This is a genomic window from Dickeya dadantii NCPPB 898 (genome assembly GCF_000406145.1).
Taxonomy (GTDB): domain Bacteria; phylum Pseudomonadota; class Gammaproteobacteria; order Enterobacterales; family Enterobacteriaceae; genus Dickeya; species Dickeya dadantii.
This window is the reverse complement of record NZ_CM001976.1, coordinates 4,731,348-4,788,633: the sequence shown is the minus strand read 5'-3', so window position 1 is coordinate 4,788,633 and position 57,286 is coordinate 4,731,348. Positions and strand designations below refer to the sequence as shown.

Here is a 57,286-nt window from a genome sequence, read left to right as displayed (position 1 = left end):
CACCAGACGGTCGAGGCGAGGCGTATGGGCACAGGCCCAGGCCAGATAATCATCAATGTCGCTGATCACTTCCACATCCGGAATATGCCGCGACCGCAGACGGCCGGAGGCCGGATGCAGCTTCAGCGATTCCGGCCCGCCGGCGTTGAAACCGGGAATTTTCAGCACCGACTGACGAATAGTGCATAATTGGGTGGCGGCTTCCAGCGGATCAAGCTGGGCGTCGATCCAGGCTTTTTCCGCGTGGGTCTGCGTTTGCAGATGCGGCGGCGTTTCACGATTCCAGACGCGGACAATTTCCACGTCCATCCCCACTTTCCCTTCCTCGCTGAGCAGGATTGCGATGGTGTTTCCTGCGTAGCCGAGGCTGAAATCGGGCAGATGCGGATCAACAAAACAGGGTCTGCCATTCGGCGAAACCATTAGGGGCGGAAGAACTGGATAACCGAAGAAATAAAACATCATCTCTGCCAGCAGCGCGCGGCTTTTCAGATAACGCTCGCGGCGCTTCACTGAAAAACTGTGCGTGGATGAAATCAGATCATCCGATAACCGCTGCAGATCGGGTAACGCTTCCGTGCTTGCCCACCTGACGAAATGACAGGTCATATTCACTCCATGATGCCAACGAAAAAACCTGATAATTTTTAGTAGAATGACTGCTATGTGAAGTTGATTTCCGACGCAATGGTCAGACAAATATCTGTGCCAAAGAGGAACTGGCGGATAAATCGGCGATAATTATCCCTGCCCGAGCAGAATACTTCAAAAAGCACATTTTATTAAAACTGATTTTATTTTATTTGAAACAAAAATCGGGCTTACATCACATCATGTCAACAGGGCGCAGCGACACGGCCTGCGCCGCTTGCCCGTGAACGCGTCCTGGCATCACGGGCAATAAGGCATCAGCGCAAACGGATATCCGCGTGATGCCATGCGGAACGTTGCTGTTTTTCAAGAACCCGTTCGGTCATCGCCTGCGGCGTCACCAGCGTCAGCGCCGACGTTGGGCATACGCGTACACAGGACGGGCTGTCGGCGACGCCGATGCAAAGATCGCATTTATGGACTTCACTGCCTGATAGCGATGGGGCAGGCGTTTCATCATCGGATGGCCGCGTCACCACATTGATGGCGCCGAACGGGCAGGCGATTACGCAACTTTTGCAGCCAATACACCGCGACGAGATAACCTGAATGCTGTCTTGATGCTGCACCAGTGCATCGTGCGGGCAGACGCTGGCGCACGGTGCGTTTTCACACTGGTGGCACAACACAGGCGTGCTCACGTTAGCATTTTTAATTACTTTAAGGCGCGGAAAAAAATGCGATTTATGCAATTTTTGTTGGTTCCCGCCCGCGTGGGCGACGGCACAGGCGATTTCACAGGTGCGGCAGCCAATGCATTTGGCGGCATCCGCGATCACAAACTGATTCATGGCCGATTCTCCTGTTGAACCACCGCGTTGACCGGTAGCGACATGTCCTGGCTCTCCAGCCCCATAACCCGCAACATACCTTGTGCGGCCTTACGGCCATCGGCGATGGCGGTAACCACCAGATCGGCGCCACGTACCGCGTCCCCACCGGCGAACACCTGGGGATGGTTGGTCTGGCAAGGGAGCCGGTTGCCGGGTTGCGTGGTCGTGATGTGGCCCCAGCGATCCAGCGCGATATGAGCGTCCTGTAGCCATGGCATGCTGTGCGCCTGAAAACCGAACGCGGTGATCACCGCCTCTGCCGGCTGAACGAATTCGGAGCCGGGCACCGGTTTTGGCCGGCGGCGTCCGCTGGCGTCCGGTTCGCCCATTTCAGTACGGATCAGGCTGACGCCGCACACTTCTCCGTTATCATTCAGGCAGATCTTGAGCGGCTGTACGTTAAACAGAAATTCCACGCCTTCTTCACGGGAGTTTTTGACTTCCTTACGCGAGCCAGGCATGTTGGCTTCGTCACGACGATAGGCGCAGGTGACCGACGCGGCGCCCTGACGAATCGACGTGCGCAGGCAGTCCATGGCGGTATCGCCGCCGCCCAACACCAGCACTCGCTTACCCTGCATCGACACGTAAGGCTCATCAGGCAGTGCCGGCAATTCCATCACCCGCTTGGTATTGGCGATCAGAAACGGCAGTGCGTCGTACACGCCGGGAGCGTCTTCATTTTCCAGCCCGGCTTTCATCGAACGGTAGGTGCCGACGCCGAGGAATACGGTGTCAAACTCCGCCATCAACTGCGCCATGCCGATATCGGTTCCCACTTCGGTATTCAGACGAAACTCGATCCCCATGGCGCTGAAGATTTCCCGACGCCGGGTCAGCACTGACTTGTCCAGCTTGAAGGCCGGAATGCCGAATGTCAGCAGCCCGCCGATTTCAGGATGCCTGTCAAACACCACCGCCTGTACGCCGTGCCGCGCCAGCACATCGGCGCAGGCCAGCCCGGCCGGTCCGGCGCCGATGATGGCCGCCCGCTTGCCGGTGGGTTTGACCCGGCTCAGATCCGGCTGCCAGCCCATGCTCATCGCGGTATCGGTGATGTAGCGTTCGATGTTGCCTACGGTCACGGCGCCGTAGCCTTTGCCCAGCGTACAGGCGCCTTCGCATAGCCGATCCTGCGGGCAGACCCGGCCGCAAATCTCCGGCAGGCTGCTGGTGCGATGCGACAGTTCGACGGCGTCGAGAATGCGCCCTTCCTGCACCAGTTGCAGCAGTGCGGGAATGTTATTGTGCAGCGGGCAGGTCCATTCGCAGACGGCGTGCTGACCGCAGTGCAGGCAGCGGCTGGCCTGATCGAGGGTTTGTTCGGCGCTGAAGCCGTGATAGATCTCGCCAAACGTGGCCACCCGTTCTTCCAGCGGTTTTTTTACTGCATCCCGGCGCGGCCAGTTTTTACGCTTATCCAACGGGCGACAGGCTATCTCGGCAAAGGTAGGGATCGCGCGCATCGTGCCGGGTATGGCGGTTTGCGCCATCCGCAGCTGTTTTGTGCGGCGTTGTTCTTCTAGTGAGCGTTCACTTACGAGATGAAGCGCCTGAGTCGGGCAGGCTTCCACACAGGCCTGTCCTTCCGGACGACCAATGCAGAGGTCGCATTTGTGGGCGATGGCGCCCTGTGACTGGGTTTCGACGCTAATGGCGCCAAACGGGCACGCCAGCACGCAGGTTTTGCAGCCGATGCACTTTTCGGCGACCAGTTGAATGCCGTCCTGCTTTCTGACCAGCGCCTGGGTGGGGCACACTTTCGCGCAGGGGGAGTCTTCACAATGGCGGCAGGTCACCGCGGTATGCTGTTCTCCCTGATGAAACACCCTGATCCGGGGGTGAAAATCGTCCCTGTTTTCCGGATAACGCCCGTGATTATGGGAAATCACGCAGGCAATCTCGCAGGCATTACAGCCGATACAATCCTTCGCATTTGCGATAACAAACTGATTCATATCCTCTCCCGACATGTACAGCATGGGTGTGCGTATGACCCGCCGGTCATTTTCAGGCATGCCTTCATCAAATTAAGTAAGTGTGTGCTCACTTAATCAATGCGGGATGTCCGTTGCGATTACAGGCTGCGTTGCGCCGGAACTGCATGCCGGGCAGGCGAAAGATGACGAAACCAGCCTGAGCGGGTCACTCAGAAAGTGATTTTGGAAGGGGCCTGGTACCTGTCTCGTCAGGAGAAAAAATAACGATCCCCTCAGTTATTGGGGTTTATCCTAGCGACTAGAGTCGGCATGAATCTTGATATAGAACAGATAATATGGGGTAAAAATAACCAAAATTTTTCATGCAGTTATCAAAAAAGACAAAAATAGCCTGATATAGCAATACGTAGTGAAAGTTTTATTAATCGAAAAAGGATAGTGAGAATCTTTATGTTTTTTCAGGATATTTAATTTAGTTTTAGATGTGAAATATGTGGTTACTTATCTTAACGTTAAGCATAATAGTTCCCGCCGTTGGCTGGATGCCGGTGTTATCAGGCATTTACCTCATTCATGGGAAACGCTGACCGGTATAACAATAAATTGAATAAGGGATTGGTCTATGAATAAAAAGGTTGTTTTTTGTTCTATGGTCATTACCGCCACCCTGTTGGGCGGATGTGCCACTGAATCTTCACGTACCGTGGAAACACCTAAAGTCGTGTCCTACAACACGCCTTATCAAGGCGTCCGCAGCCCGATTTCTGTTGGGAAATTTGAAAACCGCTCCAACTATATGAACGGCATTTTCTCCGATGGTGTAGACCGTTTGGGAAATCAGGCTAAAACCATTCTTGTCAGCCATCTACAGCAAACCGGCCGCTTTAATGTGTTGGATCGCACCAACATGGATGAGCTGAAAACGGAAGCAGGTATTAAAGGCCAGGCGCAGACATTAAAAGGTGCCAATTACGTTGTTACTGGGGATGTAACTGAATTTGGTCGTAAGGAAGTCGGCGATCAGCAACTGTGGGGCATTCTGGGTAGAGGCAAATCACAGATCGCCTATGCCAAGACCACACTGAATATCGTGAATGTTCAGACATCCGAAGTGGTGTATTCCGTTCAGGGCGCGGGTGAGTATGCGTTGTCCAACCGTGAAGTTGTCGGGTTTGGCGGTACCGCCAGTTATGACTCGACGCTGAATGGCAAAGTGTTGGATTTGGCGATTCGCGAAGCGGTTAACAATCTGGTTGCGGGTATTGAAAGCGGCGCATGGCGCCCATCGAATTAAGTGAATGGGAAAATAATAATGTTATTCAATAAAAAAACACTGCTGTTGTTGGCCGCAACTTTATTGGCAGGATGCGCTTCCGAACCTAAGACCATCTATAGCTGGGATAATTATCAGACTACACTTTATCAATATTATCAGCAGGATAAAACCAGTCCTGAGGAGCAGATTGCTTCTTTGCAGAAGTCAGTAGAAGTTGCCAAATCACAAAACAAGCCGGTTCCCCCAGGATTACATGCCCAACTGGGCCTGCTGTATGCCAAAACAGGCCGCGGTGTTGATGCTCGTCAGCAGTTCGAGACGGAAAAATCATTATTCCCTGAATCCGCCCCTTTCATGGACTTTCTGTTGAGCAAGAATAAAGGAAAATAACCAATGAACCGTTTTTTAGCATTAATCAGTCTGATGGGTGTGCTGGTTCTTACTGGCTGTGCCAAGCCGCAACCTTATGATTATACTTCATTCAAGCAGAGCAAACCGAGAACTATTCTGGTATTGCCGCCGCTTAACCATTCTCCGGATGTAAAAGCTGGGACTAGCTTTCTTAGCCAGGTGACTTACCCGTTAGCAGAATCAGGGTATTACGTGTTGCCGGTTGCCGTGACGGACGAGACCTTTAAGCAGAATGGTCTGACAACGGCTCAGGATATTCATGCCGTTAGCGTAGCGAAATTGCACCAGATTTTTGGAGCGGATGCGGCTCTGTATATTGATATCACTGACTATGGCTCAAAATACATGGTCATAAATAGTGAAACTCGTGTGACAGCCAGTGCGCGTTTGGTGGATTTGCGCAATGGTAAGGAGCTATGGAAAGGCAGTGCGACCGCTTCCTCCAGCGAACAGCAGTCGAATTCTAACGGCGGCATTGTTGGTTTGCTGGTTCAGGCTGCCGTTACACAGATTGCTAACACTATCACCGATAAAGGTCATGATATTGCAGGTATCACTAGTGTGCGTTTGCTGACAGCTGGTGGACCTTCTTCTCTGCTGTATGGCCCGCGTTCACCGATGTACGGGAAAGAAGCTAAATAATTATATTATTTCCTGGGCTGATAACGAAAAACCGTCCATTGCAACATGGACGGTTTTTTTACTTTTTATGCATACCGTTTCCGATCTTTTGCACCCAAAATGACCGCCAACCCGGTTGCCATATCAGAAAACCTTACTATGCTTTGTTCATGATAATTAAAGAATATGAGAGAACCGCGGGGTGAGCGGCGGCCAGTGATGGGCAAGAAATAACCTTTATATCCGCGCACTATTTCATAGCAAGATAAGTAGTTTTTATGAATAAGATTTATTTCCGCGTTGTTATTTTTTAATAACATTGCAAGAAATCGTAATTCTTTTCTTGTTTTGATGTCAGTGTGATTGCTGTCACGAAAAAAATCTTATTTTTCGTGTGTTTATATACGGATGAGGATGGATGAATGTTTGCGGCTGAACACCATTTTATTGATGATGGGTTTAAACATAGCTTGCTATTCTTCTCGCGGATTGAACATCAGTTAAAAAGAAGCATCTTAATATTCAACTAAGAAATCTTCGTTATGCTCATCTGCCAAGATTAGATGAACAACATTATTGATGGTCATATTACTGTCATTAATTGCTTTTCTACTTATCCTTCGCAAGGACTAAGGAGCGGTTTTCCCTGACGTATTTATCCCCAGATCCGATTCCGATGGCGGGACGGCGATGTTAGCAGAGTGTATATACCCAAAATAATTCGAGTTGCAGCCAGGCGGTAACCGGGTGCATCTTCAGGCGCTTACATGAGTAAGTTGCCGTGATTGACAACGCTGCCGGGAACTGCGTTGAGCGCGGTTTGCTGCGGCCCCGCAGGGCAAGACCCATGAACGGGCCGCGTAATGAACCAACGCCCCTGCAACTTGAGCTATGACGGGTATAAAGATTTATCTCGCCACACCAATAATCATCGATTTAACCTGAGAGTGAATTTTTACATGGCTGATTTTCTACCTTTCTCGCGCCCCGCGTTAGGTGAGGAAGAACTTGCCGCGGTTGGGCAGGTTCTTCGTTCCGGATGGATTACCACTGGCCCCAAAAATCAGGAACTGGAGCAGCAGTTCGCCGTGCTGACTGGCGCGAAACACGCCATTGCGGTCAGCTCCGCGACCGGCGGCATGCATGTCACCCTGATGGCGCTGGGGATTGGCGCAGGCGATGAGGTGATCACACCGTCGCTCACCTGGGTTTCCACCCTGAACATGATTGTGCTGCTGGGCGCCGAGCCAGTGATGGTAGACGTGGACCGCGATAACCTGATGGTGACGCCGGAAGCGATTGAAGCGGCCATTACTCCCCGCACCAAAGCCATTATCCCGGTTCACTACGCCGGCGCGCCGGCGGATATTGACGCGATTCGTGACATCGGTCGCCGTCACGGCATTCCGGTGATTGAGGATGCCGCCCACGCCGCGGGCACCTACTACCGCGGCCGTCACATCGGCGGCGAAGGCACGGCGATTTTCTCCTTCCACGCCATCAAGAACATGACCTGCGCTGAAGGCGGTCTGGTGGTGACGGACGACGACGCGCTGGCCAACCGCATTCGTAGCCTGAAATTCCACGGTCTGGCGGTAGACGCGTTCGATCGCATGGTGCAAGGGCGCGCGCCGCAGGCGGAAGTGGTTTCGCCGGGCTTCAAGTACAACCTGCCGGATATCAGCGCCGCTATTGCGCTGGTGCAATTGGACAAGCTGGCCGCCAACAATGCGCGCCGTGAAGCGCTGGCGCACCGTTATCTGCAAAAGCTGGCCGCCTTGCCGTTCCAGCCGCTGACGTTGCCGTCATGGCCGCACCAGCACGCCTGGCATCTGTTTATCATCCGGGTGGATGAAGCGCGTTGCGGCATCGATCGCGACGGGCTGATGCAGGCGTTGAAAGATCGCAATATCGGCACCGGCCTGCATTTCCGCGCCGCTCATACCCAGAAATACTATCGTGAGCGTTTCACCAATCTGCACCTGCCGAATACCGACTGGAACTCGGCCCGTATCTGTTCTCTGCCGCTGTTCCCGGATATGCGCGACGAGGATGTGGATCGCGTAGTGGATGCCTTAACCGAACTGGCGGGGAAACGCTGATGTCAGACATGGAAGCAATCAATAAAGTCTCGGTGGTGATTCCGGTTTTCAACGAGCAGGAGAGCTTGCCGGAGCTGATTCGCCGTACCACCGCCGCCTGTGATCAAATGAACCGCGATTATGAAATTCTGCTGGTGGACGACGGCAGCAGCGACAATTCGGCCGCGTTGCTGACCGAGGCGGCGCAGGCGCCGGGCAGTCATGTGGTCGCGGTGATTCTCAACCGCAACTACGGGCAACATTCGGCGATCATGGCCGGGTTCAGCCATGTGTCCGGCGACCTGATCATCACGCTGGATGCCGACCTGCAAAACCCGCCGGAAGAGATTCCCCGGCTGGTGGAAACGGCGGATCAAGGGTATGACGTGGTGGGCACCATCCGCGAAAATCGTCAGGACAGCTGGTTTCGTAAATCCGCTTCGCGCATGATCAACCACCTGATTCAGCGCACTACCGGCAAGGCCATGAACGATTACGGCTGTATGCTGCGCGCTTATCGCCGCCATATCATCGACGCCATGCTGCATTGCCATGAGCGCAGCACCTTTATCCCGATCCTCGCCAATACCTTTGCCCGCCGCGCTACCGAAATTATGGTGCATCACTCCGAGCGCGAATTTGGCGATTCCAAATACAGCTTCATGAAGCTGATTAACCTGATGTACGACCTGGTGACCTGCCTGACCACCACGCCGCTGCGTTTGCTGAGCGTGGTGGGCAGCGTGATTGCGCTCTCCGGTTTCACGCTGGCGCTGCTGCTGATTCTGCTGCGCCTGTTTTTTGGCGCGGCCTGGGCGGCGGACGGTGTGTTCACGCTGTTCGCCGTGCTGTTCTCTTTTATCGGCGCCCAGTTCGTCGGTATGGGGCTATTGGGGGAATATATCGGACGAATCTACAACGATGTCCGCGCCCGTCCCCGCTATTTTATTCAACGTATTGTTGGCAATGATCCACGATCTTCTGAACAGGACAATGAAGAATGAAAGCTGTTGTTTTTGCCTATCATGATTTCGGCTGCGTGGGACTCCGCGCGTTGGTAGCAGCGGGCTATACCGTGGAAGCGGTGTTTACCCACGCGGATAACCCGGCGGAAAATCAGTTCTTTGGATCGGTAGCCCGCACCGCGGCGGAACTGGGCATCCCGGTATTTGCGCCGGAAGACGTTAACCACCCGTTGTGGGTGGAACGCATCGCCGCCATGTCGCCAGACGTGATTTTCTCCTTCTACTACCGTCACTTGCTGAGCGACGCCATTCTGCAGAGCGCGGCGCACGGCGCCTACAACCTGCACGGTTCGCTGCTGCCGCGCTATCGCGGCCGTGCGCCGTTGAACTGGGCGCTGGTCAACGGCGAAACCGAAACCGGCGTGACCCTGCACCGCATGGTGGCGCGCGCCGATGCCGGCAATATCGTGGCGCAGCAGCGCGTGGCGATCGACGAAAGCGATACCGCGCTGAGCCTGCACCGCAAGCTGCGTGATGTCGCCGACCAGTTGCTGAAAGACACCCTGCCCGCCATCGCCGCCGGTAAAGCGAATGATATTCCGCAGGATGAGAGCCAGGCTACCTACGTGGGTCGCCGTACCCCGGAAGACGGGCGTATTGAATGGCAGAAGCCAGCGCGTACTCTGTATAACTTGGTGCGTGCGGTAACCGAGCCGTGGCCGGGCGCGTTCAGCTTCGTCGGCACGACGAAATTCATTATCTGGCAGGCGAAAGTGCGTACTGATTTCGCCGCCGCCAAACCGGGCACCGTGCTGAGCACCTCGCCGCTGGTGGTCGCCTGCGGCAGCGATGCGCTGGAGATTGTCACCGGTCAGGGCGACAACGGTATTTATCTGCAGGGTGCGCAACTGGCCCAAAGCCTGGGTCTGGTGACAGGCGCTATCCTCAACAACTCGCCGGTGGTGAGCGTTAAACGCCGCACCCGCGTATTGATCCTCGGGGTGAACGGCTTTATCGGTAACCACCTGACCGAGCGTCTGCTGCAGGAAGACAACTACGAGGTGTTCGGCCTGGACATCAGTTCCGATGCTATCGAGCGTTTCCTCGGCAACCCGCGTTTCCACTTTGTGGAAGGGGACATCAGCATTCACTCCGAGTGGATCGAGTACCACATCAAGAAATGTGACGTGGTGCTGCCGCTGGTCGCTATCGCCACCCCGATCGAGTACACCCGTAACCCGCTGCGCGTATTCGAGCTGGATTTCGAAGAAAACCTGAAAACCATCCGCGACTGCGTGAAGTACAAAAAACGCATCATCTTCCCGTCCACCTCCGAAGTATACGGCATGTGTACCGACCCGGTGTTCGACGAAGACAACTCCAACCTGATCGTTGGGCCGATCAACAAACAACGCTGGATTTACTCGGTGTCCAAACAGCTGCTGGACCGCGTGATCTGGGCTTACGGCGAAAAGGAAGGACTGCGCTTCACCCTGTTCCGTCCGTTTAACTGGATGGGGCCGCGTCTGGACAACCTGAACGCCGCGCGTATCGGCAGTTCCCGCGCCATCACCCAGTTGATCCTGAATCTGGTGGAAGGGTCGCCGATCAAGCTGGTGGACGGTGGTCGCCAGAAACGCTGCTTTACCGATATCAAAGACGGCATCGAAGCGCTGTTCCGTATCATCGAGAATAAAGACGGCGTGTGCGACGGCCAGATCATCAACATCGGCAACCCGGACAACGAAGCCAGTATTCGCCAGCTGGCGGAACAACTGCTGGAGAGCTTTGAGAAGCATCCGCTGCGTAATCAGTTCCCGCCGTTTGCCGGTTTCCGCGAAGTGGAAAGCAGCAGCTACTACGGTAAAGGCTATCAGGATGTGGAACACCGCAAGCCCAGCATCCGCAACGCCAAACGCCTGTTGCACTGGCAGCCGACCATCGAGATGGAAAAAACCGTGGCGGAAACGCTGGATTTCTTCCTCCAAACCGTTGAAACCGGCCGATTCAGTCAGGACAGCGAATGAGAAAAGTAGGGTTACGGATCGACGTTGATACCTGGCGCGGCACGCGGGTGGGGGTGCCCCGCCTGCTGGAGTTGCTGGACGTCTATGGCGTCCGGGCCAGTTTTTTCTTCAGCGTCGGGCCCGACAACATGGGGCGCCATCTTTGGCGCCTGATTCGACCGGTGTTCTTGTGGAAGATGCTGCGCTCGCGCGCGGCATCGCTGTATGGCTGGGATATCCTGCTGGCGGGCACCGCCTGGCCGGGCAGGGTGATCGGCCGCGGTTTGCCGGAGCCGATTCGCGCGGCGTCCCGGCAGCATGAAGTCGGGCTGCACGCCTGGGATCACTTCGCCTGGCAAACCTGGGCCGGGGTGTGGGATCAGGCCAAAATGGAACAGCAGATCCGGCTGGCCTATGACGCGTTGCAGTCGATCACCGGCGAGCCGGTAGTGTGCTCGGCGGTGGCGGGCTGGCGCGCGGATCAAACCGCGGTGGAAGCCAAACAGCAGTTTGGTTTTCACTACAACAGCGATTGCCGCGGCACCGCGCCGTTCCGCCCGCTGCTTAACGACGGCAGCACCGGTACGGTACAGATTCCGGTCACGCTGCCCACCTGGGATGAAGCGGTCGGGCGGGAAACCAACGCCGCCGACTTCAACCGCTATATTTTGGATAAAATCCATCAGGATCAGGGTACGCCGGTCTATACCATCCATGCCGAAGTGGAAGGCATTGTGATGAGCGATCAGTTCAGCGAACTGTTGGCGCTGGCGGAGCAGGAGGGCATTCGCTTTTGTCCGCTTAGCGAATTGCTGCCGGAAGATACCACTACATTGCCGGTCGGGCGCGTGGTGCGGGGTTCCCTCGCCGGACGCGATGGCTGGTTGGGATGTCAGCAGACCGTGGAGGCGGCCTGATGAAATACGCACGTCAGACAACGTTGTGGCTGGTGTTGTTACTGCTCTACTACTTCATTCCCCTCAATGGTCGCCTGTTATGGCAACCGGATGAAACCCGCTACGCGGAAATCAGCCGGGAAATGCTGGCGGGCGGCAACTGGATTGCCCCGCATTTTCTGGGGATTCGCTATTTTGAAAAACCGATCGCCGGTTACTGGGTGAATAACATCGGCCAGTGGCTGCTGGGCGACAATAACGCCGGCGTGCGCGCCGGCGCGGTGTTCTCCATTTTGCTGACCGCGGCGCTGATTTACTGGCTGACGCAGCGATTGTGGCAGCAACGGCGTACCTCGCTGCTGGCGGCGGCTATCTATCTGAGTTGCCTGCTGGTGTACGGTATCGGCACCTATGCGGTGCTCGATCCCATCGTCACCCTGTGGCTGGCGGCGGCGATGTGCAGCTTCTGGGGCGCGGCGCAGGCCGCCACCCGCGGCAGTAAAATCGGCGGTTATTTGCTGCTGGGCGTGGTGTGCGGCATGGGCTTCATGACCAAGGGCTTTCTGGCGCTGGCGGTGCCGGTGATTGCGGTGCTGCCGTGGGTTGCTCTGGAGCGGCGCTGGAAAGAGGTGCTGCTGTACGGCCCGCTGGCGATTGTCAGCGCGGTGGCGGTGTCGCTGCCGTGGGCGCTGGCGGTGGCGCGTCAGCAGCCGGATTTCTGGCACTATTTCTTCTGGGTCGAGCATATTCAGCGCTTCGCCGATTCCGCGAATGCCCAGCACAAAGCGCCGTTCTGGTACTACCTGCCGGTGTTGATCGCCGGGGTGCTGCCGTGGCTGGCGTTGTTGCCGTCGTCGCTGTTACAGGGCTGGCGCGAGCGGCGTCAGGAGAGCGGCGCGTTCTACCTGCTGGGCTGGGTGGTGATGCCGTTCCTGTTTTTCAGCATCGCCAAAGGCAAGTTGCCGACGTACATTCTGCCCTGCTTCGCGCCGCTGGCGATCCTGATGGCCAGACGCGCCACCACCTTGCTGAACCCGCGCCTGCTAACCATCAACGGCTGGATTAACCTGGCGTTTGGCCTGCTGTGCGCGTTGATTGTAGTGCTGGTGCTGGCGCCGTGGGGGCTGTCGCATCGTCCGCTCTATCAGCCGCAGGAAACCGTCAAGGTGGCGCTGGGCGTCGTGGCGTTCCTGTTCTGGGGGCTGGTCGGCTGGTGGACGTTGCGCCATGCGGCGGCTCGCTGGCACTGGGCAGCGGTCTGCCCGCTGGGCATCGCCCTGTTGATTGGCATGGCGATCCCGCAGCGGGTGATGGAGAGCAAGCATCCGCAGTGGTTCCTGCGTGCGCCCGAGGTTGAATCCCGTCTGTCGCAGAGTCGTTATATTCTGGCGAACAGCGTGGGCGTAGCCTCTGCCGTTGCCTGGGAACAAAAACGCGGCGATATCCTGATGTACGATAATCAGGGTGAACTGGAATACGGCTTGTCGTACCCGGACAGCGCCAGTCGCATGGTGCCGGCCGATGCGTTTGCCGATTGGCTGGCTACGCATCGCCGCGAAGGCAATGTATCGCTGGTGCTGATCTTCTCTTCGGCGACTGATCCGATCACCGGCGTACCGCCGGCGGATTACACTGACCGGAAAGGGCGAGTCGCCTTATTGTGGTATCGTCAGCAATGACCAATTACCTGCTGATTCTGCTGGTCAGCCTGTTGACCTGCGCCGGTCAGCTTAGCCAGAAACAGGCCGCCAGCTGGCAGAGCGGCGGCCGTTCACGTCGCGCTCACATTGTGTTGTGGATGGGGATAAGCCTGCTGTTGCTGGGGCTGGCGATGGTGTTGTGGCTGGCGGTGTTGCAGCGGGTGGCGGTAAGCGTGGCGTATCCGATGTTGAGCCTGAATTTTATTCTGGTGGCGTTGGCGGCGCGCTGGCTGTGGCGGGAAGCCATCAGTCTGCGTCAGTCGGTGGGTATTGTGCTGATTGTTGTCGGCGTAATCTTGATGGGAGGGATCGCGTGAAAGGCTATGGATGGGCGTTGCTGAGCGTGTTGCTGGTCAGCGCAGCACAACTGTCGATGAAATGGGGGATGTCTCAACTGCCCTCGCTGACGGAGCCACTGCCGTTTATGTTCGCCATGCTGGTGTTACCAGTCGCCGCCGCCGCGGTACTGGTGGGGCTGGCGGCGTATGCTTTCTCGATGCTGAGCTGGTTTAACGCCCTGCGTTTTTTGCCGTTAAGCCGGGCCTACCCATTGCTGAGCCTCAGTTACGTGCTGGTGTGGGGGCTGGCGGTGGCGCTGCCGATCTTTCCCGACACGTTCAGCACCGGCAAGCTGTTGGCGATCGCGCTGATTATTGCCGGCGTATGGCTGGTGTGCAGCCGGCAGGCTTCACAGCTGGATGACGAGCACTGATATTCACGCACCCTTCTTGCAGTTCGCGCGTTACCTTTCTAATTACGTTGACGCGGCTGGCCGGGAAAGCGGCGCCAGCCGCTGAATCTGCGCCGCCAGCCAGCGGTCGGCCGCTCGCCGCTGATGACGCTGGTGGTAATAGATTTTGACGTGGTAAGGCGGCACCGGGAACGGCAGCTCATGGAGGGTACACCCGGTGAGCGCGGCAAGGTGGCTGGCGGCAAAGCGCGGCAGCGTCATCAGCAGGTTGCTTTGCCCGATAATCGCGGGTGCCGCCAGCAGTGACGGCATCCGCAGCGCGATAGTGCGCTGTTTGCCCAGTTTATCCAGCTCGTAGTCGATGGCGCCGCGCATTTCATTCCAGGGCGTAATCACCAGATGACGAGCGTTCAGGTACTCTTCCAGCGATAACGGCGTCTGATTGTCTCTGAAGCGGGTTGCCGTGATCGCCACGTAATCATCCTCCATCCAGTCAATATCATGAATGTCTTCATGCATGTGGTCAGCGAATTCGGTAAAACCGAGGGCGAAATCGACGCGGCCGGCCAACAGCTCTTCAAAGGCGACTTTCTGATCGCTGTGAATCAACTGGAATTGCAGGTGGGGCGCCAGCGACTGGATCGTGGCGGTTAATGCCGGAAAAACGCAAAACGCCGTATAGTCGGTCACCGAAAACGTAAAGGATTCATGGCTGCTGGCAGGGTCAAAGCCGGGGCGCAGGCTGAATCCCTGTTCCAGCAAACGCAGCCCGTCGCCAATGGTGGCAGCCAGCTTTTGCGCGAAGACCGTTGGTCGCATTTCCTGACCGGAACGGTAAAACAGTTCGTCATTCAGCGTCTTGCGTAATCTGCTCAGGGCATGACTTAACGCCGAGTTGCTCATGGCAAGTTCAGCGGCGGCGCGAGTGACCGACTGATGCCGGAAGATGGCATCAAACACCAGCAACAGATTGAGGTCGAGGCGCCGTAACTGAGGATGCATAATATTCACCATGAATTGATAATATTGCACTTCATGCATTATAACCTGGCGATTAAGCTTGCAGCCTGACGAATCCATCACAGAGATCTTTTTATGACCTTACATATCCGTTGGGCGGCGCAGCAGGATTCCGCCACTATCCTGAATTTTATTTGTGAACTGGCTGAGTACGAGAAAGCGCTGCGCGAGGTGAAGACCAATCAGCAGGAAATCGAGCAAACGCTGTTTGGCGAAGGTACGTCTACCGAAGCGCTGATTTGCGAATGGAACGGCGAACCGATCGGGTTTGCGGTGTTTTTCACCAGTTACTCCACCTGGTTGGGGCGCGACGGCATTTATCTGGAGGATCTGTACGTGTCGCCGCATTATCGCGGCCAGGGTGCCGGCAAAGCGCTGCTGAAATATATCGCACGTCTGGCGGTTGAACGCGGTTGTGGACGGTTGGAGTGGAGCGTGCTGGACTGGAATCAGCCTGCTATCGATTTTTACGACAGTCTGGGCGCTGCGCCGCAAAACGAGTGGATCCGTTACCGGCTGGAGGGCGACAGCCTGCGACAGGCGGCGCAGGAATAGACCGGGTTATTCGCGGCGGTAAAAAAACAGGCTGCGGGAAACCCGCAACCTGCCGAGGGAAAAGAGATTCAGCCTGGACACAGGATGCCAATCTCCGTCACATCGGGTGTGACTCAGTAGCCAACGGTGAAGCGCTGGCGGATGTGCCGCGGTGTTTCCACTTCATCCACCAACGCAATGGCGTAATCCGCGAAAGAGATGCTGCTGCCTTGCTCATTGGTCAGCAGATCGTCCTTACCGAGGCGGAATGTGCCGGTACGTTCACCGGGAACGAACATCATGGACGGCGACAGGAACGTCCAGTCCAGATCGGTGACGGTTTTCAGCAGACCGAGAAAATCGGCGCCTTTGGTGGCTTCCGCCTTGTAAGCCTCCGGGAAGTCCGGTTGATCCACCAGACGCTGGCCCGGCGCCACTAACAGGCTGCCCGCTCCGCCGACCACCAGATAGCGTTTCACACCTGCGGCGCGCACGGCGTCGATCAGAATCTGCGGATCGCTGCTGGTAAAATGAACGGAGCTGATGACCGCATCGTGACCTGCCAGCAGTGACGTCAGCCCTGCTACATCAAATACATCCCCTTGCTTGGCGGTGACGCCGGGCAGCGCGGCGATTTTTTCCGGGTGACGGGCAATCGCGGTTATCTGATGACCACGTTCAGACAGTTCTTTTAGAATCTGTGAACCCGCGTTGCCGGACGCGCCGATAAGTGCAATATGAGCCATGTTCCATTCCTTATAGTCTTCATTAAGGGAAAGGTCTAATATGTAGACCATTGGAAGGATTATGCGCAAAGCCCGATCGCTGCGCAAGAAGTCACCCATTTGTTATCTGGTCATCAACAACTGACCATGTGGAGTGTGTGTGGTGCCGAAAACCGTTGCTGAAAAAGATGTTTTTGTATTTGAACAGGCTTGTCCGATACGCGATGTGCTGGATCGCATTGGCGATCAGTGGAGCCTGCTGGTGCTGGAAACGCTGAGTGATGGCACGCTGCGGTTTAATGAACTAATGCGCCGTATTGGCGATATTTCCAAGCAAATGCTCTCCAAGACATTGAAGCTGTTGGAGCAGGATGGATTTGTCCGGCGCACGCTTTATGCCGAGGTGCCGCCACGGGTGGAATACCAGCTCACCGAGCTTGGGCGCTCTTTTCTGCAACCGATGAAGACGTTGGTGCAGTGGGCGGATGCGCATCACCGTACCATTTGCGAAGCGCGCAAAATCTATGAGCAAAAAAATGGGTAATACCTGGGGTGAACACTTAATTGCGCGCCAGCCTCGATAATGTCGTCGGTATTCAATCGGTGAAACGGCCTTGTTCATTTCCACAAGGCCGTACCCGAACGAATAAATGAAATACGAATAAGTGCTATGCGGCTCCGGTGGCTTTGATTTCACCACGCGCCAGCTGGTCGCGCTCCATGGATTCAAACAGCGCCTTGAAGTTGCCTTCACCAAAACCGTCGTCGCCGTCCCGTTCGATGAATTCAAAAAACAGCGGGCCGATCAGGGTTTCCGAGAAAATTTGCAGCAGCAGTTTTTTCTGCCCGTTGCGGGTATTGCCGTCAATCAGAATGCCGCGCGTCTGCAGGGCGGCGATATCGCGGCCGTGGCCGGGCAAGCGTTCCTCCACCATCTGGTAGTAGGTATCGGATGGCGCGGTCATCAGTGGTAACCCCGCCTGACGCAGCCGATCGAGAGTAGTCAGAATATCGTCGGTTTGCATCGCGATATGTTGGATCCCTTCGCCATTAAAACGGCGCAGGAATTCCTGAATCTGTCCGTTGCTGCCTTCCGCCTCTTCGTTTAATGGAATACGGATTTTACCGTCCGGCGCCACCATGGCTTTAGAATGTAATCCGGTATATTCACCCGCAATATCAAAATAGCGAATCTGCTGAAAATTAAATATTCGGCTATAGAATTCAGACCAGTAATTCATTCTCCCCTGATAGACATTATTGGTCAGGTGATCAAGGGTATGCAGCCCGAATCCTTTCGGTTTTCTTTCCACGTCGGGAATAAAGGTAAAGTCGATATCGAAAATATCTATGTCTGTGTGATATTTCTCGATGAAATAGATTCTCGAACCGCCAATGCCTTCGATAGCCGGTATCAGGACTTCCCCCGGACTGGCGGTTTGGCTTGCCGGCCTGGCGCCTGACAGGAGTGCCTGTTCATAAGCCTGAGTCGCATCTCTGACGTAAAACCCGATGCCACAGGCGCCAGCGCCGTGTTCCTGCAGGAACGTTTGCGGAAAACCGGCGGCGGTATTGTTAACAAGAAAATTGATGTCGTTCTGTCGGAAGAGTGAGATATCGCGGTGGCGATGGTGCGCCACTCGTGTAAATCCCAAAGAAAAAAATAACGATGAGAGCGTTTCCGGAGCGTCGGTGACAAACTCGATGAAAGCGAATCCATTCAGTTCGAGCGGATTGATTAATAATTCGTCCATATTATTTCCTTTGTCCTTAAAGGAGATTGATAAATAAATCGATGACGGAATTGTAATAATGAATATAGCGTGAGAGACCATTTTATGATAACAAGTTTTTCTTATTATAAATTTAATAGATAAATCTAAAGTAATTACGTTTATTAATATTCATGGTTTATTACATCGGTAGATAACCGGCGAACCACGGTTTGTTGAGGAGGCGGTTTGGCCCGAATATATCGATAAATGACCTTCGGGCCACTGCCGGCTGCTCGGTTTTCCGAGCAGAATGACGGCTATCTGCAATGGTCTTAACACTAAGGCATACCGTCATGAATATTACCCAGATCAGAAACGCCACGTTGAAAATCAACTTTGCCGGTAAAACGTTTCTCATCGACCCGATGCTGGCCGAAAAAGGCGCTTACCCCGGTTTCGACGGCACGCTGAACAGCCACTTGCGTAATCCGTTGGTGGACCTGCCGGTCACGCTGGAGAGCCTGTTTGCCGGTGTGGATGCGGTGATTGTTACCCACCCCCATCTCGATCACTGGGATGAGGCGGCTGAAATCCATCTGCCTAAATCATTACCGATATTTGCCCAGCACGAACAAGACCGGGAAACGATTCGGGCCGCCGGGTTCAGCGATGTTCGCCTGTTGACCGAACAGAGCGTGTTTGGCGATATCACGCTGATCAAAACACCGGGTCAGCACGGCAGCGACGCGATTATGGAAAAGTTACGCGACAGGCTGGGCGAGGTGTGCGGCGTGGTGTTTCGTCACCCGCAGGAAAAAACGCTGTATCTGGCAGGCGATACGGTCTGGAATGCGGATGTGGCCGACAACCTGCGTCGTTATACGCCGGAGGTCATTATTCTCAATTGCGGCGATGCGCAAGTCGTCGGCTTGGGGTCGATTATCATGAATCAGCAGGATGTGCTGGCGGTGGCGCAACATGCGCTTAATGCAACGCTAATCGCCAGCCACATGGAAGCGGTCAATCATTCGGCACTGAGTCGTACGGCCCTGCGTGATTTTCTGCAGCAAAACGGCGTGGCGCATCAGGTGCGGATCCCGGCGGATGGCGAGTCTTGTATGCTGTAACGGGTATCCGGAGCGGGTGTGACGAAGCAGGAGGAATGAGACGTGAGCATACATATTCCGTCGGTCGCGGTGGTGGCCTGCAATCAGTTCAGCCCGTTTCATTTATCGGTGCCCTGCATGATTTTCGGCGATGTGCTGCCGGGGCAGCCGCTGTTCAGGCTGCGAATTTGCGCCGGCGAAGAGGGCGTGCTGCGTTCCGCACAGGGGCTGCTGGTTGATACCCCGTTCGGGCTGGACGCGCTGGCGGAGGCCGATATCGTCGTGGTGCCCTACTGGCGTAATCCGCAGGAGACGCCGAACCCGGCGCTGCTGGCCGCGTTGGCGGCGGCCTATGCGCACGGCAGCCTGCTGGTTGGTTTGTGTCTGGGCACTTATGTGCTGGCGTGGGCCGGGTTGCTTACGCAGCGCAAGGCGGCGACGCACTGGGAATTCGCGCAGGATTTTCAGCAGCGTTTTCCCGATATTCATCTGGATACTCATGCGTTGTACGTGGAGGACGAGCGGCTGATTACCTCGGCGGGCACGGCCGCCGGGCTGGATTGTTGCCTGCATCTGGTCCGGAAGTACCACGGCAGCGCGATTGCCAACAACGTCGCCAGAAGAATAGTGATTCCCCCGCATCGGGAAGGCGGCCAGGCACAGTTCATCGAGCGACCGGTGCCGGCATCCACGCAGGACGCCAGAATCAACGCACTGCTGGACTACCTGAGAAGCCGTCTCGACCAGTCCCATCATCTTGATGAACTGGCGCGCCGGACGTTAATGAGCCGTCGTACTTTTACCCGGCAGTTTCACAAAGCCACCGGCATGTCAGTCGGCGAATGGCTGATGGCGGAGCGCCTGCAACAAAGCCAGACGCTGCTGGAGTCCACCACGCTGTCGATCGACGCCATTGCGGAACAGGTCGGCTTCAGTACCGCCACATCATTGCGCCAGCACTTCCGCCGCCAGTTTAACGTCACGCCCGGCGAGTGGCGCCGGACGTTTCGGGAAAGCTAATACGCCGTCAGGCTTTCGGTAGCCTTCGATTGGCGGTGGGGATTGCTTGCCAATACAGAAAGTGAAATTTATTTATAAAACAATGAATTTGTTGCTCTTTAAGGCGAGTGTGGGGAAAGTATTCATTATGACGTTTCCTCATATTACCCATACTATTATCACACGCTATAACAGGTAATTATGTAGTTAACGCCTATGGCGTGTAATTCTTGTTTTACCTGCTGAGGCGTGTAATATTTATCTTACCGCCTGTAACCGGTAGGATAAAATGATGAAAGTCACCAACGCCAAACAGCTTAGCAGCTATCTGAAAGATGTTCGTATCACGCAGAAGCTTTCACAAGGGAAAGTGGCCAGTAAAGTGGGTATTCGCCAGGACACGGTATCCAGCTTCGAACAACATCCTGATTCCACCAAGCTGGAAACATTCTTTAAAATCCTGTCGGCATTGAATTTAGAACTTACGGTTACTCCCAGGAATATGGATGCCGCCAATAACGAGGCCTCTGTCGCACCATCCTGGAAGGAAGAATGGTAATGGCTGCGCTCGATGTTTACATGAACGGCTACCGGGTGGGGATTCTGACCAAAACGGGCAGTGGCGCACATCATTTTTCCTACGATGCGAACTGGCTCGGGTTGCCGGGGAACCGACCCATTTCGCTCTCTATGCCACTACGCCATCAGCCCTATCAAGGTGATGAAGTTTATAATTTCTTCGACAATTTGTTGCCGGATAACCCGGATATCAGAAGGCGAATTGTTGCCAGGCATCATGCGGATTCCACCCAGCCGTTTGATCTGCTGGCTAAAGTGGGGCAAGACAGTGTCGGGGCGTTGCAATTGGTGCCGCAGGGTATTCCTGCTCGCGATATAAAACAGATTGAATATAAAACCTTATCCGAGCAACAGCTTGAAAGCATACTGTCGGGGTATCTGTCCGATGCCCCTCTGGGGATGATTGATACAGAAGACGATTTTCGAATCTCTATTGCTGGCGCACAGGAAAAAACGGCCCTGCTTTATCTGAATAATCACTGGTGCCTGCCCTTCAATACCACACCAACTACCCACATCATCAAACTACCGATTGGTAAAATCGAGAGTCATTCTTACTCAATTGATATGTCTGACAGCGTTGAGAATGAGTACCTGTGCCTGCTCATTGCCAGGGCATTTGGGCTACCGGTGCCGCACTGTTTTATGATCAAAGCTGGCAAGATAAAAGCTCTGGCCGTGGAGCGTTTTGATCGCAAATATGCTTCGGATGGCAGTTGGATTATGCGGCTGCCGCAGGAGGATTTTTGTCAGGTATTAAACGTGCCTTCCGCACTAAAATATGAAAATCATGGTGGACCAGGTATTTCCGCCATTATGTCGTATCTATTAGGCGCGGTTGATCCACAAAGGGATCGTTATAGTTTTATGAAGGCGCAGGTGCTGTTTTGGCTATTGGCTGCAACGGATGGTCATGCGAAAAACTTTTCCTTGTTTATTGAGTCTGAGGGAAGATATCGCCTCACGCCTTTCTATGACATTCTCTCTATGTACCCGGCGATGGGGGGGCGGGGAATTGACCGTAGAGATGCGAAGCTAGCGATGGGGCTGGCTGGCACCAGAGGTAAGAAATACCATATCGAGCAGATATTCCCTCGGCATTTTTTCCAAACGGCAAAGGCGGTTGGCTTTGCCAGAGAATCAATGGAACGCATTCTGACTGAATTTTCACAGACGGTTGATTCTGTCATCGTGAGTGTCAGAAACCAACTGCCTGCGGATTTTCCCACTCCTATTCGCGATGCGATCTTGGGAGGGTTACAGACTAGATCGAGGCGATTGACGACGGGTTGGGAATAATTTCCCGAGAGTTGGACAACGTTTTTATCTTTTCGCGTCTGTTTGCGTAATCTCTGCCAGATTTCTCAATGTCACTTCCCAATACAAAAACTGGAAAAAATTCGTCCCAGCAAATCATCGGAGGTGAATTCGCCGGTGATTTCACTTAATGATTGCTGTGCCAGCCGCAGTTCTTCGGCCAGTAGCTCGCCGGCGTAGGCGCCGACCAATTGTTCATGACCTTGTTGCAGATGCTGTGCTGCCTGCTCCAGTGCCTGCAAATGGCGGCGGCGGGCCAGGAATCCCCCTTCGGTGTTGCTGGTAAATCCCATGCTTTGTTTGAGGTGGTCACGCAGCAGGTCTACACCGTCACCCGTCCGGGCGGAAAGGCGGATAAGTGAGTAAGTGTTCACATCTTCAATGCCAAGCGGTTCGCCGGTGACGTCTGCCTTGTTACGCACCACGGTGATCGGTAGCGTTTTCGGTAATCTCGCCATGAACTCCGGCCAGATAGCTGCCGGTTCCATCGCATCGGTGGTGGTACCGTCCACCATAAACAGCACCCGGTCCGCCTGCTCGATTTCCTGCCAGGCGCGCTCGATGCCGATACGTTCCACCTCGTCGCTGGCGTCGCGCAGCCCGGCGGTGTCGATGATGTGCAGCGGCATGCCGTCGATATGAATATGCTCGCGTAGCACGTCGCGGGTGGTGCCGGCGATGTCGGTAACGATGGCGGCGTCGCGCCCGGCCAGCGCATTCAGCAGGCTGGATTTGCCGGCATTCGGCCGCCCGGCTATCACCACTTTCATGCCTTCGCGCAGCAGGCTGCCCTGGCGCGCTTCAGCGCGTACCGCACCCAGATCGCCGATAACGTCGTTGAGCATGGCTTCGATTTTGCCGTCGGAGAGGAAGTCGATTTCTTCATCGGGAAAATCAATCGCGGCCTCCACATAGATTCGCAGGTGAGTGAGTGCTTCCACCAGTTGATGGATACGGGTAGAAAACACGCCCTGCAACGAGTTGACGGCGGAACGAGCCGCCTGCTCGGAACTGGCGTCGATCAGATCGGCGATGGCTTCGGCCTGCGCCAGATCCAGCTTGTCGTTCAGAAACGCCCGTTCGGAGAACTCGCCGGGGTGGGCGATGCGCACGTCTGGCAGCGCCACTATCCGTTTGAGCAGCAGGTCGAGAATCACCGGGCCGCCGTGCCCCTGTAGCTCCAGCACGTCTTCGCCGGTAAAGGAGTTCGGGCCGGGGAACCACAGGGCAATGCCTTGATCGAGCACGCTGCCGTCGGCGTCATGGAAAGGCAGATAATCGGCGTAACGCGGTTTGGGCAGCTTGCCCAGCACCGCCTGCGCCACGGCGGCGGCGGTGCGGCCGGAGATACGCAGAATACCTACGCCGCCGCGTCCCGGCGGGGTGGCTTGGGCAACGATGGTGTCGGTATGGCTCATGGTGTTCTCTCTGCGCTCGCGCCTGTTTTCAGACGCTGTTATGGGATTGTCTTAACGTAAAAAATAAGGCGGTCAGTGACCGCCTTACATTGAGATTGATTGGGCAATCAACCGGTTATTTCTTCTCGCGGCTATGCAGGCCGCGTTTTTCCAGCCCGCGATAAATCAGCTGCTGCTGGGCGATGGTCACCAGGTTGCTGACGATATAGTACAGCACCAGGCCCGACGGGAACCACAGGAAGAACACGGTGAAGATCACCGGCATGTAGGTCATGATCTTCTGCTGCATCGGGTCGGTGACGGTAGTCGGCGACATCTTCTGAATGAAGAACATGGTCAGACCCATCAGGATCGGCAGCACGTAGTACGGGTCCTGCGCCGACAGGTCATGAATCCACAGTGCGAACGGCGCGTGGCGCAGCTCTACCGAACCCATCAGCATGTAGTACAACGCCAGGAAGATCGGCATCTGGATCAGCAGCGGGAAGCAGCCGCCCAGCGGATTCACTTTCTCAGCCTTGTACAACGCCATCATTTCCTGACTCATGCGCTGTTTATCGTCGCCGATGCGCTCGCGCATTGCCTGCAGTTTCGGCTGCAGCATGCGCATTTTCGCCATCGAGGTGTACTGCGCTTTGGTCAGCGGGTACATGATGCCGCGCACGATAAAGGTGATGGCGATGATCGAGAAGCCCCAGTTGCCGATAAAGCCGTGCAGGAATTTCAGCAGTTTGAACAGTGGCTGGGAGATGAACCACAGCCAGCCGTAATCCACGGTCAGGTCCAGATGCGGCGCGACCGTCGCCATCTTATCCTGAATTTCCGGGCCGACCCACAGGGTGGCGTTCAGGTTCTGCTGGCTGCCCGGCTGTATGATAACCGGCGGGGCCTTAAAGCCGATGGCGGCTAAGCCATTACCCAGATTGGCGCTGTAGAACGTGTTGTTACCCGTGGCCGCCGGTACCCAGGCGGTGGCGAAATACTGCTGCAGCATGGCAACCCAGCCGCCCTGCGTGGTGATGTTCAGGTTCTCTTTCATATCGCTGAAGCTGTATTTGCGATATTTGTCGTCGCTGGAAGAGAACGCCGCGCCACGGTAGGTGTGCAAGGCGAAGTTGTTGCTGCCGGTGTCGCGGTGCGACGGCAAATCAATGGACTGCTTCAACTGGCCGAACAGGGTCAGCTCCAGCGGCTGGGCGCTGGCGTTATTGACGCCGTATTCCACATTCAGCGCGTATTCGCCGCGTTTCAGCACGAAGGTTTTGGTGAAGCTAACGCCGTTGGCGTCGGTGTAGGTCAACGGAATCCGCAGTTCATTCTGGCCCGCAGCCAGTTCAAAGCGATCCGCCGGCGCGGTGTACAGCGGGCGTGAGCCATTGGCTGGGTTGTCCGGGCCGTTTTTGCCGGTCAGGCCGCTTTGTGCCTGATAAGTAAAGGCCGGGGTGGTTTCCAGCAGTTTGAACGGCTGGCTGGAGCCCAGTTCCGCCGGGTAGGCCAGCAGGTCGGCTTCTTCGATGTCGCCGCCGCGGGTGTTGATGTTCAGCGACAACACGTCGGTTTTCACGGTGATCAGTTTACCCTGACCGCTGGCAGGTACGCCCTGGTTGGCTGCATCGCCCACAGCGCCATTCGCCTGTTGCGTGGTCTGGGTCGCCGCGGGTGGATTTTTGTCCGTTTCCCACTGCTGCCAGATCATGAACGTTACGAATAGCAGAGCGATGAGAAGAAGATTGCGTTGCGAATCCATCGTTAGTGTTCTCTGTTATTGTCGGGTTTTGGCGGTACGGGATCATCACCACCAGGGTTCAAAGGGTGGCATTTTAATACGCGTTTAAGCGTCAACCAACTGCCTTTTATCATGCCGAACCGGCGTATTGCTTCAATGCCATATTGGGAGCACGACGGCTGAAAGCGGCAGTGCGGTCCAAGTAGCGGACTGATAAAGCGTTGATACCCGCGTATCAGGCCAATCAGCAGGCGTGAGCCAAACGACAGTGACGGCGCCATAATTTTTCCAACGCTTCCGTTAGTGTACGGTTATCCAGTTCAGACACCCCTTTTTTGGCGATGACGACAAAGTCCATCGCGGGCAGTTCGTGCTGATGCAAACGAAAACTTTCACGCGTCAGGCGCTTGATGCGGTTGCGTTCGTGAGCCCGTCTGACGTGCTTTTTTGCGACGGTAAGACCAATACGAGGGTGTCCCAGCGTATTGGGGCGACCGAGGATGGTGATCTGCGGCGTACCGGCCCGTTGTGGCTGCTGGAAGACGAAAGAGAAATGGCTGGGAGTTAACAGACGTAACTCCCTGGGAAAAGCGAGCGTAACCACTCGAAGGGTTAGCTTTTATTACTTAGAAACAGTCAGACGAGTACGGCCTTTCGCACGACGGCGGGCCAGAACCTGACGACCATTTTTAGTGGCCATACGAGCACGGAAACCGTGGCTACGGTTACGCTTCAATACGGACGGTTGGAAAGTGCGTTTCATGGCGATTTCTACCTAAACTTGATTTAAGACTTCACAGTAAACGCGTTTGGCTACTCGGCGTGAAAAATGACCGACGCCTCTATCGCATAATAAAGAGGCGGGATTGTAATAATTGTACAGTCCCGAGTCAATTAACATCCGCGTTTTACCCGCCTGAAACTTTCCGGTTGTCCCGGACTTTCTGTTTGCTCAGCACAAAAAACAGCTACTCAGCACAGAAAACAGGCGCTACGCGCAGGCTGGGAATTATACGGACTCTACAATAAAGCGCAAGGATCCGCCCACGATCCTGTCGGCGGGATCATGATCCGCGTCACCACTGATCGTGCCGATTACGTTTATGCTTAAGACCTTTTTGAGATCCACGGGCGGGTTGTGGGTAACCGCACGGATGGCCCGTATGGAAAGCCGGAGTTGGCGCATACTATAAGAAGAGCCTGTGGATAAAAAGGATCAAAACTGTGTAGAAAGGGGAGATCTCTGGCGTGGTTTAGGTTATGATCCGCCGTCCCGCTAGCGATCCCTGGATCGGGATCGTCACGGTAAAGCCGCTTTCCGCGCGGCGCACCCCGGCGCAGCCGTATCCATGCGTAGCCGGGTGCCTGAAAATCATGAGTTACATAACTAACGTCTGTTCCTTTTCTTGATTGACCTTGTTCGAGTGGAGTCCGCCGTGTCACTTTCGCTTTGGCAGCAGTGTCTTGCCCGTTTGCAGGATGAGTTACCTGCCACAGAATTCAGTATGTGGATACGCCCGTTACAGGCGGAACTGAGTGACAACACTCTGGCGCTTTACGCCCCGAATCGTTTTGTACTGGATTGGGTACGCGATAAATACATCAATAATATCAATGGACTGTTGAATGATTTCTGCGGCATGGATGCGCCGTTGCTGCGTTTTGAAGTCGGCAGCAAGCCGATGACGCCTGTTGTTGTGTCAACCGGCCACCACAGCGCCGCCGCACCCGCGCCTCAGGCGCGCGCCGCCTCGCCGGTGCGTCCGAGCTGGGAAACCCCTGCGGCGCCGGCCGAGCACACCTATCGCTCCAACGTGAACCCCAAGCACACCTTCGACAACTTCGTGGAAGGTAAGTCCAACCAATTGGCCCGCGCGGCGGCGCGTCAGGTGGCGGACAATCCCGGCGGAGCCTACAATCCGTTGTTCCTGTACGGCGGCACCGGTCTGGGTAAAACCCACCTGCTGCACGCGGTGGGCAATGGCATTATCGCTCGCAAGCCGAATGCCAAAGTGGTGTACATGCACTCCGAGCGTTTCGTGCAGGATATGGTTAAGGCGTTGCAGAATAACGCCATCGAAGAATTCAAACGCTATTACCGCTCGGTAGACGCACTGCTGATCGATGACATCCAATTTTTTGCCAATAAAGAGCGTTCGCAGGAAGAGTTTTTCCACACTTTCAACGCGTTGTTGGAAGGCAACCAACAGATCATCCTGACGTCGGATCGTTACCCTAAAGAGATCAACGGGGTGGAAGATCGTCTCAAGTCCCGCTTCGGCTGGGGGTTGACCGTCGCGATCGAGCCGCCGGAGCTGGAAACCCGCGTGGCGATCCTGATGAAGAAGGCGGACGAAAACGATATCCGCCTGCCGGGCGAAGTGGCGTTTTTTATCGCCAAGCGTCTGCGTTCCAACGTGCGTGAGCTGGAAGGCGCGCTGAACCGCGTGATCGCCAACGCCAATTTCACCGGCCGGTCGATCACCATCGATTTTGTGCGCGAAGCGCTGCGCGACCTGCTGGCGTTGCAGGAAAAACTGGTCACCATCGACAATATTCAGAAGACGGTGGCGGAGTACTATAAGATTAAAGTGGCCGACCTGTTGTCCAAACGGCGTTCACGTTCGGTGGCCCGTCCGCGTCAGATGGCGATGGCGCTGGCCAAAGAGCTGACCAACCACAGCCTGCCGGAGATCGGCGACGCGTTCGGTGGCCGTGACCATACCACCGTGTTGCATGCCTGCCGCAAAATCGAGCAGCTGCGCGAGGAAAGTCACGACATCAAAGAAGATTTTTCCAATTTAATCCGAACCTTATCCTCATAACATCATGAAATTTATCGTTGAGCGTGAGCATCTGTTAAAACCGTTGCAACAGGTCAGCAGCCCGCTGGGCGGGCGACCGACGTTGCCGATTCTGGGCAACCTGTTGTTGCAGGTCAGCGAAGGCCGGTTATCGCTGACCGGTACCGATCTGGAAATGGAGATGGTGGCGCATCTGGCGCTGACGCAGCCCCATGAACCGGGCGCGACTACCGTTCCGGCCCGCAAGCTGTTCGATATTTGCCGTGGTCTGCCGGACGGCGCGGAGATTTCCGTTACGCTGGAAGGGGATCGGATGCTGGTGCGCTCCGGGCGTAGCCGTTTCTCCTTGTCCACGCTGCCGGCGGCGGACTTCCCCAATCTGGACGACTGGCAAAGCGAGGTGGAGTTCACCTTGCCGCAGGCGACGCTGAAACGCCTGATCGAAGCCACCCAGTTCTCGATGGCGCATCAGGATGTGCGTTACTACCTCAACGGCATGCTGTTCGAAACCGGCGGCGAAGAGCTGCGCACCGTGGCGACCGACGGTCACCGTCTGGCGGTGTGCTCCATGCCGGTCGGGCAGTCGCTGCCGTCGCATTCGGTGATCGTGCCGCGTAAAGGGGTGATGGAGCTGGTGCGTCTGCTGGATGGCGGCGATACGCCGCTGCAGTTGCAGATCGGCAGCAATAATATCCGCGCCCATGTCGGCGATTTTATCTTTACCTCCAAACTGGTGGATGGCCGTTTCCCGGATTACCGCCGCGTGCTGCCGAAAAATCCGGACAAGACGCTGGAAGCAAGCTGCGACCTGCTGCGTCAGGCGTTCTCCCGTGCGGCGATCCTGTCGAACGAGAAATTCCGCGGCGTGCGGCTGTACCTGAACCAGAACCAGTTGCGGATCACCGCCAACAATCCGGAACAGGAAGAGGCGGAAGAGATTCTGGATGTGGAATACGGCGGTACGGAGATGGAAATCGGTTTTAACGTCAGCTATGTGCTGGATGTGCTCAACGCGCTGAAATGCGAAGACGTGCGTCTGCTGCTGACCGATTCGGTATCCAGCGTCCAGATTGAGGATGCGGCCAGTCAGGCGGCGGCCTACGTGGTCATGCCGATGCGTCTGTAATCCCGAGCGGCGGGCGTCCGCGTTTGCCCGTTTCACACGCCGCGCCATCAGGTGCGGCGTGTTGTTATCGGCAGGACGGCGTTGAAAGTGCAACGTTGGTTGAGAGTGCAACGTTGGGAATGCAAAAACGTCCGGCATGGGCAAGAAATCAAGCAGAATGGTTGTGACATGGCGCTGACCCGTCTTCTTATCCGCGATTTCCGTAATATCGAATCGGCCGATCTGGCGCTGATTCCCGGCTTCAATTTCTTGGTGGGCGCCAACGGCAGCGGCAAGACCAGCGTGCTGGAAGCCATCTACACGCTGGGGCACGGGCGGGCGTTTCGCAGTATTCAGGCCGCCAGAGTGATTCGCCACGAGCAGGCTGAATTCATCCTGCACGGCCGTATTGAGGGGCAGGAGCGCGAGCGTTCCGTGGGCTTGAGCAAAAACCGCGACGGCGACAGTACGGTGCGTATCGACGGCAGCGACGGCCATAAAGTGGCGGAGCTGGCGCAATTGCTGCCTATCCAACTGATCACCCCGGAAGGCTTCACTCTGCTCAACGGCGGCCCCAAATACCGCCGCGCGTTTCTGGACTGGGGCTGTTTTCACAACGAACCCGGCTTTTTCAGCGCCTGGAGCAACCTCAAGCGGCTGCTGCGCCAGCGTAACGCGGCGTTGCGTCAGGTCAGCCATTATGGGCAACTGCGCGCCTGGGATCGGGAACTGGTGCCGTTAGCCGAGGGCATCAGCCAGTGGCGCGCCGACTACAGCGCCGCCATCGCGGCGGATATCGGTTCCACCTGCGCCCAGTTTTTACCGGAGTTTTCCCTGAGTTTTTCCTTCCAGCGCGGCTGGGACAAAGAGAGTGACTACGCCGAGCTGCTGGAGCGCCATTTCGAGCGCGACAGGCAGTTGGGCTACACTGCGCTAGGGCCGCACAAAGCCGATTTTCGCATCCGCGCCGGCGGCGTGGCGGTTGAGGACATGCTGTCTCGCGGCCAGCTCAAGTTGCTGATGTGCGCGCTCAGGCTGGCGCAGGGCGAGTTCCTCACCCGGCAAAACGGGCTGAAGTGCCTGTACCTGATCGACGACTTCGCCTCCGAACTGGACAGCACCCGCCGCCGCCTGCTGGCCGAGCGGCTGAAGGCGACGCAGGCGCAGGTGTTCGTCAGCGCCATCACCGCAGAGCAGATTAGCGACATGGTGGGCGAAAATGGCAAGATGTTCCGCGTGGAACAGGGTAAAATAACCGTTCAATCACAGGACTAAATGAGCGAGAAACGTTGATGTCGAATTCTTATGACTCCTCAAGTATCAAGGTATTAAAAGGGCTGGATGCGGTCCGTAAACGCCCGGGGATGTATATCGGTGATACGGATGACGGAACCGGTCTGCACCACATGGTATTCGAGGTGGTGGACAACGCTATCGACGAGGCGCTCGCTGGCTACTGTAAAGATATTGTCGTTACTATTCATGCTGATAACTCGGTATCGGTGCAGGACGACGGCCGTGGTATTCCTACCGGTATCCACGAAGAAGAGGGCGTGTCCGCCGCCGAAGTGATCATGACCGTGCTGCACGCGGGCGGTAAGTTTGACGACAACTCCTACAAGGTGTCCGGCGGTCTGCACGGGGTGGGGGTATCGGTAGTAAACGCCCTGTCCGAGAAGCTGGAACTGGTGATCCGCCGCGAAGGTAAAATTCATCGTCAGGAATACCGTCACGGCGAACCGCAAGCGCCGCTGAGCGTGACGGGCGACGCCGACACCACCGGCACCACGGTGCGTTTCTGGCCGAGTCTGGAAACCTTCACCAACGTGGTCGAGTTTGAATATGAGATTCTGGCCAAGCGTCTGCGCGAACTGTCGTTCCTCAACTCCGGCGTGTCCATCCGCCTGCGTGACGAACGTGAAGAGAACAAGGCCGATCATTTCCACTACGAAGGCGGCATTAAGGCTTTCGTTGAGTACCTGAACCGCAACAAGACGCCGATCCACCCGCAGGTGTTCTATTTCAGCGCTGAAAAAGACGACATCGGCGTGGAAATCGCCATGCAGTGGAACGACGGTTTTCAGGAAAACATCTACTGCTTTACCAACAATATTCCGCAGCGTGACGGCGGTACCCATCTGGCCGGCTTCCGCGCCGCCATGACCCGTACGCTCAACAACTACATGGACAAGGAAGGCTACAGCAAGAAAGCCAAGGTCAGCGCCACCGGCGACGACGCGCGCGAAGGGCTGATTGCCGTGGTGTCCGTGAAAGTGCCGGACCCGAAATTCTCCTCCCAGACCAAAGACAAACTGGTGTCGTCGGAAGTGAAATCGGCGGTGGAATCGCTGATGAACGACCGTCTGGTGGATTACCTGATGGAAAACCCCAACGACGCCAAAATCGTGGTCGGCAAGATCATCGATGCCGCCCGCGCCCGCGAAGCCGCGCGCAAAGCGCGTGAGATGACCCGCCGCAAAGGCGCGCTGGATCTGGCCGGTCTGCCGGGCAAGCTGGCGGACTGTCAGGAACGCGACCCGGCGCTGTCCGAACTCTACCTGGTGGAAGGGGACTCAGCGGGCGGCTCTGCCAAGCAGGGGCGTAACCGTAAGAATCAGGCCATTCTGCCGTTGAAAGGTAAGATCCTGAACGTGGAAAAGGCGCGTTTCGACAAGATGCTGTCTTCGCAGGAAGTGGCGACGCTGATCACCGCGCTCGGCTGCGGTATCGGCCGTGACGAGTACAACCCGGACAAACTGCGTTACCACAACATCATCATCATGACCGATGCGGACGTCGACGGTTCTCACATTCGGACCCTGTTGCTGACCTTCTTCTACCGTCAGATGCCGGAAATCGTTGAGCGCGGCCATGTGTTTATCGCCCAGCCGCCGCTGTACAAGGTGAAAAAAGGCAAGCAGGAGCAGTACATCAAAGACGACGAGGCGATGGACCAGTACCAGATCATGCTGGCGCTGGACGGCGCCACGCTGCACACCAACGCGCACGCGCCGGCGCTGGCGGGGGAACCGCTGGAGAAACTGGTAGCCGAGCACTATGGCGTGCAGAAGCTGATCGACCGTATGGAGCGCCGTTATCCGCGCGCGCTGCTTAACGCGCTGCTCTATCAGCCTACGCTGACGGAAGCGATGCTGAACGATCAGGCGCAGGCTCAGCAGTGGATTGACTCGCTGATTCACTATCTCAACGAGAAAGAACAGCACGGCAGTACTTATAGCTTCCTGCTGCGCCAGTCGAACGAGCGTCATGAGCCGGTGCTGCGGGTACGTACCCACGGCGTGGATTCCGATTATGCGCTGGATCTGGCGTTTGTTCAGGGCAACGAATATCGCAAAATCAATGGATTGGGTGAGAAACTGCGTGGCCTTATCGAAGACGATGCTTTTGTTGAGCGCGGCGAGCGTAAACAACCGGTCGCCAGCTTCGAACAGGCATTAGACTGGCTGGTGAAAGAGTCGCGCCGTGGTTTGGCGATTCAGCGCTACAAAGGTCTGGGCGAGATGAACCCGGAACAGCTGTGGGAAACCACCATGGACCCGGAAAGCCGCCGTATGCTGCGCGTGACGGTGAAAGACGCTATCGCCGCCGACGAGCTGTTCACTACCCTGATGGGCGATGCCGTTGAACCGCGCCGCGCCTTTATCGAAGAAAACGCCCTGAAAGCGGCGAATATCGATATTTGATCGGCGGTTTTCCGTCTGATTGTGACCTACAGAAACCCGCGTCAGACGCGGGTTTCTGCTTTTTGAACCCCATATTTCTTATGCGGCCAGCGCCCGCTGCCGGGTGCTGTACAGTTCCTGCGCCAGCGCCATCACGGCGGTAATCACCATAAATATCACCGCCGACCAGAAAATGGCGGACGGATGACCCTGATCCAGCAGCCAGCCAAATACCACCGGGCCGCCGGCGCCGCCGATATTGAAACCGGTGGTGACCACGCCGAACACCCGACCTTCGGCGCCGGCCGGGGAAGCGTTGCGCACCAGCATATCCCGCGATGGCGCGATAATACCGGAAAGAAAACCGGCGACGGCCAGAATCAGGATGGTCGCCAGCGACGGCAGCGTATACATCGCCACGATGGCGACCAGCACGGCGGTGATGACCAGCGAGCCAGTGGCGACCATACCGTGATGCCGGGTTTTATCCGCCAGCGAGCCGCCCGCCAGCACGCCAAACGCGCTGGTAAACAGAAACGCGGTCAGCGCCAGGTTGGCTTCGGTCAGCGGCATACCGTAACCGTTCACCAGTGCGGTAACCGAGAAATTCTGAATCGAGTTGGTGCTGAGGTTGAGCAGCATGAACAGCACCAGCAGCGACAGAATCGGCAGAGTGAACACCGCTACCTTCGGCACCTGGCTGTGCTTATTCTGTGCGGCGGCGGAGGGGAGCGTTTCCCGTTCGCCCAACAGCATCGGCACGGTCAGCAGCCCGAATATCCCGGACAGTACAAACGCGAATTCGATGCTGGTGACGGACGCCACCGCCAGCAGAATGGCTGGCGCGACGGCGGTGCCGAGGAAGCCGGAAAAGGTATGGACCGAGAAGGCGCGCCCCATCCGATTTTCCGCGATGCCACGCGACAACAGTGCGTAATCGGACGGGTGGTAGACCGCGTTGGCCAGCCCCGCCAGCGCCATGGCGATCAGCATCCAGCTGTAGCTGGTAAACAGGCCGAGCGACAAAAAGCACAGGCTACCCAGCGTCAACCCGGCAATCAGCGTGCGGCGCGGCCCGATGCGGTCGACGGCAAAGCCGATCGGCGTCTGCACAAGAGCGGAAACAACGTTGAACACGCCCAGAGCAACACCGATTTCCACATAACTGATGCCGCGCTGCGCGGAGATCAGCGGCATCAGCGCCGGCAGCACCATCATGTGAAAATGACTAACCCAGTGAGCGGCGGAAACCTGCGCCAGTAGTGGTAACTTATTTGTTTTCATCGTTATTTTAATAGATTGAATGCGCGGGCGCGCAAGGACGGATTCAGCAATAAGGTTAACATATCGCCAGAACGGTTAGCCGTCTATCTTTTAAGTCGAGGGGTTTAAAATTAGAAAGGATGTAACAGGGCGGTCGATGGCGGAAAGCAAGGCATCTGGCTGCTGCTGTTAAAAAGTGCAGCCAGAACCGGGTGTTACTCCGTCAGCGGCAGATAAAAATCAAACCGGTGGCTTTTGGTTTCCAGCGCCGACTGGGCGGGCACGCCTGCCAGCGGCGGCGCGTAGTCCGGGCGTTTGACCACCACCCGCTTTTTCGCCAGACGGCGCGCCGGCGCCAGCAGGGCATCGGCGTCATTGTCGGCGCCGACCAGCGTCTGGAATACCCGCATTTCCTTTTTCACCAGCGCGCTTTTCTGGCGGTGGGGAAACATCGGGTCGAGGTAGACCACGTCCGGCGGCGGGGTGATGGCGGACAACGCGTCAATGCTGGATGCATGCACCAGCGTCAGGCGCTCACGCAGCCAGCCGCCGATTTCCGGGTCCTGATAGCCGCGCTGCAAGCCATCATCCAGCAGTGCGGCGACCACCGGGTGACGTTCCACCATCCGTACCCGGCAACCGAGCGCCGCCAGCACAAAGGCGTCGCGGCCAAGGCCGGCGGTGGCATCCACCACGTCGGGCAGGTAGTCCTTTTTAATACCGACCGCTTTGGCGACCGCTTCGCCGCGTCCGCCGCCGAAACGGCGACGGTGCGCCATCGCGCCGGCGGCGAAATCCACACAGATGGCGCCCAGCTTGGGTTCGTCGCATTTACGCAATTCCAGCCGTTCGGGAGTGAGCACCAGCGCCAGCGATGCGGCGGCGTCATTCTCCAGCCCCCAGCGCCGGGCCAGTACCGCCAGCGCCTCGGGGTCGGCACCGGCTTCGGTCAGTAAACCAATCCTCATTCCTGGATGCCGTAGTGTTTCAGCATGGCGTCCAGTTTGGGTTCACGACCGCGGAAGCGTTTGAACAGCACCATCGGCTCTTCAGAGCCGCCGCGGGACAGAATGTTCTCCAGGAACGACAAGCCGGTGTCGCGGTTAAAAATGCCTTCCTCTTCAAAGCGGGAGAAGGCATCCGCCGCCAGCACGTCGGCCCACAGGTAGCTGTAGTAACCCGCGGCGTAACCGCCGGCGAAGATGTGGCTGAAGGAGTGCGTGAAGCGGTTCCATTCCGGGCTTTTCACCACGGAAACCTGCGCTTTCACCTCCGCCAGCGTCTCCAGCACGCGCGCGCCGTTGGCCGGGTCATAACCGGCGTGCAGGCGGAAATCGAACAGGCCGAATTCCAGCTGACGCAGGATGAACAGCGCCGCCTGATAATTCTTGGCCGCCAGCATCTTGTCCAGCATCGCCTGCGGCAGCGGCTCGCCGGTTTCGTAGTGACCGGAAATGAACGCCAGCGCGTCCGGCTCCCAACACCAGTTTTCCATGAACTGACTCGGCAGTTCGACGGCGTCCCACGGCACGCCGTTGATGCCGGATACCCCGGCGGTGTCGATGCGGGTCAGCATGTGGTGCAACCCGTGACCGAATTCGTGGAACAGGGTGGTGACTTCGTCGTGGGTAAACAGCGCCGGTTTGCCGTTGATCGGGCGGTTGAAGTTACAGGTCAGGTAGGCCACCGGTTTTTGCAGCTCGCCGTTGGCTTTACCCAGACGGCCGACGCAGTCGTCCATCCAGGCGCCGCCGCGTTTGTGCTCGCGGGCGTACAGATCAAGGTAGAAGCTGCCCAGCAATTCGCCGCTGTCGCTGAACAGGTCGAAGAAACGCACTTCCGGATGCCAGACGTCGACGCCCTGACGCTCTTTGGCGGTGATGCCGTAGATGCGTTTCACCACCTCGAACAGCCCTTCCAGTACGCGCGGTTCCGGGAAGTAGGGGCGCAGCAGTTCATCGCTGATGGAATACAGGTGCTGTTTCTGCTGTTCGGCGTAGTAGCTGATGTCCCACGGGTTCAACTCTTCGACGCCGAAATGTTCTTTGGCGAACGCGCGCAGTTGCGCCAGCTCCTGCTCCCCTTGCGGACGGGCGCGTTTGGCCAGATCGGTCAGGAAGTCCAGCACCTGCTGCGGGTTTTCCGCCATTTTGGTGGCCAGCGATTTGTCGGCGAAGCTGGCGAAGCCCAGCAATTGCGCCAGTTCATGGCGCAGCGCCAGCGTTTCCGCCATCACCTCGCCGTTGTCCCACTTACCGGCGTTCGGGCCTTGCTCGGACGCGCGGGTCACGTAGGCGCGGTACATCTCTTCGCGCAGCGCCTGATTGGAACAGTAGGTCATTACCGGCAGGTAACTCGGAATATCCAGCGTCAACAGCCAGCCCTGCTGCTCTTTGGCTTCCGCCAGCGCGTTGGCGGCCGCCAGGGCGCTTTCCGGCATACCGGCCAGTTCGTTGACGTCGGTGATCAGTTTGGTCCAGCCCATGGTGGCGTCCAGCACATTGTTGCTGAATTGCGAACCCAGTTCGGACAGACGGGAAGCGATGTCGCCGTAGCGTTTCTGTTGTTCCGGCGGCAATGCAATTCCGGACAGTTCGAAGTCGCGCAGGGCGTTATCCACCGCTTTTTTTTGCGCCACGCTCAGGCCGGCGTAATGCTCGCCGTCGCGCAGGTCGCGGTAGGCACGGTACAACCCGGCGTGCTGGCCCACCCAGGTGCCGTATTCGGACAGCAGCGGCAGGCACTGTTCATAGGCGCTGCGCAGTTCCGGGCTGTTTTTGACCGAATTCAGGTGGCTGACCGGCGAGAAAATCCGCCCCAGCCGATCATCACTTTCCGCTAACGGCTGACACAGGTTATCCCAGGTGAACGGACCCGGCTGCGCCACCACGTGCTCGACGGTCTGACGACAGTCGTCCAGCGCGGCCTGCACGGCAGGGAGGATGTGTTCAATCTGGATCTGGGAGAACGGCGGCAGGGTAAACGAGGAAAGTAATGGATTGGTCATGGCACAGTCCTGAAATGTAGTGATGATGACTTAACATGGGGGGTAACGCGGGGAAAATCAATGGCCGGGGTATAACCGCGCCATGCCGACCGGAAAAAAGCGTTATTCATCGCAGTACAGGCGAGAGGACTCAGGGCGACTGGTTATAACCGGCGTAAAACCATGCCACCAGCGACGGGTTGCTGACGTCGGTAAAGAACTCCGCCACGATATCGCGCATCAGCCCGTAACGGCGGCACAATTGCCCGGCTTCGAACGCGGCCTGTTGTCTGCCCCGCAGCGAGGCCCGTTGATGGGCGTAACCGCAGACATAGCCGCGGCGGTAATCATCGCAGTAATGACGGATGTCGCTCATCGATTGCGGCGTGGAGGCTTGCAACCCTGCCAGAATACCGTCGCCAAAGTGGTTTTTCATGAAGGTCGTTTCCGGGTTTTCGATATATAAATTATTATATAACGAAAAAGGTCGGTTATTGCACTATCCCGTAGCGGATAGCGGTGATTGTTGGGGTATTTTGCGGCGCTAACCGTTCGAATTATTTAGGGTATACTATGGCGATTAGCGGCAAACGCGCCCTCATTGACCGGAAATCCACACTTTATGCTGAGTTATCGCCACAGTTTTCATGCCGGCAATCATGCCGACGTGCTGAAACACACCGTCCAAAGCCTGATCATTACCGCGATGAAAGAGAAGGACAAACCGTTCCTGTATCTGGATACGCACTCCGGCGCGGGCCGTTATCAGCTGCAGAGCGAACACGCCGAGCGCACCGGCGAGTACCTCGACGGCATTGGCCGCATCTGGCAGCGGGATGACATTCCGGCGGAACTGGAGCCGTACATGCAAGTGGTGCGTTCCTATAATTCCGGCGACAGGCTGCGCTATTACCCCGGCTCGCCGCTGATTGCCCGCCAGTTGCTGCGCGAGCATGACAAAATTCATCTCACCGAGCTGCACCCCAGCGATTTTCCGCTGCTGCGTCAGGAATTTCTGCGTGACGACCGGGCGCGGGTGATACGTGAAGACGGTTACCAGCAGTTGAAGGCCCAGTTGCCGCCGCCGTCGCGCCGCGGATTGATTCTGATCGACCCGCCGTATGAACTGAAAACCGATTATCAGGCGGTGGTGAAAGGCATTCAGGAAGGCTATCGCCGCTTTGCTACCGGCGTGTTCGCGCTGTGGTATCCGGTGGTGCTGCGCCAGCACATCAAGCGCCTGCTCAAAGACCTGGAAGACACCGGTATCCGCCGTATCCTGCAAATCGAACTGGCGGTGCTGCCGGACAGCGATCGTCACGGTATGACCGCCTCCGGCATGATTGTCATCAACCCGCCGTGGAAGCTGGAATCCCAAATGAAAAGCGTGCTGCCGTGGCTGCATCAGGCACTGGTGCCTGCCGGCACCGGCCACACGCGCGTTGAGTGGGTGGTGCCGGAATAAACCCTTTTCTATATTGGCTCTAAGCACCTATTCAATAGGTGCTTAGCGCTGCCCGGCGCTATACCCGAAAAGTGGCCAGATCGGTAGCGACCTCGGTGGCCGGGAACAGCGTCTGACATTCCTGACACAGGCGTATCAGATCTTCCCGGCCGTAGCGGGCGCTAAAATGGGTGATGATCAACCGCTTGGCGCCGGCGTCCCGCGCGGTGGCGGCGGTTTGCAGGGTGGTGGAATGCCCGCGCTCGTCGGCGCGCTCCGCCATCGCTCCTTCCAGAGTGGCTTCATGCACCATCACATCGACGCCGGCGGCCAGTTTGAGCGCTTCCGGCGTCGGGCGGGTGTCGCCGAAAATCGCCAGCGACTTGCCCGGCAAGCCGGGGCCGACGTAATCCCAGCCGTTCAGCACCCGCCCGTCGTCCAGCGTCACGGTTTCCCCGCGTTTTAACTGCTGGAAATAGGCGCCGGGTTTGACGCCCTCCGCCGCCAGTTTGCGCACGTCCAGCGGGCCCGGTTTGGGGCGCTCTTCAATGCGGTATCCCACGCAATACAGGGTGTGCGACAGCTCATGCGCCGTCACCCTAAACTGATGGTCTTCAAACACCGTACCGGGAACGACCTCCACCACCTCCAGTGGATAAGTGAGCCAGGAACCGCTCAGCGTAAGCGTGGCTTCGACAAAGGCTTTCAGCCCGGCCGGGCCGTAGAGCGTCAGCGGCGTCTCAATGCCTGCCATGGAGCGCGAGCAAAGCAGGCCGGGCAGCCCGAACAGATGATCGCCGTGCAGATGGGTGATGAAAATCTTCTCCAGCTTGCCGGGTTTGACCGGGGTGCGCAAAATTTGGTGCTGGGTGCCTTCACCGCAGTCAAACAGCCAGAATGCCGGGCGAATGCCGTGCAGATCGAGCGCGATGCTGGTGACGTTGCGCTCTTTGGTGGGCACGCCGGCGTTAGTGCCGAGAAAAATCAGTTCCATGCAACGCTCCGAAAGTTAACCCGTTTTTTTCACATCGCGTTATTTTACCTATCGCACCGATTTTCAAAACCGTTGCGAACCGCTGCGCATTTCTTCATACAATCCCGCTTTCTGTCTTTGCCGGATACCGACTGCTGGCGTTACACTTTTCGCTGGCGTTATATCTCGCTGATGTTGCATCTCGTTGATGTTACATCTCGTCGGCGTTGGATTTGTTTCGCCAGCGTTACACTGTGAGCCGTATTCCGCCATTGGGCGCCAGCATTGGTGCGGCGGCGGGATACGGTCTATCTACTTTTATTGAACGTTTATCGAAAGCAAACGTGGAGCCCTGATGACCAGACATTATGACTATCTCGCCATTGGTGGCGGCAGCGGCGGCATTGCCTCCATCAACCGTGCGGCCATGTATGGAAAGAAATGCGCGCTGATCGAAGCCAAATACCTGGGCGGCACCTGCGTCAATGTCGGGTGCGTGCCGAAAAAGGTGATGTGGCATGCCGCTCAGATTGCCGAAGCCATTCACCACTACGGGCCGGACTATGGTTTTGATGTCACCGTCAATCAGTTTAACTGGGATACGTTGCTGAAAAACCGCAGCGCCTACATTGACCGTATCCACCAGTCTTACAATAACGTACTGGGGAAAAATCAGGTCGAGGTGATTCAGGGCTTTGCCCGTTTCGTGGATGCGAAGACGGTGGAAGTGAACGGCGAGCGCATCACCGCCGACCATATCCTGATCGCCACCGGCGGCCGGCCGACGCGCCCGTCGATTCCCGGTGCGGAGTACGGTATTGATTCCGATGGTTTCTTTGCACTGACCGCGCTGCCGCAACGGGTTGCCGTGGTGGGCGCCGGTTATATCGCGGTGGAAATCGCCGGCGTGCTGAACGCGCTTGGCTCCGAGGTTCACCTGTTTGTGCGCAAGCACGCGCCGCTGCGCCAGTTCGACCCGCTGATTGTGGACACGCTGGTGGAGGTGATGAACACCGAAGGCCCGGGGCTGCACACCGAGTCTATCCCCAGGGCAGTGGTGAAAAACGCCGACGGTAGCCTGACGCTGCAACTGGAAAGCGGGCATGAGCAAACCGTAGATTGCCTGATCTGGGCGATCGGCCGCGAACCGGCGAACGATAAGATCAATCTGGATGCGGCGGGTGTGGCGCTCAACAGCAAAGGCTACATCGTGGTGGATAAATTCCAGAACACCACGGTGCCGGGTATCTACGCGGTGGGCGATAACACCGGCGCCGTTGAGCTGACGCCGGTCGCCGTGGCGGCGGGGCGTCGTCTGTCCGAACGGTTGTTCAACAACAAGCCGGACGAGCATCTGGATTACAGCAATATCCCGACCGTGGTGTTCAGCCACCCGCCGATCGGCACCGTCGGGCTGACCGAGCCGCAGGCGCGCGAGCAGTATGGCGACGATCAGGTTAAGGTGTATAAGTCCGCGTTTACCGCCATGTACACTGCGGTGACGCAGCACCGTCAGCCGTGCCGCATGAAGCTGGTGTGCGTGGGGCCGGAAGAGAAAATCGTCGGCGTGCACGGCATCGGCTTCGGTATGGATGAAATCCTGCAGGGCTTTGCGGTGGCGGTGAAGATGGGCGCGACCAAAAAAGACTTCGACGACACGGTGGCGATTCATCCAACGGCGGCGGAAGAGTTTGTGACTATGCGATAACGCCGAAACCGTGATGTGCTTACGTCGTGGTGACAATCAGGGTGAGGTAATCCTCACCCTGATTTATTAAGGAAAATAACGAGTAAGGTCAGTAATACCCCAGCAGATTCCACCACACCAGCCCGACGGCAAAGGTCACGATGACATTGACCGTCACCACGCATAAATTGATTTTGTAAAACCGCGGTCGTTCAAAATAGCCCTGAGCAAAATAAATCGGCCCCGGCCCGCCGCCGTATTCGGTATTTCCCCACATCAGGTTGCTGAAAATACCAAAGCATATCGCCACCATGACCGGGGGCGCGCCTGCGGCAATCGCGGTGGCGGCAAAAGGCGCATACAGCGCGGCGACGTGACCGGTCGCGGTGGCGAACAGGTAGTGGACGTAAATATAGATCAGCCCGAGTAAGATAAACGTGCCCATCGCGCCGAAGCCGTGAATGGCGCCGCCCATTTTAACCGTCATCCATTTGATGAAACCCAAATCGGACAGGCCGCCGGCCAGGCTGATGATCACGCTAAACCAAATGACGGTATCCCAGGCGGCGTGGTCTTTGAGCAGGGCTTTCCAGTCAACCGCGCGTGAGGCAAACAGATAGGCGGCAAGACCCAGCCCAACGGCGGTGGCCGATAGCCCGGTAACCAGGCTGGTTCCCCAGCCAATCAGCGCCAGCAGAAATCCCAGCGCGACTTTTTTCTCGGCGGGCGTCATCGTTCCCAGCTCGGCGAGCGCCTGTTTCCCCATCTGTCTGGCTTCCGGGGTGCGTTTCAATTCGGGGTTTAGCAGCTTGTAGACCAGCAGCGGCATCAGACAGAAACACACCATGGCTGGTACTACCGCGGCGATAAACCAACTTCCCCAGGTAATTTCGACATTTAGCGAGGATTTCGCCAGGCTGCCCACCAGCGGATTCGCCGCCATGCCCGTCAGAAAAATGGCGCCGGTTATAGGGGTGAACTGGAAACAGACCATGATCAGGAAATCACCGATTTTTTTCCCTGACTCACCCGGCGTAGAACCCAATACTTCGTTGATGGAACGCACGATAGGGAAAATAATGCCCCCTGAGCGTGCGGTGACCGACGGCATGGCCGGCGCCATAATCAGGTCGGAAACCCCTAATGAATAGGCGATGCCCAGACTGCTGCCGCCGAATAACGACAGCATTTTATAGGCGATTCTTTTGCCGAGACCGGAGGTGACGAATCCCAGAGACAGAATATACGCACAGAAGATTAACCAGACGGTTCCGCTGGAAAAGCCTGCCAGCGCTTTCGCTTCCGGCAGCGTCTGCGTAAAAATAACGACGCATAGCGCAATAATCATGACTGCGCCGGAGGGCAGCGGCTGGGTTAATATCGCGGCGATGGTGGCGAGAAAAATGGCAAACATATGCCATGCCTGCGGTGTTAATCCTTCGGGTACAGGGGAAAACCAGATTATGGTTCCCAATAACAGGGGAACCATAAAGGCGACGATTGATTTTCCCTTAGATGAATCAGATGACATGATCATCTCCTCAATCTTACGGGTTATTGGCTGGGGTTATTGCCGTTTGGCGGATTTTTCCAGCACCTGATCAACCATTTCCGGCGCGATGCCGAGGTAATTGACCGGGTCCGTCAACTGCTCGATTAATTCCGGTTTGAGGCGGCTGGATACCTGAGGCATGGCGTTCAGCACGTCGGCCAGGCGACCGCCCTGCGTATTGACGATACGGCAGGCGTCGTAAACCACGTCGTGCGCGTCTTGCCGACCTATGTAAGGCGCCAGCCCCATCATTACGGCTTCCGCCACGATCAGCCCTTTGGTCATATCGAGGTTTTTCGCCATCGCCTGTTCGTCGACAATCAGGCCGCTGAGCATGAATTTAGCCTGATTGAGCGCGCCGGCGGCCAGCACGAAACTTTCCGGAATCGCGATCCATTCCGCATGCCACGGGCCGGTGGCGCGTTCCAGATCCTGCACCATCGCATCCAGCATGAGGCCGGCGTGCTGACGTACGCCTTTGGCGCAGGCCAGCATCAGTTCGCTGGAGATCGGGTTACGTTTTTGCGGCATGGTGCTGCTGGCGCCGCGGCCTTTGACAAAGGGTTCGTACAGTTCGCCAAACTCGTTGGAGGCCAGCAGCATGACGTCATAGGCGATTTTCCCCAGCGATCCGGTGATGACGGCCAGCAAATTCACCGCTTCGGCGAAGCCGTCGCGCGCCACATGCCAGGTGGAGGTCGGCACGCCCAGTTTCAGCTCTTCCATCATCGCTTTCTGCACCACCAGACCGTTGTCGCCCAGCGAGGCCAGCGTGCCGGCGGCGCCGGCGAATTCGCCGACCAGAATGCGCGGGCGCGCCTGTTCGAGGCGTTCGGCGTGGCGGTCAAACATATCCAGCCAGATGGCGGCCTTGTAGCCGAAAGTGATGGGCAACGCCTGTTGCAGATGGGTTCTGCCCGCCATCGGGGTATTGCGGTAGCGCCGCGCCAGATCGGCGAGCGTGTTACGCAGCGACCGGATATCCGCTTCAATCAGATCGAAGGCGTCGCGGATTTGCAACACCACCGCCGTATCCATGATGTCCTGCGTGGTCGCGCCCCAGTGCACGTAGCCGCCGGATGCCCCGGCCTGTTTCGAGATCTGATGGACCAGCGGTAAAATCGGGTAGCCGACGATTTCGGTTTCATGGCGCAGGAGGTCGAAATCCAGCGTGTCGGCGTTGCAGGTTTTGGCGATCTCGTCGGCGGCTTGCTGCGGGATAACGCCGCAGCGGGCTTCGGCTTTCGCCAGCGCGATCTCTACCTCAACGTATTTCCGAATCAATTCATGGTCGTCAAAGACGGCGCGCATTTCAGGCGTGCCGAACGAGTCCCTGAACAGAATAGAATCAAGAACATTCGATGCCATAGTGGCCCCTCCCGGGTGTGATTTAGTGATAGACTGACCGCTAACAACGGTCTCGGTACGGTATGTCCGTAACGACCGATAAGGGTGATGAAAATGTCCGGACATATTTTAAATGTACGGACATTTATAGCGAGCGTGCATAGTCAGCGGAAGTGTTTACTCACCGCTTTGTGATAGCGATCATTAATTTTTCGAAGAACGTATCTCTATGAAAGAGTCCCTCTATAAGCGGATTGCCCGAGAACTGGCGCAGGACATCGTTTCCGGCAAGTACCCGGCAGGTTCACTTTTCCCGACCGAAAAGGCGCTCTGCGAGGTGTATCAGGCCAGCCGGCATACCGTGCGGGAAGCCCTGCGCGAGCTTACCGAGCAAGGGCTGATCTCAAGACGCAAAGGCGCCGGGACCCACGTCACCGATGCCAGAAACGGGAACACGAACCACCCGCTGGCAAACCTGGAAGATTTGCTGGCGCTGGCCAGGAATAATGTGCGGGTGGTGAAAAAGATTGATGAGATCGTCGCCGATTATGAATTGTCGCAAATCATTGGTTGCCCGCCGGGGTCGCGTTGGCTGCATATCGCGAGTATTCGGGAAGATAGCATCAAGCCGGACGCGCCGATTTGCTGGACGGACAGCTATGCCAGCGTTGCCTACGACAAGGTCAGGCGTCTTGTGCGCAGTGACCCGTTTTCGCTGATCAGCGATTTGATCGAAAATCACTATGGCGTGCAAAGCAAGGAAGTACACCAGACCATTACGGCGGTTGGCGTGCCGGCCAAGATTGCGAAACAGCTGGGGGTGGAAACCGGGTCGCCGGCGTTGAAAATCATACGGCGCTATCTGGATCGCAACGGCGAAACCTTTGAAACGACCATCTCCATTCATCCCGCCGGGCGATATACCTGTTCGATCGTTCTGAAACACCACGATGGTAATGGCTAGCGTCGGCTGACGGCGCTTTTACCCGCCCTGATACCGCCCCGGTTTATGCCAGTTCATCAGCATGGCGTTCGTCGTTGACGTGCTGAACATCAATCATAACTGCGGAGCATTTCGTTATTTTTCATATCGGAACCATGCTGGGTCACTCCACCAGATTGCTGAGGGTGGCAATGTGTTGAGTATATACCCGTCATACTTCAAGTTGCAGGTGTGTTGGCTGCGTTACTCGGCCCCTCCTTGGGCCTCGCCCTTTCAGGGCCGCAGCAAGCTGCGTTCAAATTTGCTCCCGGCAGATTTGTCGTTCACCCGAATCACTTACCCGAGTAAGCTCATCGGGATTAAATGAGAGACATCCTGTCTCTCACCGGAGGCCAGCCGTTGGCTGGTCAAATTCGTTCCCGACGAATTTGTCACTCGCTTGCCGCGTTACAAGGCTCTTAATGAGCCTTGCCCTGACGGGCCAACGCGTTGCGTTGTTCAACACGCGAGCGTGTTGTCCTGCAACTCGAATTATTTAGGGTATAGGCATTTATTAAGTTGTTTGTTTCCTGAGTAATTTTAGTAATTTTCACCGCAGAACTTTGTAATTATTTGCCGCCAACCTGCAATGATATTTCATGAAAAGAAACTCTGGGAAATAGACGTGTAATTATTTTTCAGAAGTGTCTGATGATGTGATTGTCATCGTTATCTTTAATTTTTTCTTTTTTTTAGTAGAATTTTTAGTCGATTTAATCCTGATGATATCAATTTGCGTGGTGAATTTTCGGTGAGGTGAAAATCCTATTTTTCATTCCTGATAGATTGTTTTTGTTAAATTTTATTTTTATTTTCTGGAGATGAAACAACGGGTAAGAGTGTATTTCTAAATCGCATTTTTAATAAGTGCATGGTGATATTAATGAATTTAATTTCTGTCGAATTTTCCTTTTGCTTCCTCGTTTTGTTTTTGATTTACTGGCTTTTATCTCCCTGGATAAAAGTACAGAATCTTATTCTTCTTGTGGCGGGTTATGGCCTTGTTCTGTTGTCCAGCTGGCAGTCTCTGACAGTATTGTTGTTGTTTAGTGCTTGTATTTGCTTTCTTTTAAATTTAGCGGCACATGCTGAATTTAGGAAGCTTTCTGTTTATTTGTTGATTTTTTTTACTGTTTTTTTCTTTGTTATGTTTAAGTATTACTCAGGTTTGCGTGATGATTTGCAAATGACACTTAGTGAGTATCATATTGCTGTCACGCTTCCCGTGCTTAATGTATTGCTTCCTATTGGGCTATCATTTTATATATTTAACGCCGTTAGCCTGATTGTTTCAGTTGCAAAAGGAGAGATAAAACAAAGTAATTTTTTTAATACTTTGCTTTATCTGAACTTTTTCCCCACCTTTCTTTCCGGCCCTATCAACCGGGCAGACAGGCTGTTACCCCAGATAGAGACAAAACGTCCACGCCAGCTAACGGAGTGGCCACGGGCTCTGTTTCTTATTGCACTGGCGATAGCCAAGTTATTCTGCTTAAACGAATGGCTGGATGAAAACTATGTTTCCTCTGTATTCATTGATCCCGAAAACTATACTGGCTGGCAGTGTATATTGGCAACTTACGCGTGGGCCTGGCAGATTTATTTCAACTTTTCTGGTTATACTAATTTGGTAACAGGAATTGCTATTTTACTTGGCTTCCAGATAGGCACAAATTTTTCACATCCTTATGTTGCTGAGAATATAAAGGATTTTTGGCGAAGATGGCACATCAGTCTGTCTTCGTTCATTCGTGATTATATCTATATCCCGTTAGGAGGAAGTCGTCAGGGATGGTGGAATACGCAGCTTAATATTTTCATTGCGATGGTATTGTCTGGTATCTGGCATGGCACAAGTATTACCTTTTTAATTTGGGGGGGAATACATGGTGTTGGTTTGATTTTCTACAATTTCTGGGTTAAGTATCGTCAGAAGAAAAAAATAATTCCGATACTTGGCGTTATCGCGCGGCTATTCACCTTTCATTTTGTTTGTCTGGCCTGGATTTTCTTTAAGGCTGGCAGTGTGCATGATGCGTTGCTCATGTTGAGGGTTATCTCCAGAGCAGATGTGGCGCAGTTGACGGTAAACGATATGTGGGGAATTGCTGGTTTTATTGTTTTATTAATTATCTATCCATCGTTAATAACGCTGCGTGAAATTATCGCTAATACGCTGAGGCGCCTCGAATGGTATCTGGTGCCTTTCGTGATCTTTTCATTTTTAGCGTTGGTTTTCTTGTTTTCGCCTTCTGGCGTGCCGGGATTTATTTATGCAAACTTCTGAATACCGCACCATATTGGCTCAGGTCTTTAAGAGCCTGCTTGTGATACTGAGTTGTATGATTGGGTTGATATGGTTGTATCAGCAATCAATCAATAGTTATTGGGAGCTACATTTTCATACTAAAAGTCCGTGGGATGGCATCACCAGTCCGTCATGGGTATTCGGTGATCGTCTGATGGAAGCCTCACAGGCAGCCAAAGATTCATTTGTAGAGAGCCTGACATCGGCTCCTGGAGGTAACGCACGGCAGTCGATACCTGATGACGCGCCTGTTGCACCACGGCAAGCTGCGAGGCCAGTCGCTCCCCGGGAAAAGTTGTTGCCACCCACTGTCAAAGAGCCGGACACTCATGTTGACGGCAATTCAGCCACTCGTGCTGCCAGTACCAATATTGGGGACAACCATGTGGTATTAAAAGCCGGGCAGGCGGTCCTTTTTATCGGTGATTCTATGATGGAAGGGGTGGCACCTCACGTCATTAAAATGTTACGCGATCGCTATAGTGTGGAGGGGATTGATTTAAGTAAACGTAGCACTGGCCTGACGTACCCCCATTTTTTCAACTGGCCGTTAATATTGAGCCATGAGTTGGAAAAACGGCAGGATATTGGAGCGCTGGTGGTGTTTTTAGGATCAAACGATCCCTGGGATATGCCGTCTGGCAATGGTAAGAATTTCCTGAAGTTTGAGTCGCCGGCATGGGAGAGCGCGTATCGTGACCGTATTCGCTCTATCCTGAATTTAGCGCGTGAAAAACGGATTCCAGTCATATGGGTTTCTCCCCCGAATGTGGAGAATAAGAAGCTAAATCATGGGGTTAATTATATTAATGGTTTGTTTGAGTCTGAAGTAAAAGCTGAAAATGAAATATCTATTCGGGTGAATGAGATTTTTGGCTATCAGAGCAGTATCTATTCTCCTGATATGGAACAGGATAAGGCGAAAGTGCGTATCCGCACTAATGACGGTGTTCATTTCTCGCTAACGGGACAAAAAATGATTGCCGAACGTATTTTTTCGAAAATAAGCGTGAGGCCCTCATTGAATGAGGTAACTCATTAGAATGCCAGATAAAATGATGGGTAAAAACAGGTGTTTGATGATGACGCTCTGTCTGATTCAGCTTACATCCTGTGGCCGGGGAAATAACAGTTTTCCTCAAGCCACTACGTTTCCTGTGGCCGGGGGAAATGCGATTCAGTTAATCGATTATGGCGATCCAGGGTTGCAGCAACTCAAATATAAATTAAGTCATAGCGATAGAGAAAAGATTCACATCCTGCAATTGGGTGATTCGCATACCGCGTCGGATTTTTTTTCCGGGCAGCTGCGTCGTCATTTTAAACAGCAGTATGGAGACGGCGGCGTCGGTTTTATTAGTCCTTTGGCAATATCTGGCAACCGGTCTGATAACGTCTTGTTCGCCAATGCTAAAGGCTGGGACATGATAACCAGTCGAAAAACCACGAATGCTGGATTTACATTGGGCGGTAATATCGCCACGCCACGTCAGGACAATAATAACGCAGAGCTGATTGTGCGTGACACTGACCCGGCCTTTTTAATGCAAGCGCTGTATCGTAATCAGGCGAACGGGAAGATACAGATCCAGCATCGGACGGTTGTTCTGCCATGCAGTCAGTCCCGCTGGACATTGAGCCAGCCGGTGACTGTCCAGTCGCCTGTCAGGTATTCGCTGGCGCCTTCGGGAGGGAGCCAACTGGCCGGGTGGCTACTGTCGTCCAGTAACAGCGGTGGCGTCATGTTGAGTGCGCTTGGTATCAACGGCGCCCGGGTTTCCATGCTGGATAAATGGCGCGATAACTGGTTATCCACGTTACAAATGCTGAAGCCGGATATGGTCATCATGGCGTACGGCACGAACGAAGCCTTTGACCAACAACTTGATATCCAACGTTATCAGCAAAATTATAGCGAATATGTACAGGCTATCAGGCGTGTGTTGCCGGAAGCGGTCATTCTGCTGGTTGGCCCCGGTAGCAGCATCAGCAATAAAAATGGCGCATCTTGCCAGCAGCTCCAGCCGGCTTTGCTAAAACCGGTTATTCAGGCCCAGCGAGAGGTTGCCCAATCCTATCACACGCTGTTTTGGAACTGGTTTGATTACATGGGGGGAGACTGCGCTATTGAACGCTGGCAACAACAGGGAATTGCACGTCCTGACTTGATTCATCTTACCCAGCAAGGGTACGAGCGTAGTGCTGACGCGCTATGGCAGCAGTTTGTGGCATTACTGAATGCAACTCAGTAATAGCGGAATAGCCGTTCGCCTGATGGCTACCATTACACCGCCATCTTACCCGCCTTGATACCGCCCCGGCTTATGCCAGTTCATCAGCATGGCGTTCATCGCCAGCGCGCTGAGCGCCGACCACAGCAGCAGGTGAGCGGGCATGGTGAATATGGACACGGCGAACACCAGCATATCCAGCAGCATCTGGCTTTTGCCGGCATTGATATTGAAGCGTTTGTAGAGCCACAGGGTGACGACGCCGGTGCCGCCGACCGACGCATTGTGGCGCGCCAGCGAGAGAATGCCCATGCCGAGAAAGGTGCCGCCCACCAGCGCGGAAAACAGTGGGTGGATATAGTTGATGGTCAGCAGACCGGGCACCGCCTGGGTGGCGGCGCTCAGGGCGATATTGACGATCAGCGTTTTCAGCGTAAAGGCGCGCCCCATGCTGAAGTAGCAGAAAATCATGAATGGGATATTGGCGAGGATAAACAGCACGCCGATCGACAGCGGAATAAAGTAGGAGAGCAGTAAAGCGATGCCGGCAATCCCGCCGGTGATCATGCCTGAGAGTTTGAGCAAATTCAGGCCGATCGCAATAAACATCACCCCCAGCATCAGGCCGTATACGTCGTCTTTCAGGGTGTGAGCCAGCCCCGGTTTCCGGCCGGTTTCCGCTGCCTTGGCTAGCGCGACAGACTCTTTTAGCATGGGGGTGACCTCATCAATTCGATTTCATTCGTTTAGCCATAAGAAATGCATATATCTTCGAATTTCATGACTGAACATTCACTGATGACGCTCAAATTAACATTGATCACGGAGTGAGTTTTAACTAAAAGAAAAGCCGTTTATCGATTAGATTAGGGATTATCACTCATGGAAATGGCATAAATAGAGGTTTTCACTCATGAAGATCGACCGCATCGACGCACAGATTTTGAATGAGCTACAACAGGATGCGCGGCTGAAAACCACCGAGCTGGCCGAACGGGTGTGCCTGTCGGCCACGCCCTGCACCCGGCGGCTGAAACAGTTGGAAGACGCGGGCATGATCGACCGCTACGTCACGCTGCTGGATCAGGAAAAAGCCGGGTTTCCGGTGAACGCCTACATATCGCTGACGCTGGAGCCGAAGTCGGAAGCCACCTTCCGCAGGTTTGAACAGCAGATCGCCACCTTTGACGAGGTGATGGAGTGTCACCTGATGTCCGGCAGCCACGATTTCATGCTACGGGTGGTGGCCGCCAGCCTGTCGGATTTCGAGAAGTTCTTGCAGAAGAAACTGATCAAAATCGAAGGACTGCGTGATGTGCAGTCCTCGTTTTCACTGCGGCGGCTGATTCACAAAACCGCGCTGCCGGTTAAGGCGACGGTGTGACCTCAGGCGGCGAATTCGCCGCTGGCGACCAGAAAATCGATCAACGCGGTCAGCGTTTTCAGGTCGTCAAAGGCGATGTTGTGAAACAGCGCGATGCGTAACTGATTGCGCCCCAGCGCCCGATAACCTTCGATGCCGTGCGCCAGCCCTTGTTCGTCCAGATAACGGGTCAGTTTATCCACGGAAATCGTATCCGCCAGGTCGATGGCGGCGACGGTGGTGGAGCGAAACGCCGGGTCGGCCACATAGGCGGACAGATAATCCCGGTCGGCGGCCCACTGGTACAGCAGCGCCGCTTTGGCGGCGGCCTGACGCTCCACCTCGGCGAAGCCCAGCGCATTCATGCGTTTGACCTGTTCGGCGAACAGGAACAGCGTCACCACCGCCGGAGTATTGTAAGTCTGCTGCTGTTCGCTGTTGCTCAGCGCCAGCCGCCAGTCGGCGAACGCCGGGATATAGCGGCTGGGATCGGCGGCGATCTCGGCGATCCGCGCTTTGGCTTTCGGCGACAAAATAGCGACAAACAATCCGCCTTCACTGGCGAACACCTTTTGCGGCGAGAAGAAGAACACATCCACGCGGGACAGGTCGCAGGCGATTTGCCCTGCGCCGCTGGTGGCGTCTACCGCCAGCAGGCAATCTTCGCCGACCTCGGGTAAACGGGTATTCATCACCCCGGTGGAGGTTTCGTTCAGCGTGCAGGCCACCACGTCCGCGCCTTCCGTCACAAAGGCGGTGTTGGCCTGACCGTATTCCACCGTGACGTTGTCCGCCTGAATCCACGGAATCCGGCGCGAGGCTTTAAACCACTTCTCCGAGAACTCGCCGCAGGTGTGATGGACGATGCGCTTTCTGACCAGCCCGAGGCCGACCATGTCGAACAGCGCGGTGGCGCCGCCGTTGCCCAGCACGATGCTGTAGCCGTCCGGCACCGACAGGTAATCCCGCAGGCCTTGTTGAATCTCGCGGCACAGCGCGCGTACCGGTTCTTTGCGGTGGCTGGTGCCCAGCAGGTGCGGCCCTTTATCTTTCAGGTGCGTCAGGTCATCAAGCTGAATCAGCGACGGGCCGCAGCCAAAACGGGGGTCGGCCGGAATCAGTGCTTCAGGAAGGGTTATCGCCACGCGTTTCTCCTCTGGTTTCGTATTGTTTTCATGATCCTGTTTTCATGATCTTGTTTGCATGATGTTGTTTTCATGAGAATACGCAGGATGGAAGAAAAGCGGTACGACTATTTCAGGCTGGCGAGGCGGCAGCGGTGGTGATAACGCTGACGCCGAAAATTACCGTGACATTACACTGGCGGTGTACCGGCAGAGCACACGGTTGCTATGTCGCTCCCGGTACAGGGGTTTGCCGGTACGTTGTTGCACGGCATGGGATGCGACGCCACCGGCCCTCACCCGATCTGGTCGGCGGGAGGCATCACGCCATCAGATCACGTTCTTGTCGCGCAGGGCCGCCACGGCCTTGCTGTCATAGCCCAGTTCATGCAGAACCTCCTCGGTGTGTTCGCCGTGCAAAGGGGAGCGGGTGATGTCGACCGGGCTATCGGACATTTTTATCGGCATGCCAACGGTGGTGTACCTGCCGCGCGTCGGGTGATCGACCTCGACGATAGTGCCGCTGGCGCGCAGGGCATCATCTCTGGCGATCTCTTTCATTGAAAGCACCGGGCCGCAGGGGATGTCATAGTGGTTGAGAATTTCCATCGCCTCGAACTTACTCTTGGTCATCGTCCACTGTTCGATACGCTGGAAGATTGCTTTTAATCTCGGCAGACGGGCGGCGGGCGTGTTGAAACACGCGTCCTCGACCCAGCCATTTTCGCCGATCAGGTTGCATATCGCCGGCCAAATCGCCGCCTGAGCGATGAAATAGATATAGGCGTTGTGATCGGTTTCCCATCCTTTGCATTTGAGGATCGACCCCGGTTGTCCCCCGCCAGAAGCATTACCGGCGCGTGGCACCGCCTCGCCAAAAAGACCATCCGGGTATTGTGGATACTCTTCCAATACGCCGGTACGTTCCAGCCGTTGCTGGTCACGCAGTTTTACCCGGCATAGATTGAGCACGGCGTCTTGCATTGATACCGAGACCTTTTGTCCGCGTCCGGAGGTGTGACGCTGGAAAAGCGCGGAGACAATACCCAGCGCGAGGTGCAAACCCGAACCTGAATCGCCGATCTGGGCGCCGGTGACAATCGGCGGGCCATCGTTGAAGCCGGTGGTCGATGCGGCGCCGCCGGCGCATTGCGCCACGTTTTCGTAGGATTTGCAGTCTTCGTAACGACCGGGACCAAAGCCTTTGACCGACGCGAGGATCATCCGCGGATTGACGGCGTGGATGTGCTCCCAGGTCAGCCCCATGCGGTCGAGCGCGCCGGGAGCAAAGTTCTCCACCAGCACGTCGCAGCGCTTGATCAGGCTATCCAGCACCTGTAGGCCTTCGGGTGTCTTGGTGTTGAGTGTGACGGCGCGTTTGTTGTGGTTCAGCATGGTAAAATACAGACTGTCCACGCCGGGAATGTCGCGTAGTTGCTTGCGTGTCGCGTCACCCTCGCCGACGCGTTCGATCTTGATCACGTCTGCGCCCATCCAGGCGAGCAACTGGGTACAGCTCGGGCCAGACTGTACATGGGTAAAATCAATAATTCTGATCCCGTCTAATGCCTTGCTCATGAAAATTCTCCTCGAATCTATTCACCTCTATTCATCATTCCTCGGGTTTGTTCGCCCTGAGAGTCAGCGGCGACGGTCAGGGCGTGTCATCAGCCGCCTGGTTATGACGGCGGTGTTGCTCGCTGCTCCGCCTCGGCCAGACGTTGGCGCAATGCGCGTTCCTCGTTGAAGCGCGCGGTCTCATCGCGGATGATGGCGATGATTGACGCCGGCTTGCCGTCCTCTCCGGGTAGCAGGGCCACGGTGAAGGCGATGGAAATCGTGCCGCCTTCACGCGTCAGGGCCGGTACGTGAAGTAGTGATGTTCCGTACCGGGTCAGGCCGCTTTGCATGGTCTGGTGGTAGCCGGACCAGTGCCGCTGGCGTTGTCGCTCGGGAATGATGATGTTGAGCGAGGCACCCAACGCCTCGCTCTGGGTGAAGCCGAACAGACGTTCGGCTGCGGGGTTCCAGGCGGTGATGGTGCCGTCGACATCGCAAATAATGACGGCGTCACCTATCACCGTGAGGAACTGCGGTAGCGTGAGTGCCATCATGCTTACACCGCTTTGGCTGTGTGAATGAGCGCAATCTGCTCTTTCGAGTAGCCCAGTTCCGCCAGCACGTCGTCGGTGTGCTCACCGAGCAGCGGCGAGGCGGTGATCTCAGGTTTGAGAGCCGAGAACTTGATCGGGCAGCCGACGGTCCAGTAACTGCCGCGCACTTTGTGCGGCACTTCGACGATGGAGCCGCTCTTACGCAGCGATTCGTCGTGCAGCAGTTCCTTCATCGACATCACTGGCGCACAGGGGATGCCGAACTTCCCGAAGTACTCCACCGCGTCGAACTTGCTTTTACCGGCCCTCAAAATGAAACTCTCAATGGCGCCGAAAATATCCATGATGTGCGGTTGACGCGCCTTCGGGGTGGTATAGGCGGGATCGTCTCGCCATTCCGGGCGTTCTATCGCGTCGCAAATCGGCGTCCAGACCAGGTCCTGTACTGTGAAGTAGATGTAAGCATTGGGGTCGGTCTCCCAGCCTTTGCACTTGAGGATCCAACCTGGCTGGCCGCCGCCGCCGGCATTACCGCCGCGCGGCACCACGTCGGTGAACGCTTCATGCGGATACTGCGGGTACTCTTCCAGATAGCCGACTTTGTCCAGACGCAGCTGATCGCGCATTTTGACGCGGCAGAGGTTAAGCACCGCATCCTGCATGGCGCAGGCGACTTTCTGCCCTTTGCCGGTCTTCTGACGGCCGATGTACGCGGTCAGGATGCCGATAGCCAAATGCATACCGGTGTTGCTGTCGCCTAACGCGGCAGCCGAAATGGTCGGCCCGGCGTTCTCACCCTTCCACCAGCCGGTGGTTGAGGCCGCACCCCCCGCACATTGGGCGACATTTTCATAAGCTCGCAGGTGTTCGTAGTGGTGGCCTTCGCTGAAGCCTTTAACCGAGGCAAGAATCATGCGAGGGTTCAGTTCCTGAATGTGCTCCCAGGTAAAACCCATGCGATCCAGCGCGCCGGGGCCGAAGTTTTCCACCATCACGTCACACTCTTTGATAAGGCGGGTCAGAACTTCCTTGCCTTCAGGCTTTTTGGTATCCAGGGTGAGCGAACGTTTGTTGCTGTTGAGCATGGTGAAGTACAGGGCGTCCGCATCTGGAATGTCGCGCAACTGGTTACGGGTGATGTCCCCCGAGCCGGGACGTTCGATTTTGATGACATCGGCACCGAACCACGCCAGCATTTGTGTACATGCAGGGCCGGCCTGCACGTGTGTGAAGTCGATGATTCTGACGCCAGCCAAAGGCAGATCGTTGTTGTTATTCATAAAATTATCTCCATGGTTATTCATTAATTGCCGTTACGCTTATTTTTTAATCGCCTTGGCAGGGTTCAGGTTGGTGATGCGGCCACTTTCGGTGCCGACGGTTTCGTCAATCACGGCGTTGATAAGCGTTGGTTTGCCGGAGGCAATGGCTTCATTCATGGCGCGGTGCAGTTCGTCAGTGGTGGTGACATGCACGCCCACGCCGCCAAAGGCCTGCATCATCATTTCGTAGCGTGCGTCTTTGACGAACACGGTGGGAGCCATGTCGGCGCCGCCGGAGGCATTGGTGTCGGTCCCTTTGTAAATGCCGTTGTTGTTGAACACGACAATGCAGACGGGCAGGTGATAGCGGCAGAGGGTTTCAACCTCCATGCCGCTGAAGCCGAAGGCGGAATCGCCCTCAATGGCGATGACCGGCTTGCCCGTCACGACCGCGCCGGCGGCGGCGAAGCCCATGCCGATGCCCATAATTCCCCAGGTGCCGACATCCAGGCGTTTACGCGGCAGGTACATGTCCACGATGCTGCGGCCAAAATCCAGCGTGTTGGCGCCTTCGCTGACGACGATGGCTTCCGGGTTGTCCTTCACGACCTCTTTCACCACGCTCAGTGTGCTATGGAAGTTCATCGGTGATGGGCGTGCGGCCAGCATGTCGGCCATCTTGTTGACGTTTTTGGCTTTGCGTTCGGCGATAACGCCGGTCCAGTCATTCGACGGTTTGGCCCAGTCGTTGCCGATGCCGTTCAACAATGCTTTTACGCAAGAGCCGATATCACCGATAAGCGGCGCATCAATGGCGACATTGCTGTCGATTTCAGTCGGCGCGATATCGATCTGGATAAATTTCTTCGGCCCGTTTTCCTGCCCCCAAGTCTTGCCTTTACCGTGCGAGAGCAACCAGTTCAGACGCGCACCGATCAGCAGCACCACATCCGCTTCTTTCAATACATAGGAACGTGTGGCGGCGGCCGACAGTTCATGCGTGTCAGGAAGCAAGCCCTTGGCCATGGACATCGGCAAGTAGGGGATACCGGTTTTTTCGACCAAAGCGCGAATCTCGGCATCGGCACGTGCGTAAGCCGCTCCTTTTCCCAGCAGAATGAGGGGCTTTCTGGCGTTTTTGAGCAGTTCAAGCGCCCGGGTAACCGAATCCGGTGCCGGCAGCTGGCGCGGCGCGGCGTCTACGACCCTGATTAACGATTTACGCCCGGCATCCAGCGGCATGGTTTGCGAGAACAGCCTGGCCGGCAGATCCAGATAGACCCCGCCGGGGCGCCCGGATACGGCTGCGCGGATGGCACGGGCAATACCGACACCGATATCTTCGGCCCGTAACACGCGGAAGGCGGCCTTACACAGCGGTTTGGCGATGGCCAGTTGATCCATTTCTTCGTAATCGCCTTGCTGTAAATCGACGATTTCGCGTTCGCTGGAACCACTGATCAGGATCATAGGAAAACAGTTGGTGGTGGCGTTGGCGAGCGCGGTCAAACCATTCAAAAAGCCGGGCGCTGAAACCGTCATACAGATACCGGGTTTGGCGGTGAGGAAACCGGCCGCCGCCGCTGCATTACCGGCGTGCTGCTCATGACGGAAAGAAATCACCCGCATCCCTTCCGCCTGAGCCATACGCAGAAGGTCGGTAATCGGAATGCCGGGCAAACCGAAGAGGGTATCGATATCATTCAGTTTGAGCGCTTCCAGAAAAAGGTGAAAGCCGTCAATCAATGTTGTTTTTTCTGATGCCGCATCAGTTGCGGTTTCAATTTCGGTAATAGAAGACATAAGACCTCTCTTTAATTTGCAATATTATTTATTCGGTTTTGTAAT

General features: G+C 55.9%; 51 protein-coding genes (1 of these 51 running past the window's edge). 27 read left to right on the top strand and 24 right to left on the bottom strand.

The genetic code is table 11. From position 1 onward, the window contains the following. From DDA898_RS21480 to aegA, 3 genes are all read right to left on the bottom strand, one after another. Positions 1–609 carry the 5' portion of a 4'-phosphopantetheinyl transferase family protein gene (locus tag DDA898_RS21480; RefSeq protein WP_013320127.1) on the bottom strand. The gene continues 132 nt to the left of window position 1, outside the view, so 609 of the gene's 741 nt are visible here — the first part of the coding sequence; it begins with the start codon at positions 607–609; its stop codon lies off the left edge, out of view. 299 nt (positions 610–908) lie between these two features. Then, positions 909–1,442: a 4Fe-4S dicluster domain-containing protein gene (locus DDA898_RS21475; RefSeq protein ID WP_013320126.1), complete on the bottom strand. Its 534-nt coding sequence runs from the start codon at positions 1,440–1,442 to the stop codon at positions 909–911. Beyond that, positions 1,439–3,442, bottom strand: a complete 2,004-nt coding sequence (gene aegA / locus DDA898_RS21470) for a formate-dependent uric acid utilization protein AegA (protein ID WP_038912688.1) — start codon at positions 3,440–3,442, stop codon at positions 1,439–1,441. Before aegA ends, DDA898_RS21475 begins: the two co-directional genes overlap by 4 nt. Positions 3,443–4,046: 604 nt before the next feature. Here aegA and DDA898_RS21465 point away from each other — a divergent pair. The 10 genes from DDA898_RS21465 to arnF all read left to right on the top strand — a co-directional run bounded on the left by DDA898_RS21465 (position 4,047) and on the right by arnF (position 14,092). After that, positions 4,047–4,718 carry a CsgG/HfaB family protein gene (locus tag DDA898_RS21465; protein ID WP_013320124.1) on the top strand — a complete coding sequence of 224 codons (672 nt, stop codon included), beginning with the start codon at positions 4,047–4,049 and terminating at the stop codon, positions 4,716–4,718. 18 nt (positions 4,719–4,736) lie between these two features. After that, positions 4,737–5,090 carry a DUF4810 domain-containing protein gene (locus DDA898_RS21460; protein WP_038912347.1) on the top strand — a complete coding sequence of 118 codons (354 nt, stop codon included), beginning with the start codon at positions 4,737–4,739 and terminating at the stop codon, positions 5,088–5,090. 3 nt (positions 5,091–5,093) lie between these two features. Further along, a complete protein-coding gene (locus DDA898_RS21455) occupies positions 5,094–5,753 on the top strand; it encodes a DUF799 domain-containing protein (RefSeq protein ID WP_038912346.1) in 660 nt (219 codons plus the stop codon). Between the two features lie 938 nt (positions 5,754–6,691). Then, a complete protein-coding gene (arnB, locus tag DDA898_RS21450) occupies positions 6,692–7,834 on the top strand; it encodes a UDP-4-amino-4-deoxy-L-arabinose aminotransferase (RefSeq protein ID WP_033112456.1) in 1,143 nt (380 codons plus the stop codon). Then, positions 7,834–8,817, top strand: a complete 984-nt coding sequence (gene arnC / locus DDA898_RS21445) for an undecaprenyl-phosphate 4-deoxy-4-formamido-L-arabinose transferase (RefSeq protein WP_038912345.1) — start codon at positions 7,834–7,836, stop codon at positions 8,815–8,817. Before arnB ends, arnC begins: the two co-directional genes overlap by 1 nt. Then, positions 8,814–10,805: a bifunctional UDP-4-amino-4-deoxy-L-arabinose formyltransferase/UDP-glucuronic acid oxidase ArnA gene (gene arnA / locus DDA898_RS21440; RefSeq protein ID WP_038912343.1), complete on the top strand. Its 1,992-nt coding sequence runs from the start codon at positions 8,814–8,816 to the stop codon at positions 10,803–10,805. Before arnC ends, arnA begins: the two co-directional genes overlap by 4 nt. Continuing rightward, the gene (gene arnD / locus DDA898_RS21435; protein WP_038912342.1) at positions 10,802–11,701 is read left to right on the top strand and encodes a 4-deoxy-4-formamido-L-arabinose-phosphoundecaprenol deformylase; all 900 of its coding nucleotides are present in this window, start codon (positions 10,802–10,804) and stop codon (positions 11,699–11,701) included. The genes arnA and arnD overlap by 4 nt, the downstream gene beginning before the upstream one ends. Beyond that, complete coding sequence (gene arnT, locus DDA898_RS21430) at positions 11,701–13,359, top strand: lipid IV(A) 4-amino-4-deoxy-L-arabinosyltransferase (RefSeq protein ID WP_038912341.1); 1,659 nt, start codon at positions 11,701–11,703, stop codon at positions 13,357–13,359. Before arnD ends, arnT begins: the two co-directional genes overlap by 1 nt. After that, positions 13,356–13,697, top strand: a complete 342-nt coding sequence (arnE, locus tag DDA898_RS21425) for a 4-amino-4-deoxy-L-arabinose-phosphoundecaprenol flippase subunit ArnE (protein ID WP_013320115.1) — start codon at positions 13,356–13,358, stop codon at positions 13,695–13,697. The genes arnT and arnE overlap by 4 nt, the downstream gene beginning before the upstream one ends. Beyond that, entirely contained in the window at positions 13,694–14,092 is a 399-nt protein-coding gene (arnF, locus tag DDA898_RS21420; protein WP_013320114.1) for a 4-amino-4-deoxy-L-arabinose-phosphoundecaprenol flippase subunit ArnF, read from the top strand. Before arnE ends, arnF begins: the two co-directional genes overlap by 4 nt. 42 nt (positions 14,093–14,134) lie before the next feature. On the opposite strand, the gene DDA898_RS21415 is transcribed toward arnF, so the two are convergent. Then, positions 14,135–15,073 carry a LysR family transcriptional regulator gene (locus tag DDA898_RS21415; protein ID WP_236616692.1) on the bottom strand — a complete coding sequence of 313 codons (939 nt, stop codon included), beginning with the start codon at positions 15,071–15,073 and terminating at the stop codon, positions 14,135–14,137. A 93-nt stretch (positions 15,074–15,166) separates the two neighbouring features. Between DDA898_RS21415 and DDA898_RS21410 the strand changes: the two genes are divergently transcribed. Further along, the gene (locus DDA898_RS21410; protein WP_038912340.1) at positions 15,167–15,646 is read left to right on the top strand and encodes a GNAT family N-acetyltransferase; all 480 of its coding nucleotides are present in this window, start codon (positions 15,167–15,169) and stop codon (positions 15,644–15,646) included. Positions 15,647–15,759: 113 nt separating this feature from the next. Here the strand turns inward: DDA898_RS21410 and DDA898_RS21405 are convergent, their stop codons facing one another. Further along, positions 15,760–16,371: an NAD(P)-dependent oxidoreductase gene (locus tag DDA898_RS21405; RefSeq protein WP_038912338.1), complete on the bottom strand. Its 612-nt coding sequence runs from the start codon at positions 16,369–16,371 to the stop codon at positions 15,760–15,762. Between the two features lie 142 nt (positions 16,372–16,513). On the opposite strand from DDA898_RS21405, the gene DDA898_RS21400 reads away from it, so the two are divergent. Then, positions 16,514–16,894, top strand: coding sequence for a winged helix-turn-helix transcriptional regulator (locus DDA898_RS21400; RefSeq protein ID WP_038902818.1), 381 nt, complete (start codon positions 16,514–16,516; stop codon positions 16,892–16,894). Between the two features lie 124 nt (positions 16,895–17,018). Here DDA898_RS21400 and hppD read toward each other — a convergent pair whose 3' ends face one another. Continuing rightward, entirely contained in the window at positions 17,019–18,104 is a 1,086-nt protein-coding gene (gene hppD / locus DDA898_RS21395) for a 4-hydroxyphenylpyruvate dioxygenase (RefSeq protein WP_038912337.1), read from the bottom strand. A gap of 314 nt (positions 18,105–18,418) precedes the next feature. On the opposite strand from hppD, the gene DDA898_RS21390 reads away from it, so the two are divergent. The 4 genes from DDA898_RS21390 to DDA898_RS21375 all read left to right on the top strand — a co-directional run bounded on the left by DDA898_RS21390 (position 18,419) and on the right by DDA898_RS21375 (position 22,048). Beyond that, a complete protein-coding gene (locus DDA898_RS21390) occupies positions 18,419–19,192 on the top strand; it encodes an MBL fold metallo-hydrolase (protein ID WP_038912336.1) in 774 nt (257 codons plus the stop codon). 42 nt (positions 19,193–19,234) lie between these two features. Further along, complete coding sequence (locus DDA898_RS21385; RefSeq protein WP_038912335.1) at positions 19,235–20,191, top strand: GlxA family transcriptional regulator; 957 nt, start codon at positions 19,235–19,237, stop codon at positions 20,189–20,191. Positions 20,192–20,462: 271 nt separating this feature from the next. After that, positions 20,463–20,729 carry a helix-turn-helix domain-containing protein gene (locus DDA898_RS21380; protein WP_033112453.1) on the top strand — a complete coding sequence of 89 codons (267 nt, stop codon included), beginning with the start codon at positions 20,463–20,465 and terminating at the stop codon, positions 20,727–20,729. Then, complete coding sequence (locus DDA898_RS21375) at positions 20,729–22,048, top strand: type II toxin-antitoxin system HipA family toxin (protein ID WP_038912333.1); 1,320 nt, start codon at positions 20,729–20,731, stop codon at positions 22,046–22,048. Before DDA898_RS21380 ends, DDA898_RS21375 begins: the two co-directional genes overlap by 1 nt. Positions 22,049–22,119: 71 nt before the next feature. Here DDA898_RS21375 and mnmE read toward each other — a convergent pair whose 3' ends face one another. From mnmE to rpmH, 5 genes are all read right to left on the bottom strand, one after another. Then, positions 22,120–23,484 (bottom strand): tRNA uridine-5-carboxymethylaminomethyl(34) synthesis GTPase MnmE, encoded by a 1,365-nt coding sequence (mnmE, locus tag DDA898_RS21370; protein ID WP_038912332.1) that lies wholly within the window; start codon positions 23,482–23,484, stop codon positions 22,120–22,122. Between the two features lie 115 nt (positions 23,485–23,599). Beyond that, a complete protein-coding gene (yidC, locus tag DDA898_RS21365; RefSeq protein WP_038912331.1) occupies positions 23,600–25,231 on the bottom strand; it encodes a membrane protein insertase YidC in 1,632 nt (543 codons plus the stop codon). Between the two features lie 2 nt (positions 25,232–25,233). Beyond that, complete coding sequence (yidD, locus tag DDA898_RS22650; RefSeq protein WP_013320102.1) at positions 25,234–25,491, bottom strand: membrane protein insertion efficiency factor YidD; 258 nt, start codon at positions 25,489–25,491, stop codon at positions 25,234–25,236. Then, on the bottom strand, positions 25,455–25,814 hold the full coding sequence (gene rnpA / locus DDA898_RS22645) for a ribonuclease P protein component (protein WP_013320101.1): 360 nt from the start codon (positions 25,812–25,814) through the stop codon (positions 25,455–25,457). The genes yidD and rnpA overlap by 37 nt, the downstream gene beginning before the upstream one ends. 18 nt (positions 25,815–25,832) lie before the next feature. Next, a complete protein-coding gene (gene rpmH, locus DDA898_RS22640) occupies positions 25,833–25,973 on the bottom strand; it encodes a 50S ribosomal protein L34 (RefSeq protein WP_004093983.1) in 141 nt (46 codons plus the stop codon). A 673-nt stretch (positions 25,974–26,646) separates the two neighbouring features. On the opposite strand from rpmH, the gene dnaA reads away from it, so the two are divergent. From dnaA to gyrB, 4 genes are all read left to right on the top strand, one after another. After that, a complete protein-coding gene (gene dnaA / locus DDA898_RS21355) occupies positions 26,647–28,035 on the top strand; it encodes a chromosomal replication initiator protein DnaA (RefSeq protein ID WP_201765875.1) in 1,389 nt (462 codons plus the stop codon). Positions 28,036–28,039: 4 nt separating this feature from the next. Further along, on the top strand, positions 28,040–29,140 hold the full coding sequence (gene dnaN, locus DDA898_RS21350; RefSeq protein ID WP_038902453.1) for a DNA polymerase III subunit beta: 1,101 nt from the start codon (positions 28,040–28,042) through the stop codon (positions 29,138–29,140). A gap of 168 nt (positions 29,141–29,308) precedes the next feature. Further along, positions 29,309–30,394 carry a DNA replication/repair protein RecF gene (recF, locus tag DDA898_RS21345; RefSeq protein ID WP_013320098.1) on the top strand — a complete coding sequence of 362 codons (1,086 nt, stop codon included), beginning with the start codon at positions 29,309–29,311 and terminating at the stop codon, positions 30,392–30,394. A 17-nt stretch (positions 30,395–30,411) separates the two neighbouring features. Continuing rightward, entirely contained in the window at positions 30,412–32,823 is a 2,412-nt protein-coding gene (gene gyrB / locus DDA898_RS21340; RefSeq protein WP_013320097.1) for a DNA topoisomerase (ATP-hydrolyzing) subunit B, read from the top strand. Positions 32,824–32,901: 78 nt separating this feature from the next. Here the strand turns inward: gyrB and DDA898_RS21335 are convergent, their stop codons facing one another. From DDA898_RS21335 to DDA898_RS21320, 4 genes are all read right to left on the bottom strand, one after another. Further along, the gene (locus DDA898_RS21335; protein ID WP_038912328.1) at positions 32,902–34,086 is read right to left on the bottom strand and encodes an MFS transporter; all 1,185 of its coding nucleotides are present in this window, start codon (positions 34,084–34,086) and stop codon (positions 32,902–32,904) included. Between the two features lie 194 nt (positions 34,087–34,280). Next, positions 34,281–35,033, bottom strand: a complete 753-nt coding sequence (gene rsmJ / locus DDA898_RS21330) for a 16S rRNA (guanine(1516)-N(2))-methyltransferase RsmJ (protein ID WP_038912327.1) — start codon at positions 35,031–35,033, stop codon at positions 34,281–34,283. Continuing rightward, positions 35,030–37,072: an oligopeptidase A gene (gene prlC / locus DDA898_RS21325; RefSeq protein WP_038912326.1), complete on the bottom strand. Its 2,043-nt coding sequence runs from the start codon at positions 37,070–37,072 to the stop codon at positions 35,030–35,032. The genes rsmJ and prlC overlap by 4 nt, the downstream gene beginning before the upstream one ends. Before the next feature lie 130 nt (positions 37,073–37,202). Further along, positions 37,203–37,487 (bottom strand): DUF2623 domain-containing protein, encoded by a 285-nt coding sequence (locus tag DDA898_RS21320; RefSeq protein WP_013320093.1) that lies wholly within the window; start codon positions 37,485–37,487, stop codon positions 37,203–37,205. 186 nt (positions 37,488–37,673) lie between these two features. On the opposite strand from DDA898_RS21320, the gene DDA898_RS21315 reads away from it, so the two are divergent. Further along, on the top strand, positions 37,674–38,516 hold the full coding sequence (locus tag DDA898_RS21315; protein ID WP_038912325.1) for a 23S rRNA (adenine(2030)-N(6))-methyltransferase RlmJ: 843 nt from the start codon (positions 37,674–37,676) through the stop codon (positions 38,514–38,516). Between the two features lie 58 nt (positions 38,517–38,574). Here DDA898_RS21315 and rnz read toward each other — a convergent pair whose 3' ends face one another. After that, positions 38,575–39,489 carry a ribonuclease Z gene (gene rnz / locus DDA898_RS21310; protein WP_038912324.1) on the bottom strand — a complete coding sequence of 305 codons (915 nt, stop codon included), beginning with the start codon at positions 39,487–39,489 and terminating at the stop codon, positions 38,575–38,577. Between the two features lie 334 nt (positions 39,490–39,823). On the opposite strand from rnz, the gene gorA reads away from it, so the two are divergent. Then, entirely contained in the window at positions 39,824–41,176 is a 1,353-nt protein-coding gene (gene gorA / locus DDA898_RS21305) for a glutathione-disulfide reductase (protein ID WP_038912323.1), read from the top strand. A gap of 88 nt (positions 41,177–41,264) precedes the next feature. On the opposite strand, the gene DDA898_RS21300 is transcribed toward gorA, so the two are convergent. Both DDA898_RS21300 and DDA898_RS21295 read right to left on the bottom strand, forming a co-directional pair. Continuing rightward, complete coding sequence (locus DDA898_RS21300; protein ID WP_038912322.1) at positions 41,265–42,686, bottom strand: DASS family sodium-coupled anion symporter; 1,422 nt, start codon at positions 42,684–42,686, stop codon at positions 41,265–41,267. Positions 42,687–42,722: 36 nt separating this feature from the next. Further along, positions 42,723–44,075, bottom strand: a complete 1,353-nt coding sequence (locus DDA898_RS21295) for a class-II fumarase/aspartase family protein (protein WP_038912321.1) — start codon at positions 44,073–44,075, stop codon at positions 42,723–42,725. A 208-nt stretch (positions 44,076–44,283) separates the two neighbouring features. Here DDA898_RS21295 and DDA898_RS21290 point away from each other — a divergent pair, with 208 nt between their 5' ends. The 4 genes from DDA898_RS21290 (at position 44,284) to DDA898_RS21275 (ending at position 49,596) form a co-directional block, all read left to right on the top strand. After that, positions 44,284–45,018 (top strand): GntR family transcriptional regulator, encoded by a 735-nt coding sequence (locus DDA898_RS21290; RefSeq protein WP_038912320.1) that lies wholly within the window; start codon positions 44,284–44,286, stop codon positions 45,016–45,018. A 901-nt stretch (positions 45,019–45,919) separates the two neighbouring features. Next, complete coding sequence (locus DDA898_RS21285) at positions 45,920–47,323, top strand: MBOAT family O-acyltransferase (RefSeq protein WP_038912318.1); 1,404 nt, start codon at positions 45,920–45,922, stop codon at positions 47,321–47,323. Then, complete coding sequence (locus DDA898_RS21280; RefSeq protein WP_038912317.1) at positions 47,310–48,386, top strand: SGNH/GDSL hydrolase family protein; 1,077 nt, start codon at positions 47,310–47,312, stop codon at positions 48,384–48,386. The genes DDA898_RS21285 and DDA898_RS21280 overlap by 14 nt, the downstream gene beginning before the upstream one ends. A gap of 1 nt (position 48,387) precedes the next feature. Beyond that, positions 48,388–49,596 carry an SGNH/GDSL hydrolase family protein gene (locus DDA898_RS21275; RefSeq protein WP_050570301.1) on the top strand — a complete coding sequence of 403 codons (1,209 nt, stop codon included), beginning with the start codon at positions 48,388–48,390 and terminating at the stop codon, positions 49,594–49,596. 45 nt (positions 49,597–49,641) lie between these two features. Here DDA898_RS21275 and DDA898_RS21270 read toward each other — a convergent pair whose 3' ends face one another. Next, positions 49,642–50,289, bottom strand: a complete 648-nt coding sequence (locus DDA898_RS21270; protein ID WP_038912316.1) for a YitT family protein — start codon at positions 50,287–50,289, stop codon at positions 49,642–49,644. A gap of 199 nt (positions 50,290–50,488) precedes the next feature. Here DDA898_RS21270 and DDA898_RS21265 point away from each other — a divergent pair, with 199 nt between their 5' ends. Next, the gene (locus DDA898_RS21265) at positions 50,489–50,959 is read left to right on the top strand and encodes an Lrp/AsnC family transcriptional regulator (RefSeq protein ID WP_038912314.1); all 471 of its coding nucleotides are present in this window, start codon (positions 50,489–50,491) and stop codon (positions 50,957–50,959) included. 2 nt (positions 50,960–50,961) lie between these two features. On the opposite strand, the gene DDA898_RS21260 is transcribed toward DDA898_RS21265, so the two are convergent. The 5 genes from DDA898_RS21260 to oxc form a co-directional block, all read right to left on the bottom strand. Next, positions 50,962–52,083 carry an aminotransferase class V-fold PLP-dependent enzyme gene (locus DDA898_RS21260; protein ID WP_038912313.1) on the bottom strand — a complete coding sequence of 374 codons (1,122 nt, stop codon included), beginning with the start codon at positions 52,081–52,083 and terminating at the stop codon, positions 50,962–50,964. 309 nt (positions 52,084–52,392) lie between these two features. Further along, positions 52,393–53,640 (bottom strand): formyl-CoA transferase, encoded by a 1,248-nt coding sequence (gene frc, locus DDA898_RS21255; RefSeq protein WP_038912312.1) that lies wholly within the window; start codon positions 53,638–53,640, stop codon positions 52,393–52,395. Positions 53,641–53,741: 101 nt separating this feature from the next. Next, complete coding sequence (locus DDA898_RS21250; RefSeq protein ID WP_081639273.1) at positions 53,742–54,176, bottom strand: PAS domain-containing protein; 435 nt, start codon at positions 54,174–54,176, stop codon at positions 53,742–53,744. 2 nt (positions 54,177–54,178) lie between these two features. After that, positions 54,179–55,456: a formyl-CoA transferase gene (gene frc / locus DDA898_RS21245; protein ID WP_038902437.1), complete on the bottom strand. Its 1,278-nt coding sequence runs from the start codon at positions 55,454–55,456 to the stop codon at positions 54,179–54,181. 39 nt (positions 55,457–55,495) lie between these two features. Continuing rightward, the gene (oxc, locus tag DDA898_RS21240) at positions 55,496–57,241 is read right to left on the bottom strand and encodes an oxalyl-CoA decarboxylase (RefSeq protein ID WP_038912311.1); all 1,746 of its coding nucleotides are present in this window, start codon (positions 57,239–57,241) and stop codon (positions 55,496–55,498) included. Positions 57,242–57,286: the final 45 nt, after the last annotated feature.

What these genes read in the sequence shown, in the direction of transcription:
- DDA898_RS21465 (WP_013320124.1), top strand. Translation starts at nt 4,047, where the DNA reads ATGAATAAAAAGGTTGTTTTTTGTTCTATGGTCATTACCGCCACCCTG.
- yidD (WP_013320102.1), bottom strand. Translation starts at nt 25,491, where the DNA reads ATGGCGCCGTCACTGTCGTTTGGCTCACGCCTGCTGATTGGCCTGATA.
- DDA898_RS21290 (WP_038912320.1), top strand. Translation starts at nt 44,284, where the DNA reads ATGAAAGAGTCCCTCTATAAGCGGATTGCCCGAGAACTGGCGCAGGAC.
- yidC (WP_038912331.1), bottom strand. Translation starts at nt 25,231, where the DNA reads ATGGATTCGCAACGCAATCTTCTTCTCATCGCTCTGCTATTCGTAACG.
- arnB (WP_033112456.1), top strand. Translation starts at nt 6,692, where the DNA reads ATGGCTGATTTTCTACCTTTCTCGCGCCCCGCGTTAGGTGAGGAAGAA.
- frc (WP_038912312.1), bottom strand. Translation starts at nt 53,640, where the DNA reads ATGAGCAAGGCATTAGACGGGATCAGAATTATTGATTTTACCCATGTA.
- DDA898_RS21455 (WP_038912346.1), top strand. Translation starts at nt 5,094, where the DNA reads ATGAACCGTTTTTTAGCATTAATCAGTCTGATGGGTGTGCTGGTTCTT.
- DDA898_RS21265 (WP_038912314.1), top strand. Translation starts at nt 50,489, where the DNA reads ATGAAGATCGACCGCATCGACGCACAGATTTTGAATGAGCTACAACAG.
- DDA898_RS21280 (WP_038912317.1), top strand. Translation starts at nt 47,310, where the DNA reads ATGCAAACTTCTGAATACCGCACCATATTGGCTCAGGTCTTTAAGAGC.
- arnD (WP_038912342.1), top strand. Translation starts at nt 10,802, where the DNA reads ATGAGAAAAGTAGGGTTACGGATCGACGTTGATACCTGGCGCGGCACG.
- mnmE (WP_038912332.1), bottom strand. Translation starts at nt 23,484, where the DNA reads ATGAGCCATACCGACACCATCGTTGCCCAAGCCACCCCGCCGGGACGC.
- rsmJ (WP_038912327.1), bottom strand. Translation starts at nt 35,033, where the DNA reads ATGAGGATTGGTTTACTGACCGAAGCCGGTGCCGACCCCGAGGCGCTG.
- rnz (WP_038912324.1), bottom strand. Translation starts at nt 39,489, where the DNA reads ATGGAACTGATTTTTCTCGGCACTAACGCCGGCGTGCCCACCAAAGAG.
- DDA898_RS21270 (WP_038912316.1), bottom strand. Translation starts at nt 50,289, where the DNA reads ATGCTAAAAGAGTCTGTCGCGCTAGCCAAGGCAGCGGAAACCGGCCGG.
- prlC (WP_038912326.1), bottom strand. Translation starts at nt 37,072, where the DNA reads ATGACCAATCCATTACTTTCCTCGTTTACCCTGCCGCCGTTCTCCCAG.
- oxc (WP_038912311.1), bottom strand. Translation starts at nt 57,241, where the DNA reads ATGTCTTCTATTACCGAAATTGAAACCGCAACTGATGCGGCATCAGAA.
- DDA898_RS21285 (WP_038912318.1), top strand. Translation starts at nt 45,920, where the DNA reads ATGAATTTAATTTCTGTCGAATTTTCCTTTTGCTTCCTCGTTTTGTTT.
- DDA898_RS21380 (WP_033112453.1), top strand. Translation starts at nt 20,463, where the DNA reads ATGAAAGTCACCAACGCCAAACAGCTTAGCAGCTATCTGAAAGATGTT.
- rpmH (WP_004093983.1), bottom strand. Translation starts at nt 25,973, where the DNA reads ATGAAACGCACTTTCCAACCGTCCGTATTGAAGCGTAACCGTAGCCAC.
- hppD (WP_038912337.1), bottom strand. Translation starts at nt 18,104, where the DNA reads ATGGACGAATTATTAATCAATCCGCTCGAACTGAATGGATTCGCTTTC.
- DDA898_RS21295 (WP_038912321.1), bottom strand. Translation starts at nt 44,075, where the DNA reads ATGGCATCGAATGTTCTTGATTCTATTCTGTTCAGGGACTCGTTCGGC.
- DDA898_RS21275 (WP_050570301.1), top strand. Translation starts at nt 48,388, where the DNA reads ATGCCAGATAAAATGATGGGTAAAAACAGGTGTTTGATGATGACGCTC.
- gorA (WP_038912323.1), top strand. Translation starts at nt 39,824, where the DNA reads ATGACCAGACATTATGACTATCTCGCCATTGGTGGCGGCAGCGGCGGC.
- DDA898_RS21315 (WP_038912325.1), top strand. Translation starts at nt 37,674, where the DNA reads ATGCTGAGTTATCGCCACAGTTTTCATGCCGGCAATCATGCCGACGTG.
- DDA898_RS21335 (WP_038912328.1), bottom strand. Translation starts at nt 34,086, where the DNA reads ATGAAAACAAATAAGTTACCACTACTGGCGCAGGTTTCCGCCGCTCAC.
- aegA (WP_038912688.1), bottom strand. Translation starts at nt 3,442, where the DNA reads ATGAATCAGTTTGTTATCGCAAATGCGAAGGATTGTATCGGCTGTAAT.
- arnE (WP_013320115.1), top strand. Translation starts at nt 13,356, where the DNA reads ATGACCAATTACCTGCTGATTCTGCTGGTCAGCCTGTTGACCTGCGCC.
- recF (WP_013320098.1), top strand. Translation starts at nt 29,309, where the DNA reads ATGGCGCTGACCCGTCTTCTTATCCGCGATTTCCGTAATATCGAATCG.
- frc (WP_038902437.1), bottom strand. Translation starts at nt 55,456, where the DNA reads ATGAATAACAACAACGATCTGCCTTTGGCTGGCGTCAGAATCATCGAC.
- DDA898_RS21415 (WP_236616692.1), bottom strand. Translation starts at nt 15,073, where the DNA reads ATGCATCCTCAGTTACGGCGCCTCGACCTCAATCTGTTGCTGGTGTTT.
- DDA898_RS21475 (WP_013320126.1), bottom strand. Translation starts at nt 1,442, where the DNA reads ATGAATCAGTTTGTGATCGCGGATGCCGCCAAATGCATTGGCTGCCGC.
- gyrB (WP_013320097.1), top strand. Translation starts at nt 30,412, where the DNA reads ATGTCGAATTCTTATGACTCCTCAAGTATCAAGGTATTAAAAGGGCTG.
- DDA898_RS21460 (WP_038912347.1), top strand. Translation starts at nt 4,737, where the DNA reads ATGTTATTCAATAAAAAAACACTGCTGTTGTTGGCCGCAACTTTATTG.
- DDA898_RS21405 (WP_038912338.1), bottom strand. Translation starts at nt 16,371, where the DNA reads ATGGCTCATATTGCACTTATCGGCGCGTCCGGCAACGCGGGTTCACAG.
- DDA898_RS21320 (WP_013320093.1), bottom strand. Translation starts at nt 37,487, where the DNA reads ATGAAAAACCACTTTGGCGACGGTATTCTGGCAGGGTTGCAAGCCTCC.
- arnA (WP_038912343.1), top strand. Translation starts at nt 8,814, where the DNA reads ATGAAAGCTGTTGTTTTTGCCTATCATGATTTCGGCTGCGTGGGACTC.
- arnT (WP_038912341.1), top strand. Translation starts at nt 11,701, where the DNA reads ATGAAATACGCACGTCAGACAACGTTGTGGCTGGTGTTGTTACTGCTC.
- dnaN (WP_038902453.1), top strand. Translation starts at nt 28,040, where the DNA reads ATGAAATTTATCGTTGAGCGTGAGCATCTGTTAAAACCGTTGCAACAG.
- DDA898_RS21410 (WP_038912340.1), top strand. Translation starts at nt 15,167, where the DNA reads ATGACCTTACATATCCGTTGGGCGGCGCAGCAGGATTCCGCCACTATC.
- DDA898_RS21390 (WP_038912336.1), top strand. Translation starts at nt 18,419, where the DNA reads ATGAATATTACCCAGATCAGAAACGCCACGTTGAAAATCAACTTTGCC.
- DDA898_RS21250 (WP_081639273.1), bottom strand. Translation starts at nt 54,176, where the DNA reads ATGATGGCACTCACGCTACCGCAGTTCCTCACGGTGATAGGTGACGCC.
- arnC (WP_038912345.1), top strand. Translation starts at nt 7,834, where the DNA reads ATGTCAGACATGGAAGCAATCAATAAAGTCTCGGTGGTGATTCCGGTT.
- DDA898_RS21375 (WP_038912333.1), top strand. Translation starts at nt 20,729, where the DNA reads ATGGCTGCGCTCGATGTTTACATGAACGGCTACCGGGTGGGGATTCTG.
- DDA898_RS21300 (WP_038912322.1), bottom strand. Translation starts at nt 42,686, where the DNA reads ATGTCATCTGATTCATCTAAGGGAAAATCAATCGTCGCCTTTATGGTT.